This is a genomic window from Clostridium sp. chh4-2 (assembly GCF_002899675.1).
Classification (GTDB): domain Bacteria; phylum Bacillota; class Clostridia; order Lachnospirales; family Lachnospiraceae; genus CHH4-2.
In genome coordinates this window covers 115344-173014 of record NZ_PKUU01000002.1, presented here as the reverse complement: position 1 = coordinate 173014, position 57671 = coordinate 115344, and the positions used below count along the sequence as shown (strand labels likewise).

51 protein-coding genes (2 of these 51 cut by a window edge) are annotated in these 57671 nt (G+C 43.6%); 4 read left to right on the top strand and 47 right to left on the bottom strand.

Annotation, left to right across the window (positions count from 1 at the left end; all coding sequences use genetic code 11):
- From C0033_RS02660 to C0033_RS02630, 7 genes are all read right to left on the bottom strand, one after another.
- A protein-coding gene (locus C0033_RS02660; RefSeq protein WP_103226470.1) for a nucleoside deaminase crosses the window boundary here: on the bottom strand, positions 1-98 show its 5' end (the start). 358 nt of this gene lie to the left of the window's left edge; 98 of the gene's 456 nt are visible here — the first part of the coding sequence; it begins with the start codon at positions 96-98; the stop codon falls past the left edge of the window.
- 35 nt (positions 99-133) lie between these two features.
- Positions 134-568: a YjdF family protein gene (locus C0033_RS02655; protein ID WP_103226314.1), complete on the bottom strand. Its 435-nt coding sequence runs from the start codon at positions 566-568 to the stop codon at positions 134-136.
- Between the two features lie 184 nt (positions 569-752).
- Positions 753-1010, bottom strand: a complete 258-nt coding sequence (locus C0033_RS02650) for a TfoX/Sxy family protein (RefSeq protein ID WP_103226313.1) — start codon at positions 1008-1010, stop codon at positions 753-755.
- Positions 1011-1142: 132 nt separating this feature from the next.
- Entirely contained in the window at positions 1143-2084 is a 942-nt protein-coding gene (locus C0033_RS02645) for a zf-HC2 domain-containing protein (protein ID WP_180994531.1), read from the bottom strand.
- Positions 2081-2569: a sigma-70 family RNA polymerase sigma factor gene (locus C0033_RS02640; protein WP_347501015.1), complete on the bottom strand. Its 489-nt coding sequence runs from the start codon at positions 2567-2569 to the stop codon at positions 2081-2083. Before C0033_RS02640 ends, C0033_RS02645 begins: the two co-directional genes overlap by 4 nt.
- Positions 2570-2670: 101 nt before the next feature.
- Positions 2671-3612 carry a hypothetical protein gene (locus C0033_RS02635; RefSeq protein WP_103226311.1) on the bottom strand — a complete coding sequence of 314 codons (942 nt, stop codon included), beginning with the start codon at positions 3610-3612 and terminating at the stop codon, positions 2671-2673.
- 143 nt (positions 3613-3755) lie between these two features.
- Positions 3756-4577, bottom strand: coding sequence for an AraC family transcriptional regulator (locus tag C0033_RS02630; RefSeq protein WP_103226310.1), 822 nt, complete (start codon positions 4575-4577; stop codon positions 3756-3758).
- Between the two features lie 181 nt (positions 4578-4758).
- Between C0033_RS02630 and nudC the strand changes: the two genes are divergently transcribed.
- Positions 4759-5583, top strand: coding sequence for an NAD(+) diphosphatase (gene nudC, locus C0033_RS02625; RefSeq protein WP_103226468.1), 825 nt, complete (start codon positions 4759-4761; stop codon positions 5581-5583).
- Positions 5584-5633: 50 nt separating this feature from the next.
- Here the strand turns inward: nudC and C0033_RS02620 are convergent, their stop codons facing one another.
- The 5 genes from C0033_RS02620 to C0033_RS02600 all read right to left on the bottom strand — a co-directional run bounded on the left by C0033_RS02620 (position 5634) and on the right by C0033_RS02600 (position 11074).
- Positions 5634-6338 (bottom strand): MBL fold metallo-hydrolase, encoded by a 705-nt coding sequence (locus tag C0033_RS02620; RefSeq protein WP_103226309.1) that lies wholly within the window; start codon positions 6336-6338, stop codon positions 5634-5636.
- A gap of 56 nt (positions 6339-6394) precedes the next feature.
- On the bottom strand, positions 6395-8602 hold the full coding sequence (locus C0033_RS02615) for an AIPR family protein (RefSeq protein ID WP_103226467.1): 2208 nt from the start codon (positions 8600-8602) through the stop codon (positions 6395-6397).
- A gap of 37 nt (positions 8603-8639) precedes the next feature.
- A complete protein-coding gene (locus tag C0033_RS02610) occupies positions 8640-9812 on the bottom strand; it encodes an FRG domain-containing protein (RefSeq protein WP_242984394.1) in 1173 nt (390 codons plus the stop codon).
- Between the two features lie 120 nt (positions 9813-9932).
- Positions 9933-10493 carry a chromate transporter gene (locus tag C0033_RS02605; protein ID WP_103226308.1) on the bottom strand — a complete coding sequence of 187 codons (561 nt, stop codon included), beginning with the start codon at positions 10491-10493 and terminating at the stop codon, positions 9933-9935.
- The gene (locus tag C0033_RS02600) at positions 10490-11074 is read right to left on the bottom strand and encodes a chromate transporter (RefSeq protein ID WP_103226307.1); all 585 of its coding nucleotides are present in this window, start codon (positions 11072-11074) and stop codon (positions 10490-10492) included. The genes C0033_RS02605 and C0033_RS02600 overlap by 4 nt, the downstream gene beginning before the upstream one ends.
- Positions 11075-11232: 158 nt before the next feature.
- Here C0033_RS02600 and C0033_RS02595 point away from each other — a divergent pair, with 158 nt between their 5' ends.
- Positions 11233-12117, top strand: coding sequence for a LysR family transcriptional regulator (locus tag C0033_RS02595; RefSeq protein ID WP_103226306.1), 885 nt, complete (start codon positions 11233-11235; stop codon positions 12115-12117).
- 61 nt (positions 12118-12178) lie between these two features.
- Here C0033_RS02595 and C0033_RS02590 read toward each other — a convergent pair whose 3' ends face one another.
- From C0033_RS02590 to C0033_RS02545, 10 genes are all read right to left on the bottom strand, one after another.
- The gene (locus tag C0033_RS02590; protein WP_103226305.1) at positions 12179-13225 is read right to left on the bottom strand and encodes a helix-turn-helix transcriptional regulator; all 1047 of its coding nucleotides are present in this window, start codon (positions 13223-13225) and stop codon (positions 12179-12181) included.
- 194 nt (positions 13226-13419) lie between these two features.
- Entirely contained in the window at positions 13420-13842 is a 423-nt protein-coding gene (locus tag C0033_RS02585; protein ID WP_103226304.1) for a GNAT family N-acetyltransferase, read from the bottom strand.
- 66 nt (positions 13843-13908) lie between these two features.
- Complete coding sequence (locus C0033_RS02580; protein WP_242984393.1) at positions 13909-14856, bottom strand: GNAT family N-acetyltransferase; 948 nt, start codon at positions 14854-14856, stop codon at positions 13909-13911.
- Between the two features lie 44 nt (positions 14857-14900).
- Positions 14901-15446, bottom strand: coding sequence for an RNA 2'-phosphotransferase (locus tag C0033_RS02575; protein WP_347501027.1), 546 nt, complete (start codon positions 15444-15446; stop codon positions 14901-14903).
- 141 nt (positions 15447-15587) lie between these two features.
- Positions 15588-16973, bottom strand: coding sequence for an alpha/beta hydrolase-fold protein (locus C0033_RS02570; protein WP_103226302.1), 1386 nt, complete (start codon positions 16971-16973; stop codon positions 15588-15590).
- 57 nt (positions 16974-17030) lie between these two features.
- On the bottom strand, positions 17031-18251 hold the full coding sequence (locus C0033_RS02565) for a hypothetical protein (protein WP_103226301.1): 1221 nt from the start codon (positions 18249-18251) through the stop codon (positions 17031-17033).
- Positions 18252-18254: 3 nt separating this feature from the next.
- A complete protein-coding gene (locus tag C0033_RS02560; protein WP_180994530.1) occupies positions 18255-18662 on the bottom strand; it encodes a PTS fructose transporter subunit IIA in 408 nt (135 codons plus the stop codon).
- A 23-nt stretch (positions 18663-18685) separates the two neighbouring features.
- On the bottom strand, positions 18686-19489 hold the full coding sequence (locus C0033_RS02555; RefSeq protein ID WP_103226299.1) for a PTS system mannose/fructose/sorbose family transporter subunit IID: 804 nt from the start codon (positions 19487-19489) through the stop codon (positions 18686-18688).
- The gene (locus tag C0033_RS02550; protein ID WP_103226298.1) at positions 19482-20273 is read right to left on the bottom strand and encodes a PTS sugar transporter subunit IIC; all 792 of its coding nucleotides are present in this window, start codon (positions 20271-20273) and stop codon (positions 19482-19484) included. Before C0033_RS02550 ends, C0033_RS02555 begins: the two co-directional genes overlap by 8 nt.
- A gap of 13 nt (positions 20274-20286) precedes the next feature.
- Positions 20287-20787 (bottom strand): PTS sugar transporter subunit IIB, encoded by a 501-nt coding sequence (locus C0033_RS02545; protein WP_103226297.1) that lies wholly within the window; start codon positions 20785-20787, stop codon positions 20287-20289.
- Between the two features lie 152 nt (positions 20788-20939).
- On the opposite strand from C0033_RS02545, the gene C0033_RS02540 reads away from it, so the two are divergent.
- Positions 20940-21812, top strand: a complete 873-nt coding sequence (locus C0033_RS02540) for a LysR family transcriptional regulator (RefSeq protein WP_103226296.1) — start codon at positions 20940-20942, stop codon at positions 21810-21812.
- A gap of 166 nt (positions 21813-21978) precedes the next feature.
- Here C0033_RS02540 and C0033_RS02535 read toward each other — a convergent pair whose 3' ends face one another.
- From C0033_RS02535 to C0033_RS02465, 15 genes are all read right to left on the bottom strand, one after another.
- Positions 21979-22935: an ADP-ribosylglycohydrolase family protein gene (locus tag C0033_RS02535; protein WP_103226295.1), complete on the bottom strand. Its 957-nt coding sequence runs from the start codon at positions 22933-22935 to the stop codon at positions 21979-21981.
- 335 nt (positions 22936-23270) lie between these two features.
- Positions 23271-23957, bottom strand: a complete 687-nt coding sequence (locus C0033_RS02530) for a hypothetical protein (protein ID WP_103226294.1) — start codon at positions 23955-23957, stop codon at positions 23271-23273.
- A gap of 440 nt (positions 23958-24397) precedes the next feature.
- Positions 24398-25441, bottom strand: coding sequence for a LacI family DNA-binding transcriptional regulator (locus C0033_RS02525; protein ID WP_103226293.1), 1044 nt, complete (start codon positions 25439-25441; stop codon positions 24398-24400).
- Between the two features lie 138 nt (positions 25442-25579).
- The gene (locus C0033_RS02520; RefSeq protein ID WP_180994529.1) at positions 25580-27541 is read right to left on the bottom strand and encodes an alpha-amylase family protein; all 1962 of its coding nucleotides are present in this window, start codon (positions 27539-27541) and stop codon (positions 25580-25582) included.
- Between the two features lie 68 nt (positions 27542-27609).
- Positions 27610-28557 (bottom strand): ABC transporter ATP-binding protein, encoded by a 948-nt coding sequence (locus C0033_RS02515; protein WP_103226291.1) that lies wholly within the window; start codon positions 28555-28557, stop codon positions 27610-27612.
- On the bottom strand, positions 28554-29537 hold the full coding sequence (locus C0033_RS02510; protein ID WP_147737672.1) for an ABC transporter ATP-binding protein: 984 nt from the start codon (positions 29535-29537) through the stop codon (positions 28554-28556). The genes C0033_RS02515 and C0033_RS02510 overlap by 4 nt, the downstream gene beginning before the upstream one ends.
- A gap of 7 nt (positions 29538-29544) precedes the next feature.
- On the bottom strand, positions 29545-30444 hold the full coding sequence (locus tag C0033_RS02505) for an ABC transporter permease (protein WP_242984392.1): 900 nt from the start codon (positions 30442-30444) through the stop codon (positions 29545-29547).
- Positions 30445-30454: 10 nt separating this feature from the next.
- Positions 30455-31378, bottom strand: a complete 924-nt coding sequence (locus tag C0033_RS02500; RefSeq protein ID WP_103226290.1) for an ABC transporter permease — start codon at positions 31376-31378, stop codon at positions 30455-30457.
- Between the two features lie 62 nt (positions 31379-31440).
- The gene (locus C0033_RS02495; RefSeq protein WP_180994528.1) at positions 31441-33036 is read right to left on the bottom strand and encodes an ABC transporter substrate-binding protein; all 1596 of its coding nucleotides are present in this window, start codon (positions 33034-33036) and stop codon (positions 31441-31443) included.
- Positions 33037-33064: 28 nt separating this feature from the next.
- Positions 33065-34312 carry an amidohydrolase family protein gene (locus tag C0033_RS02490; protein ID WP_103226288.1) on the bottom strand — a complete coding sequence of 416 codons (1248 nt, stop codon included), beginning with the start codon at positions 34310-34312 and terminating at the stop codon, positions 33065-33067.
- A gap of 1074 nt (positions 34313-35386) precedes the next feature.
- The gene (locus C0033_RS02485; RefSeq protein ID WP_103226287.1) at positions 35387-36958 is read right to left on the bottom strand and encodes an N-6 DNA methylase; all 1572 of its coding nucleotides are present in this window, start codon (positions 36956-36958) and stop codon (positions 35387-35389) included.
- A gap of 75 nt (positions 36959-37033) precedes the next feature.
- Complete coding sequence (locus C0033_RS02480; protein WP_103226286.1) at positions 37034-37924, bottom strand: hypothetical protein; 891 nt, start codon at positions 37922-37924, stop codon at positions 37034-37036.
- A 614-nt stretch (positions 37925-38538) separates the two neighbouring features.
- Positions 38539-40080 (bottom strand): glutamine-hydrolyzing GMP synthase, encoded by a 1542-nt coding sequence (guaA, locus tag C0033_RS02475; RefSeq protein ID WP_103226462.1) that lies wholly within the window; start codon positions 40078-40080, stop codon positions 38539-38541.
- Positions 40081-40186: 106 nt separating this feature from the next.
- Positions 40187-43009, bottom strand: a complete 2823-nt coding sequence (gene uvrA, locus C0033_RS02470; RefSeq protein ID WP_103226285.1) for an excinuclease ABC subunit UvrA — start codon at positions 43007-43009, stop codon at positions 40187-40189.
- Positions 43010-43175: 166 nt separating this feature from the next.
- Positions 43176-44006 (bottom strand): MerR family transcriptional regulator, encoded by an 831-nt coding sequence (locus C0033_RS02465; RefSeq protein WP_180994527.1) that lies wholly within the window; start codon positions 44004-44006, stop codon positions 43176-43178.
- 339 nt (positions 44007-44345) lie between these two features.
- On the opposite strand from C0033_RS02465, the gene C0033_RS27355 reads away from it, so the two are divergent.
- Positions 44346-45224: a hypothetical protein gene (locus tag C0033_RS27355; RefSeq protein ID WP_242984391.1), complete on the top strand. Its 879-nt coding sequence runs from the start codon at positions 44346-44348 to the stop codon at positions 45222-45224.
- A 138-nt stretch (positions 45225-45362) separates the two neighbouring features.
- Here the strand turns inward: C0033_RS27355 and C0033_RS02455 are convergent, their stop codons facing one another.
- The 10 genes from C0033_RS02455 to C0033_RS02410 all read right to left on the bottom strand — a co-directional run.
- Positions 45363-46343 carry an ABC transporter permease gene (locus tag C0033_RS02455; RefSeq protein WP_103226283.1) on the bottom strand — a complete coding sequence of 327 codons (981 nt, stop codon included), beginning with the start codon at positions 46341-46343 and terminating at the stop codon, positions 45363-45365.
- 4 nt (positions 46344-46347) lie between these two features.
- On the bottom strand, positions 46348-47460 hold the full coding sequence (locus C0033_RS02450; RefSeq protein ID WP_103226282.1) for an ABC transporter permease: 1113 nt from the start codon (positions 47458-47460) through the stop codon (positions 46348-46350).
- Positions 47453-48991 (bottom strand): ABC transporter ATP-binding protein, encoded by a 1539-nt coding sequence (locus C0033_RS02445; RefSeq protein ID WP_103226281.1) that lies wholly within the window; start codon positions 48989-48991, stop codon positions 47453-47455. The genes C0033_RS02450 and C0033_RS02445 overlap by 8 nt, the downstream gene beginning before the upstream one ends.
- A 65-nt stretch (positions 48992-49056) precedes the next feature.
- A complete protein-coding gene (locus tag C0033_RS02440; protein WP_242984390.1) occupies positions 49057-50343 on the bottom strand; it encodes a BMP family ABC transporter substrate-binding protein in 1287 nt (428 codons plus the stop codon).
- A 152-nt stretch (positions 50344-50495) separates the two neighbouring features.
- Positions 50496-51470 (bottom strand): P1 family peptidase, encoded by a 975-nt coding sequence (locus tag C0033_RS02435; RefSeq protein WP_103226459.1) that lies wholly within the window; start codon positions 51468-51470, stop codon positions 50496-50498.
- Positions 51471-51494: 24 nt separating this feature from the next.
- Positions 51495-52706 carry a glycosyl hydrolase gene (locus C0033_RS02430; protein ID WP_146043720.1) on the bottom strand — a complete coding sequence of 404 codons (1212 nt, stop codon included), beginning with the start codon at positions 52704-52706 and terminating at the stop codon, positions 51495-51497.
- A 584-nt stretch (positions 52707-53290) separates the two neighbouring features.
- Positions 53291-53779, bottom strand: a complete 489-nt coding sequence (xdhC, locus tag C0033_RS02425; protein WP_103226279.1) for a xanthine dehydrogenase subunit XdhC — start codon at positions 53777-53779, stop codon at positions 53291-53293.
- Positions 53772-54659 carry a xanthine dehydrogenase subunit XdhB gene (gene xdhB, locus C0033_RS02420; RefSeq protein ID WP_103226278.1) on the bottom strand — a complete coding sequence of 296 codons (888 nt, stop codon included), beginning with the start codon at positions 54657-54659 and terminating at the stop codon, positions 53772-53774. The genes xdhC and xdhB overlap by 8 nt, the downstream gene beginning before the upstream one ends.
- 13 nt (positions 54660-54672) lie before the next feature.
- Entirely contained in the window at positions 54673-56967 is a 2295-nt protein-coding gene (gene xdhA / locus C0033_RS02415; protein ID WP_103226277.1) for a xanthine dehydrogenase subunit XdhA, read from the bottom strand.
- Positions 56968-57021: 54 nt separating this feature from the next.
- On the bottom strand, positions 57022-57671 hold the final stretch of the coding sequence (locus C0033_RS02410) for an NCS2 family permease (protein WP_103226276.1). 751 nt of this gene lie beyond the right edge of the window; the window shows 650 of its 1401 coding nt (coding positions 752-1401); its start codon lies off the right edge, out of view — the gene reads right to left on this strand; its stop codon occupies positions 57022-57024.

Here is a 57671-nt window from a genome sequence, read left to right as displayed (position 1 = left end):
CCTTTTACTAACAGAGCTCCAAATGGCTCATTCCCATGTTCCGCCGCCTGTTTTGCCAGTTCAATCGCCCTTAGCGTATATACTTCATCTTGTGTCATATCCAATTCCCTCTTTTCATAATAAAGCAGGGGCATTATCTGCCCCTATGCTTTTCTTTCTTTTTTTGCTGTTTTAACTGAAACTGCTGCTGCCGGAACGCGTCTCTCTGTTCACGGCTGAACACCGCCCGCTCCGTCTTAACCTGTTCCTGCTGTAATTTTAATGCCTGCTGGGACTTGGTTCCCGTCCCCGTATCCCGTACTTGACGGTGAACCTCCCGCTGAATCCTCTTGGGATTTCTGCTCATCTCTTTTACAGCCGTCTCCACAGCCGGACTGAACCGCAGCTGATCAAATCTCTTTTGAACCGCCTCATAGACCTGGTAATCTTTAGGCTCCGCGCCAAAAGTTACTTTACAGGCCGAAAGCATTCCGCCTGAAATGCGCTGGAACACCCCAACCCAAAACGGCTCTTCAAAATAAACGGTCAGCATCACTGATTCTTTCGTTAACTCCGTTAACTTGTCCATTCATAATTCCTCCTTAATTAGTAATGAACAAAGAACGGACGACCAGGAGGAGGGTTACTGACAGCGTTTTCACTAATATTGACCGCTGCGCCCGGACTACCTACCGGGACTGTGTTTTTATCTTTGCTTTTTTATTTTATCATATTATCAATTGTTTTTCCAGCGCGCAAATGCCTGCGCCGCCTTACTGCTTAGCGGCGTGGTAAAATTCTCTCAATTCCGCCTTCGTTTCTTCCGGCAGCTGGGTTTTCTTGATTCCCCGTATCGCCCCTTCCATCGCAAGGAGGCGGTGGATGCAGGCGGAACTGTCGATCGCCTTTATTTTCAGCCAGGCCTGCTTGCTCCCGGTCTCTTTTAACTGCTCATAAGTCGTGATTCCCACCTGAATTAACTGTTCTTCGATAACCGGCCCCAAATTAGGCAGCTTTGCCAGTTCACCCATGATATTCCCTCCTGTAATCTGCATGCGGTATCTTGTTCCCGCATTTGCCGTTTCTAAATTTCTTCATTTCTGTTTCATCATACCATACTTTCCTGTTTATTTCAAAAACTGCCCTTTTTTCATTCTTTTGGTTCAGTCTTTTGGAAACGTGATGAGCGTATCCCCCTCAATCCGGTATTTCATCGTCTCTTTTTTTCGCTTTCCCGCCAGAATCTCGTCCCCCGTTTTCCCACAGGGCAGATCCGGTTTCGATGTATTAAAAATGAGTTCGATCAGATAGTCTTCATCCACAATATAGGTTAACGTATATTCCAAAGATCCGTCCTGGTGTGTCCCCGCCGTGGTACCTAACAGTTCCTGGATATCGGCGCTTGTCATGTCACTGGTAATCAGCTTTACCTGTTCTGAAGTCACATGTGTTTCCGGATACAAAAATTCTTCCATCTCTTCCGGCGTCATATCTTCAAACCTGAATTCACTCCATATATTGCGTCTGGTATAACCCGGGCCCACAAAATCCACGCGCCAGTCGTTTCCGTCCCCCGGTATCGTTATCGTTTCCGTAAAATTGGTTTCATAATTTTTATCGTAGGAAAGCCGGTCCGCGCCAAGCACCGATACATCCAGCGTATTGCCGTAAATGCGGCTTTTTTTCACTTTCAGCCCGCTGTATTCCGTCATCCGGTAGCCGATCGTTCCATGAATGGTCAGTTCTTTCGTCTCCTCATTATAGCTGCATTCATAAGACAGGGAATTGGGGTCTACCGGACTTCCGATCACAAATAGCTTAACCGCGATGCCAAATACCACAGCAGCCATCAGAAGGCTGACGGCGGTAACTGCCGTGATAAGCCGTTTATGGCGTTTTCTTATTTTTTTCAAAAAATCTATTTCCTGTTTCTCTTCCTCCGTCTCCTCCCGGACCGGCGCTTTCATCTCCTCCAGGGTAATGCGGCAGTCGCCACAGCTCTCCAGATGTTCCTCTATCATGCGGCAGCTGGCTTCCGAAGCCAGATGTTCCACATAGAGCGGAAGCAGATCCTGAATGATATCGCAATCAATTCTCTGACTCATAATATCTCTCCTTTCGTCAACCCTTTTTTGCCCCGGTAAAATGTGACCCTGGCCCATGTCTCACTCTGCCCCAGCACTTCGCCGATTTCCTTAAAGCTCAATTCGCCGAAAATCCTCAGATACATCACTTCCCTCACAGGCTCTTTCATCCGGTGCAGCGCCTTCATCACCGCCATTTTCCGTTCCGAATACAGGAGCATCTCGTCGGAATCCGGTGCGTTATACACAAGGTTTTCTGTCAGTTCTTCTGTCCTGTGCCGGTTCCTCTTTTCCAGATCCTGAAACCAGACATGTTTGGCGATCTGGCACAGCCACGTGGATACTTTGCATTCTCCGTTATAGGTTTCGAGAGAATAGACTGCCCGGTAAAATGTCTCCTGGGTCAGCTCTTCCGCCCAGCCGCTGTCTCCCGTTTTCGTCAGCAGATATTTATAAACCATATGGGCATGTTCTCTGTAAATGCGGTCCATATCGTGCACTTCCATTCCCCCTTTCCCTCTATTAATCCTTTATTTTATCATTTCGTTACAAAAATAGGGCGGAAAGTTGTAAAAAATTAATACAACGTTCCGCCTTTATTAAAATTCTATGATATTCTTCCGAAATTTTTCAAAAATCTCATTTTTTCAATTGCTTTTGATGCCTTCCACCAGTTTTCACTGAGGGCAAATTCCTTGCTGTATTTCTCAGTTAAATCAAACCAGGTCCATGTAATATCCCACACGCCTCCCGGGTTTCTGGTTTCAATCAGATAGTCCAGCTCCTTGTCCACAATCTCTTCATTTCCCTTATAAGCCGGTGCGTAGGGGGATGGAATGAATTCCGACGGTCTCGGACAATATCCGCTCCACTTGCTCACGTCACGTTCAATCGACTTATTGACCAGTTCCGGAAGCTTTTGTTTGGCAATTGTGCAGTCAAATTCGGATGCCAGGCCGCTCTGTTCGATGTCTCCCACAAGAGAAAAAATTCCTCCGACTCCCATTTCGCCAAAATCTTCCGTGTTGTCCACCTGGTTTAGAATCTGTTTTGCATATCCAAATGCTGTTTGATACAGCTTGGAATTCCGATCCGCATAATGAAGAATGGTTCCTGAAAGCGCAGCCGTTATGCCCATTCCCTGCAGGGCGTTAGCTTCTTCACTGTAACTCCACCACGGTGCATGGGGATATAAATCATTGGATGGAATGCAGAAAAACCATCCCTGACCGGAGCTGTAAACGCCGCTTTCCAAATACCGGAAAATCCCCTGTACCATAGGAGACTTGGGATCAAATACTCCGTTTTCACGCAGGATTCCAACTGCAATTAAAACGCCGTAAGGAGTGGATTCCGGATTCCAGCTGTCCGCTTCCAGGCAGTTTCCGAACCCTCCGTCTTCATTTTGATAATAAGATAACTCCTCTGCGATCTTCTCTCTGCTTCCCTCTTCAAAATAATACTGCCACAGAGCTAATTCCAAAGGTCTGGCATTGCGGTGCATCCAGTTTTTCACTTCACGGTATGATGACTGATCTAATTTTTTCATGATGACCTCATTTCCGCCGCAGTCTGCGGCATAATGTTGTATGGCTCTCTTCGGCCTTATCACAGATCCGAGGCCGGGACGAGCATATCCCGGATATCAATATACCATGCGGTGTTATCAACTGTATTGTAAAAAAACGACATCTACCGGCTGGACAGAGCAATCTTCTTCGCCTGTTCCGGCGTGACTCCGTGAAAACGTTTAAATTCTTTTAAAAGATGGGCCTGATCCGCATATCCATACCGGTAGACCGCATCCTGAATCCCGAACTGTTCCGACCGGATAACATCTCTCCACACATTCTGATACCGGACCAGACTGGAAGTCCTTTTTATGGAAATCCCCACCTGCTGCAAAAACAGGCGTTCCAACTGCCGCTGGCTGACACAGCTGTATCTGCATATCTCTTTAACGGACTGAGTTCCGCATGACCCCAGAATCTGCTGAAAGGAATTAAAAAGGTTGGGATCGATGCGGCCGCTGTCCAATCTGGACATCAAAAAGTTTTCAATAATTCTGATCCGCTCCTCCGTCCCATGTACATAGAAAAATGGTTCAAATACATCCAGCCACTCTTTCCTGACTAATTCCACATCCAGAACCTGATTATAGAGTTCCCTGAAATCCAGATTTAAAAACAGATGAACCGCCCAAAAATGAAACCGTACCGCAAAGCTGGATATCCGCTCGCCCCTTTCCCTGATTTCCTCGGTCACATACGAAAAATCCTGAATGCCGCACAGCCTGCCTGTGATCTTCTGCCTGGTATGGTTAACGGTGATGATAAGATCGACACAGGTATCGGGTATTACCAGCACATTCCCGCCATTTTCCGGCTCCGCCACCTCCCAATAACAGACAATATAAGGTTTTAAGGCCTGGCCCGGCGGATATTCCGTATAGGTTTGGTTGGACAGATAGGGCCGCGATGTCAGAGGCCTGTACTGCGTATGAAATGACAGCATGTTCTGCTCCTTCTCTTAGGATTAAAGTACATTTATTCTGCTATCATACAGGAAAAGAGAGGTATTTTCAATGACTAAAAATCTCATTTGGATTTTCCCGGATTTTGTGATAGTATTGAACATAACGTTTTATGAGAACTGCGTTTATGCTTCTACAAAAGACTTTAAGGAGGATCAAGCTTTGATACAGGATATCGCACCGCATATATTTCATAATGAATATGCAGAAAAGGAACCACAGCCGGACAGCACAGCCATTGTCATCCAGGACAGCGCCGTGCTGGTCCGTGAAGATAAAGGGGAATTTTCTTTTCCCAAATACAGTCAGATCACGCCCGAGGACAAAAAGCCCATATTTTTGTTCACAATCGATGATATCGATTATTTCTGGATCGATGGAATGAACATAACTGCCCCGGAAGGATTTCATTACAGTTCCCGCAGCCTGTTCCGTTCCCTCAAACCCAAGTATCTGGCTTTTGCCGGGCTGACGGCATTGCATCTCATCAGCTGGTATCAGACCAACCGCTTCTGCGGCTGCTGCGGCCGGCCCTTAGAACATGACCACAAGGAACGGATGCTCCGCTGCAGCTATTGTTCCAACATGGTCTATCCCAGAATCAATCCTGCCGTAATCGTGGCGGTTACCAATGGAAGCAAACTGTTGATGACAAAGTACGCAGGCAGGGAATATACCAACTACGCATTAGTTGCAGGTTTTACGGAAATCGGGGAATCCATTGAGGAAACCGTGCGGCGGGAAGTTATGGAGGAAACCGGAATCCGGGTGAAGAATATCACCTATTATAAGAGCCAGCCCTGGGCTATGACCAGCACCCTTTTGATGGGATTTTTCTGTGAGTTGGACGGGGATGACACGCTTCATATGGATGAAGAGGAACTTTCCCTGGCAGTGTGGATGGAACGGGATGAAATTATTGCCAATGATGAGGATTTCAGCCTGACGAATGAGATGATCTGCGAATTCAAAAATAAATTAAAGTAAAGGGTGAAGGCATTTCGCGAAATGCCTTCACCCTTTACTTTAATTTATTACTAATTATACCCTTTCGCAATAATTCCCGCCAAATCTTCCTTCATATTCTCACTTACATACTCCCCGCCATGGAAACAGATCACCTTCTCAATATCCAGCTCTCTGATCTCCTTCAAAGCCTCTATCTCCTTTTCCTTATCCAGCACAAACTGCTCCGAAGCGATAGCCAGCTTTCCGTCTTCAACCACCAGCACATCCCCGCTGATAAAGGTTTTCTCCGGCTCCACATAGACGGAAAGATGGCCCGGCATGTGGCCTGACGTCACGATCGCCAAAACTCCTTCGGCTATGGAATCACGGTCGTTTAACGGCTGCACCTGATCCAAGTATTCCACGCTCTTTATCATCTGAATGAAATCTTCGTCCGCGCCTTTATTCTCCGCATCTGTTAAACGAAGAGATTTCTTTTGGCCCAATACATACGGCATCTGTACTTCGGAACATACAACCCTGACATGAGGATATTTGCCGGCAAGAGCTTTTACCGCGCCCATATGATCGTGGTCGTGGTGCGTTAACACCACGGTGCTCAGTTTCTGCATATCCAGACCATTTTCCCGAAAGGCATCTTCCAGAATGGGTAAAAACATGGGGTAACCGGTGTCCACAAGAATCAGTTCCTCCTGCGTTTTAATTACAGCAGGGTAGATATAAAACTTCATGCCATCACCTTCAAATAATACGGGCAGCGTAATGATTTCCATCTTCTTAATCCTCCTTATCTCGATTTATTGATATAAATTTATACCTGCAAATGCTCTTACCACTCAAATATTGGGGATTTCTGTATATTCGAGTACCACTTTATCGTCCCGTGTTCCACCCCGACTAACCGGCATAATTCCTCGATCTGATCATACTTTCTTCTGCTGTTGGAAGAAGTTCCGACCCAGTAAGTATTCCCGTTCACTTCTATCTTCTTATTTCTCCGGAAATATCCGGCATTCAAATTAACCGCAGCTTCGTCATCGCTAAGCCACCCGCCGCACCATACCGTCACTTCGCTGTCGTCATAAGAATGATTCATGAGGATAAACTCAACTGTTTTCACCATGGCATCAGCCGTACTTTCAACTACCTCTGAGGAGTTATTCCCCAGCTTCACACGGCGGACTTTCAGGTTCAGGAGTTTCTTCCCCTGACTGGCCGAAGGGCCTCTGAAAGAGATTTCTCCCGTTTTCAGATGATCATTTATCAGCTTCTCAAATCCAGACCAGTCTGCCTCATTTACTATATAGTTAAAAAATTCATTCTTTTTAAAGAGATTTGAATTAAACTCATGCTCGTCTTCCAGATAATCATTGGACAGTTCCGCAGCCTGCCCGGCAAATAATTCCATCAGTTCCGTCATACACCCGCTTACCGCATCAAAATGATCCACGAACTCTGAATAGTCTGTGCTAAAGAAATTAAGCAGCAATACGATATAAGCTGTAAAATACCATTTTCCATTTTGAATCACAATCTGCCGCTTCAAATCGGTAAAATTTAAATCCTTTTGAAGTTTCTCATATAAACGGCTTGTCTTTACCGCAAAGTCTACCGCTCCATAATATTTTCTAAATATTTCAGCCTCGTTTGAAGAATCCGCATCCATCCACTCCTCCGGGAAAATGTCTTTATTCTTAAACTGATACTCCCCATACATAACATTTTCAAAACTGAGCAGTGTATTGGTTCCCTGGCTTCTGGCCGCTCCCGGCTCTCTGCAGCAGGCTTTTCTGGCCCTGGCAAATTCCACTAAGTTAATGCTGTGTTCAAATTTACTGTCCTCACCCCGTTTCACCAAACGGAAACCTGCGTTTCCAGTCTTCCGCTCCTGATCCAAAAATTCGGTAAGTTTTTCCACAAATGGAGATGCAAAGGCAATATCCTCGGCTTTGATAGGTTTTTGACGGTTTAAAGCCACACTGATTTCACTGACTTCTCTTGAACCTTTGATTTTTGTTTCCTCTTTCCCATTATCCAGGGGAATATGTATGATCCGAAGCAATACCTTAGCCTCTTGCAAACGGTTTATCTTCTCTCTGATTTTCTTTTTATCTTCCTCAGTTTCAGCCTCTGACAGCTCATATTCCAGACCGTAAAAATATTCTGCGGCCGCAGTGATCGTTTGGGCGCCATTGATAACGGAGAACTGTAAATTTCCATATTCCTTTAAGCCCTCAATCAAAATCTCTCCCACCCGGTCCAATTTGAAATCCCGGCGCTCCACCATTATGGTGACACCATTATTTTTAAACCAGAATTGCTCGGGATTGTGCTCCAGCGTATCTTTAATCGCCTGATCCACCCCCAGCTGCTCACTGAGGCCATATCTGACATTTCTGCTGAAAAGCCGGTCTCCTACCTTGTCATAGATTTCCACCAGCTGACGCAGTTCTACTGAAAGCACATAGCCCTTACGCCCTTTTTTGCCTGCTGCGTCCACTTCCCAATTAATATGGCTTCTGATGGGCGGCATCTGAATCAGTTCATATCTGTTTACATTTACCAGCTTAATGTCCTGTTTTTTGAATTCCTGATCCAGTATATAGGTGCAGTTTATACGGTCTCGTTTATTGCCGGTAATCGACCGCACCTGCTTCTTCATCTTCTTTCCTTCTTCTGAAGCAAATATCTTTTCCAGGAAAATCCGGTTTTTCATATTGGTCACAAAGCACACCAAATGAACGCAGCCAAGCGGCTCCTCGCAACCCTGTGCCATCTCATCAACCTCTGCCACAATTTCCGACAGCAGCCTGTCCCTGTCTATACACTCCTTGTACGCCAGAAATACAAACTTTTCTTCCGACTCGATTTTCATCTTGACCGAATTGCTCAGCTTATATGTTTCCGCATTAACCAGTTCTTTGATCTCAGTTCTGGCCTCTCGTTCCTCCCACCATTGTTCATCGCAGTCAATATCCCGGTTGATTAAAATATTTCTGATATATTCGCCTCGCACCTCAATTTTCATATTCTCCATAATGGCCGCATTCATCTGTCTTTTGTCCTCTCAATCCTTAATCTATGGCAATCTGCAGCTGGACGCCGGAAAATGCTTCGATACCATATCGGCTGAGCTCCTTTGTGAACTCCCCTACCAGCTGGTTATATCTGTCAATGATCTCTTTCATCTCATCCCTGCTTATCGCTTTATCCTTTTCGTATTCACAAAAATCATCCGCAAAATCCAACAATCCGATCCTGTAACTATTGATTACTGCTTCCACACAGATCAGCATCTGATCCAATTCCACTTCATCCGGCTTTTCCTTTTGCTGCCTGTTTTTATCAAGAATATAATCAATATAGTAATCCAATTCTTTTTTCAGATTGTTTACCGCATAAGTCAGCTCGTGATAACAGCAAAATGGTTCCGTATTCAGTTTTTTGCTCTTTTCACTGATATCGTCCACCAGATTCATGATTTCCGGATAAATTGTTCCGGTATGAATTCCGAACATCCGCCTCAGTTCTTTCCGGATCAATGGTTTCGCCTCTTTAGGAATCCTGATTCCGTAAGTCATATATGCAGGCAGATCCGACGCATCGTTGCCCTGAAACAGAATAAAAGCCCCCTGCTGGGCCACAATTCTCTTGTTCAGCTTTGTATGGTCAATGAATTTATGGTTCTTTTCAAATATAATTTTATCCACAAACCATTTTTTATCCCGGTTTATAATCGCATCGTAGTTATCATTGGTGTTTTTTGCGCTCGGACTGAAAATCTCATCGATAAAAAAGATGAATACCATGCCGTCTTCGTGGTCCAAAGAATCTTCAGGCATATGGTAATACGGTGTCACTGCAAAATAAAGGGCAGAAAGACAATTATAAGTAACATCCAGCAGCCGGCTCGGAAATTCTCCGTGCTGGGCGTCAATCGCATTATCCAAATACCGCTTGTCATTGGTCAGATAATCCTGCCTCATAGCATCGAATAAACTTTTTTCGAAAAAACGGTTTCCATCCATAACGCCCCGCCGGAAGATATTCGCACGGCAGGAGGTATCATAACATTTGGATTCTCCTCTGTATACAAGAATGCAGTCTTCACTCTTACGGGCAGTGATAAACTGGTCGATTTTATTGATATAGGAAGCTACGTTCTTTATTGTATAATCATCCTTCTGGTACGCTTCTATATTTTTATCTTTCCGCATCGCCTGGTTATTCCCCTCTGACACACTCATTCCCTCGCTTTTCAATTATTATATGGATTTAACAAGTTTTTTCAATATACCATTTATTATACCCAATTAACGCATTAAAAACAAGTACTCGGACACTTCATCCCGGCTGCAAAGCAACCGTTACATTCCTCCAATTCCATATAAAACCGCCCCAACCACCCCGCTGGCAAATATAGCCGGTATAGGAGCAATCCTTTTTTTGCGGAGCATGACTAAGAGCACTGCGCACATTGCTGCGGCAATCCAATTCGTCTTATCAAAATTGATATCTCCGGCCCATACCGCATTCACGGCCAGACGGACGGCGGCGGATATGATCAAAGCGCAGACAGCCGGCTGAAGTCCCTTCAACACCTGCTGCACCATCTTTAACTGACGGTATTTCATATAAAACCAGGCCAGCACCATCACAATCACTGCGGAAGGCAGTACATAAGACATGGTTGAAACTGCCGTACCCGCAATACCAGCTACCCGTACACCCACAAAAGACGCAATATTGATGCCCATAGGGCCGGGCGTCATCTCGGATACGGTGATCACATCGGCAAATTCCTTCATCGTCAGCCAGCCGCGCTCTGTCACAATCAAATCCTGCATCAAAGCGGTTGCTCCATAACCGCCGCCAAATCCAAATAATCCAACAATAAAAAATGTCTGAAACAGCTGCAGATAAATCATGCTTCTCCCCTCACTTTCTCCCTATATCCATTTATAAAAGCCGCCCCAATGCTGATGACCGCGCAGACGAGAATCAGTTTGATAATCGGCACGCCGAAGAAAACCGATGCGATTACGGCCGCCGCCAGCAGGATATCATTCAGAATATTCTTATGTTTCACCACATTGGCCGACATGTTAATTGATACATTAATCATCACTGCCGCCACCCCTGCTTCCATTCCTTTAAGCAGCAGCGCCACCACATAATTGCTGCAGAACGCTTCATATATAAAAGAAATAACCGATAAGATAACCATGGGCGGCAGCACGCTGCCTGCTATGGAACAGACAGCGCCTCTGATCCCGGCAGTCCGGTAACCGATAATAATGGATGTGTTCACCGCCATGATCCCCGGAGACGATTGAGCGATGGCAATCATATCCATCATTTCATCTTCATCAATCCATTTTAAGTCCTCCACATATTTTTTCTGCAGTACGGGTATGATGACACCGCCGCCGCCGAAGGTACAAGCGCTTATCATGAAATTAGAACAGAATAATACCTTTAATTTGTTTGATACGGACCCTTCCTTCATTTCCATCCTCCTTTTTGTAATGGTTCGGCCTCCTATAACTGTTTTGCGGAGACTGAACTGATCTTTTCACTAAAAAGAGTATAGCACTTGCATATTCATGTGTAAAATAATATAATTACATTAGTATCATATCATTTTTGCTATGGAAAGGATGATCTATGACTTTAAAACATATGTCTGTTTTTTGCACCGTTTGCGAAGAGATGAGCATGACAAAAGCGGCCGAACGGCTGTATATGACCCAGCCGGCGGTGAGCAGAATGATTGGCGAACTGGAACGCCACTATGATGTCCGGCTTTTCGACCGGATTGACCGCCAGATCTATCTGACCGCCGCCGGGAAGCAGCTGTGGATAGACGGAAAGAATGTTCTGCTCAGCATGGAGCAGTTAGAAAGCCATCTTCAGTCCCAATCGGTCTCCCCGGTTCTGAAAGTGGGGTGCAGCCTTGGAATCGGAATAACTTTTATTCAAAATTATCTGGACCGGTACTATCAGGCATATCCTGACACATTAGTACAGATCACAGAAAACCACAGCAGTTATGTGGAAGATAAAGTCTCTGTCAACGAACTGGATTTGGGAGTAATCGAAGGAATCGTCCATTTGGACACCCTAGTCTCCACCCCATTTCACAAAGATGACCTTGTTGCCGTATGCGCCCCTTTTCACCCTTTAGCCCGTTATTCAATAAAAAATTCAACTGAAACCCTGTCATTGCAGCAGCTTAACGATTCCGGTTTAAGCCTCCCTGAAAACGGCACCGGAACCAGGGAACACTTAAACAGAGAGGCTGCAAAAAACGGTATAAAGCTCACTCCCGTCTGGTCCACCATCAATTATTCCAATATCTTTCAGCAGGTAAAAAACGGCAGTTCAGCTACCATTCTCTCCCGTCATCTGCTGACCGATATGCTGAAAGACGGAACTTTAGTGGAATTGAATACGGATTTTCACATCCAGCGCACATTTCATATTATCCGGCACAAACATAAATATTTATCCTCCAATGGACAATATTTTGCCGAATTGTGGGAATCATAGAAAAATCCATCTATTGTCAAAACCGGCCCTCACAGCCGCATTTTACAATAGATGGATTTTCTCAGTTCTCCAGCATATGCTTTAATTCCCTTACCAACATCCGGTATCTCTTATCATCCCTTAGAAATTCAATGCTCACATCCTCTTCCAACCCTTTCAGCAGCATGAAAATCACCTGCTCCTTCCCTGCATTAGAGAATTTCATGTGTTCATACAATTCTGAGTTCTTAAATTCATCCATATTTTTTATACTATGGACCAAATCCGTCATAATCTCTATGACCGTTTCCTTATCTTTTTTTAAAATCGCCAGCTCCAGGCCGGAAGAGGCTTCCATATACCGTCCCATTTCCAACAGCTCCGCCAGGGCTTTCTGTTTTTCCACAATCTTTTCCGCTTTACGGATATCATTTTCTTCCAATGCCAGCGCATAGATGCCATTCAGCGCCCAGTTTATATCCCCATAGCCGGAAAACAGCAGCCTCTCATAAGCCTCATAAGCTTCCGCACGTTTCCCCTCTTTTTGGTTCAAAATGGCCTGCAGCCGTTTTGGATTGACCGTATTTTCAGGGATCTTTTCCAAATAGTTCCGCGCCATCTCATATTCTTTCTTAGACAGAGAAAAATGAAACAGCGCAGCTGCTGCTGCCTGAGAGATATCCGGATCTTTGCTGTTAAATGCCCGCATATAAAATTCATGGATTTTACCGTCATATCGGGAGCTCTCCAAGACCCCGGTGATATCCCGGTAACTGTCTAAAATCTGCGCCATAGCCAGAATCATCTTTTCACAGTTAGGATATTCCAAAATCTTCTCTTCCGCCCAGGCAAATACCTGTTCATACTCTTCCTGCCTGACCTTTTCGCTCAAACAAGTAAGAATCCGGCCAATCTCCTGATCCGTCAAATCTTCCCGATAGGAAAGCAGCTGATCCGTGGTGATTCCCAACAATCTGGCAATGGGGGCCAGGAGGGAGATATCCGGAAACGTATTTCCATTCTCCCACTTGTTGACAGCCGGCGCAGATACTCCCAGATAATTGGCCATCTGCTCTTGTGTCAGATCCTTTTCTTTTCGATATTTTCGTATTACCTCGCCTATCTTCATCACCGTTTCCTCCAAACTGCCGCTGCTTTTCTATCAGTTTTTATATCAACACTCATATCCGCTTTTATATCCGTCTTTGATAGTCTAAGCATAACAAACAAAGGCCCAAAGCGCGATTGAGCATCCGTTAACTTTTCTTCCTGTTCTTTAACCAGCAGTTAGGAAACATTTTTCAGTTTATCGTGTCCTGCACTTTACACAAGAATTTTATAAAAGAAAAGTTCCGTAGGCTGTTTTAAAGGACCTTCATTTAAAATCAGGCTGCCACAGTCTTTATATCCTAATTTCCTGTAAAAATGCTGCGCCTCTTCGTCTGCCTGTGTGGAAAGAAGAACCATGGAAAAACCTGATTTCTTCATTTCTCTTTCCCAGCACTCTATGGCAAGTCTCCCGTACCCTTTTCTCCTATATTCCTCTTCAATGACGATCAGATTCAAAAATGGTATCTTATCCCAGAATAAATTGTAATGCATGATTCCTATCGGCTTTTTATCCTCAAACAGAACATATCCCTGTTTATCCCCGACTTTCCTGTCAAAAACTTGTTTATCGCTGTTTGGATCCATTGTAAACCAATACGTTTCTTCCTGTTTTGTTACATATTCTATGCTGAACATGCTGATCCTCCGTTCTGAACCAACAGGATTTTTCCAACTTTCTGTGACATCCTGTTTTATCCTGCATCAATCGTGCATCGCACACTCATCAATTCTTCGGACAACGCTGTGCGTATATTCAGTAAAATATTTTGGCCAGAAGGCATTGGCAGTTGGGTTAAAGCTTTCATAATCAACGCCCAACCGGTTATATCCTTCGTTCTTCATCTGATTTATCATATAATTCAATAGGTTTTGATAAATATCTCTGCCTCTGTATTCCGGCAGACAGAATGCGCTGCAAATATTGCACATATCTTCCGTTTCCGTGGCCGCAAATGTTTCCGCTTCATCGGAAACCTCAACAAATGCAATGACTTTTCCAGCATCCTCGGCAACAAATATCTTATTATCTCCCATCTCTTTCTCCGCCAAACTCTGCTCAAAATTATTCATCACCGAACACATAAAGCATGGACTTTTCCCCATATGCTCTGCCAGCATTAAGCGAAGCTGCCTCACTTTATCAGACATGCCTGATGACATTTCTGCATAAACGATTCCCTGGCTTGGGCGGCATGGAATGCTCTCCATAGCGCGGACAGCATCCACACAGCGGCGGCCAAATCCATAGGTAAACATGGCATTTTGCGCCTGGCAGTCATGAGCATATAATGCGATTGAGTGATATGCAATATTATGCTCCACCCATTTTTGTGCAGCCGCCTGGTACATTCTTTGGTAAATAATTCCTCTGTTTTCCTTCACCGCCCCATGGGCCTGAATCGGTGAAAAAACTCCCTTCGCTTGGGAACCAAATGCATGATTTCTGGGAGAATAACAGCATAGGTAACCGATCATCCTCTCCCCTTCAAATGCTGCGACTCCAAGTCCGTTGGATGCAAACGGCTCCAAATCCGGAAATTGTTCCAGCTCCGGCAGAGCGGCGGCATTGGCCTTTTCTTCGTTATAATTTGCCAATCCGAGCATTTGCGCTTCTTTTATATGTATCTTTTCAAAATCTGTTATTGTCATAAATCCCTCCATACAAAACTGCGGCCCATTTGTCCGCCGTTCTTTCAAACTTGTTCTAAATAATTTTCAGGTACATGGCTTACCAGCCATACCCCATTTTCAGACAGGTAAAATTTAAATCCTGCTCTGTGCATTTCACCGCTGTGAACTTTCAAAACAACCGGTTTTCCATGACGCTTACCGACCTTAACCGCAGTCTCCGTATCTTTAGATAAATGCACATACAACCGGCTCATGGGCTTTAACCCTTGGGCAAGAATGCTTTCCAAAAACCGTTCCGCCGTTCCATGATACAGAAATTCCGGCGGCATTTTCTCCTGCAGTTCTACATCCACCGGAATACTATGCCCCTGATTCGCCCGGATCAGTGTTTTATCTTCATTAAAACTGTATCTTCCTTTTTCATCCGTTCTAACGATTTCCTCTAATATCTCCATATCTATTGTTCTTCCGGCAGCATTAATGCCCGCAATCAGCTCAGAAACGTCCGCCCAGCCGTGCTCGTCCAGCCGGATGCCGGCAGCACCTGGCTGATGACGCAGAATAAGGCTGATAAATACGCTTAATTTATCCGTTTTGCTCACGCCAATTCCTCCTCTCTTCCCAATATAACACAGCTAGGAATAATTTGGACTAAATTATAACATATAAATAGGCAGACAATCAAGAATTGTCTGCCTATTTATGCATTTAACCTGTTATTGATAAAACATAGATATTAGATACCAAACTTATTTCCAAAGAATATCCCTGACAAATATTTCATACATTTGAGCCCAGAACAGCCAGTCATGTGCAGCGTTCTCCGTATAAAATGCTGCATCTACTCCCTTTTCCACCAATCGATTATAAAAATCCTCTGCTTTGTCATACCTGGCTGTATCAAACCGCCCAATTCCTACCATAACTTTTGCTGTATCCAAACCGTTAATGTTCTCTATTTCCATATCTCCAGACTGTGCCGAACTCCAAATACCATAGTATCCATATTCACCCGGATTATCCAAATAGATTTTTGCTGTAGTAGAACCTCCGTTAGACAATCCGCAGTAGGCAATATTCTCCTTATCAGAATGAACATTATAATTTGCTTCTATATAAGGCTTAATATTTTCCCTCTGATTAACAACCGGATCTTCTACACCGGTTTGATCCATACATACTACAACCGCCGGCTCCGCCTTACCGTCTGCAATCAGATTATCCATAATATTGTTCAGACCGCATTTAGCAATCCAATCCACCTCTGTCCCATTTGCTCCATGCGACGCATAAATCACCTTATATGCCTCTTTCCGGTTCGCATCATAACCATACGGCAGATAAACCGCAAGATTCCGTTTTGTCTCGCCATCCATGTAAGCGTCAAATACAATTTCACCCGCCTTCTCATTTTTTTCGGTTATAACAGAATGATCCGCTTTTTGTCTGGTTCCATCAAACGGAACGTAGACTACACTTTTTGTAGGTTTAACCGCACCGTCAGGATTGGTAAAGGCTTGATTTGCCGGATCAGGAATATTCTTGTCATCCACACAATACTGATAGAAAAAAATACCATTTGGAAGGGGTAAACGTATGACCCACATATCCTCTCCCACCTTTTCCATGTTTTCTACATATGTGGCTGAATATGTCCTTTCACCGCATCGGTAAAACATATCAGGCTCCCATACATAGGGCGTATATCTGACATACATACCAGTATTTTCCTTATAAAAATAAAAGTTATCACTGGAAATCCCCACACTTTTTGCATTGGCATCTTTATATGCGAAAGTAACTACATAACCCGTTGGAGAATTTTCATCAACTTCTATGGTTACTCCTTCCTTGTACACTACATCTTTGTCCAATGGAATGACATAAGGAACTACAGCGCTGCTGTCATTCACATGAATCGCCTCGCTCTCTTCTTCTCCCCTTTTATCTTCCGTTATGTCTGATCCATTTTCCACTGCGGCCGCCGTCGTTTTTACTTCCACCTCTGCCGCAGATGTTTCCGGCAGGCCGTTTTTATTTCCACATCCGCTCAATACCGCCAACATCCCTAAAGAAAGTATGGTATATTTCCATATGTCTCGTTTCTGTACAATATTATCCCTTCTTTTTATCATTTTTATCTCCCCTCAGTAATCACAAACTGCATAAATCAGGTCCTGTCCGCAATTCAGTCACTCCACCATATTCTGAATTATTTTTGCAACATATTCTTCCGCAACACCTTTCGGAAATAAGGTAGACAGGCCTTCCATACCACTGTTAAATTCGTTGGCAGCTACAACATACCCTGCTAAGCCGTTCGCATATCCCCATACATAACAACAGGGAGCTGCGGATGCCTCTTTTATCTGTCTCCCTAAGGCTGCACAAATCTCGCCAGGTATGATAATAATCTCCAGATTATTCATACGGATAATCGTAGTTTTAAAGTTCATATCCACGTGAGGTGACTGAACCTTGCGTTCACATGCCTTGATCTGTGACTCTAAAACTTTACGTTCTTCATATGGTAAATCATCTGTGATTTTCTCTTGTAATCTTTTTGCTTTTTTAATGTAGGGTTCAGCATTAATATCGCATTTAACCCGGAATTCAAATTGCCGAACCACTTCATCTGATAATAGAATATCCTGTTTTTCATTAAAATTAAGAATCTGTGATGCGATCCCCATGCTGATCCGTTCAACTTCCTTATAATCATTGGAGTGACGATACATCCGATTACTCATATCACCCGCACAACCATTGGCAATCAACGGAACTACATTTAAAGGATAAGCCATTTTTCTTCGAAGAGCCGCAAACAAGTCTCCGCTTATCTCATACATTTCTGGTCCTAAAACAGAGGCATGGCATGAAAGATTTATGATAGCCGCAATGTTTTCATCTTTTTCATTCCTGAATTCGAACATGTAAATATGATTGTCACCATACCTGTTCCGGTCATTTCTATTTCCGTAATATCCTGTAGAAATTCCGTGTGTGTATACCACTCGTTTGACCTTTTTTTCCTGCCCATAAAGCCCTACCGCAGCCTCAACTACTGTCTGCTTCACAAATACACGGTACTCCGGATCAACCAGCTGATTTTTATTTCTCGTTACAATCACAGGTCCTGCATGGTTATGCGTTGCTGCCACCACTATTTTATCCTCATCAACAGGACATTTTTTTACGATACTGCTCCGAATTGAATCCACAAATTCACAGTCCAGATTAGATAAATCTAAGACAATAAAAAGATTCTTAACTTCATCTACCTCCAGCCACATAATGACCGCTTCTATAGGATCATGTATTCCTTTAAATTTATCATTTCTGGTGAAATATCCTGCCATATATGTTGGTCTGTTTGGAGTAATATCCACTGTGTTACTAATCACTTTAACCATCTGTTATTCATCGCCTTCATTTTTTTCTATAACTATGTCATTCATATACTGCATAAGGTTCCTGGAATCTTCCACCAGACCGCGCAGAAAATCTTTTGTGATGCTCTTCTCATCCGCAAGCGCCAGACCACACAGCAGCGGAAAGTTAACGCCGGAAATTACATGGACATTATCAGAAACATACTTATACAATTTTTGATTAACGCTTCCTCCCGGTATATCCGTAAGCGCTACAGCTATATCATCTTTACTTATGTTCTTCATGTATGTTTCCAGCTCGGTGTCCCCATCTACTCCTTCCGTATAAAAAGGAATGGCCGTCACCATATCTATATCAGCTGAAAATATATGTAACGTATCGAGCATTCCTTCGCACATTTTTCCATGTGTTGCTATCAGTATTTTATACATATATCTCTCCTTAACCGAAAATCCTATCCAATGATACCAAAGTAAGACAAAATCAAGCCTATCACAATCACCAGCCATACCATGCGGGTTGTATTCATCTTTTTAATATCTAGACCTTTGTATATTCCAAATACAGCCAGCACGGGAAGCAGGCATGGTATAATTTGGTTGAACACATCCTGAAGTGCCTGTGATGATTCACCTACGCTAAATACAATCGGCGTCGATACTTTAACCACACTGGCTATCAAAGCACCGACCACTATGACGCCTAAAACAGAAATCGCCTCTCTTATATTGTTTAATTGCTCCTGATGTTCCGTGACTATTTTCGCTCCTTCAAAATATGCAAGGTTGATAATAGCCTGTCTCGAAAAGATAATAAATGGCGTTACAAGCAGAAACAATAGCAGCCCGGTTAAAATATTGCCTTCAATTGCCGCATAAGCCGCCATGGATGCAAACACAACTTTGGGTATCGTATTAAATATAGCATCACCAACTCCTGCAAAAGGTCCCATCAAACTTGTTTTCAACGCTACTGCGGTTGCAGTCGCAGTCTCATCTTTTGTTTCCTCAATCGCTAATGCCGCTGCCCAAATTGCTGCAGCAAAATAAGACTGACAGTTAAAGTATTGGGAATGCTGAATTAACTTTTCAGACAACACTTCCGGTTCATCTCCATAAAGCTTCTCCATATATGGTTCAATCGCATATACGCCACCAAGGCTTTGGGATGTTTCATAGTTCATACATGCCTGAGAACAGATAGCATAGCGGATGCCATATTTCCATAAATCTTTTTTACTTAACATTCTTTCACTCATCGCCAATACCTCCTCCTGTAATCACATTTCCTGATGTCTCCTTCTGTAAACCGCCATAAATAACATATGCAATGATGCCTCCGACAATCGCCACCGGCAGAATGCTCAATCCAAAGTAAACAACCAGAACAAAACCTAATATTAAATAAACAAAATATTTCTTAGCGGGCAAATATTTTAACAATATAGCCATACCTACTGCTGGTAAGATATTGCCTACAGTCTTTAACCCATCGATCAACCAGGCTGGTATAAAACCTAAAATGGAATTAATACAGGCCGATCCCAGAACCAGCATAATTAAGACCGGGTAAGTGGAGGTAAAGGTAATTCTCCCAAGAAAAAGATTTCCCCAGAAAATAATCCGGTTCATTTTTTTGAATTTTTGTTCTTCCGCTGCCTTCTGTGCTGCGTGAAGAACATAAGAACCGATCATTTTACTAAAAACATCGATCTGCACTCCTAATGTCGCCGCAGGAATTCCGATAACCAGCGCGGTATCCAGCCCTCCACCTGTAGCGACGGCAAACGCGGTTCCAACAGCTGTTCCGATACGATAATTCGGAATCGATGCTCCGCCATATCCGGCAAGCCCCAAATTCATAAGCTGCATTGTTCCTCCTACCAGCAGCCCCATCTGATAGTCTCCCATAATCAATCCTACGATAAAACCTAAAAGGACCATTTCGCCTATTCCTTTATAAAAAATCTGAATATGCATTGAATCCCAGTTTAGTAATGTACATACCAATACAATCAGCAATATCTGCAATGGTGTAATCATAACTCTTCCCCTCCTATTTATTAATTGCCTTTATCATCTCGTTATAAAAATCGACCGGTGTATTTTCAGGAATCAACTGTCCTATCAGTTTTATTCCCTTTCTATGCAAGTATTCTGTCTGTGCAATGGTCTCTGTATTGACCGCTAAATAACGAGTCACAGGGATGGCATCAGAAGCATCTCCCTGGCGTCCCATATTTCCTAAAATAACCTCCTTCATCGGAAAACCAGCATCTGCAAGATCAATTATAGTCTGCAGATTCTTTACAATTATCATGACTTTTTCATTGCCATATTTGTTTTCCCTATCATTCTTCAGAAATTTTTCAAGGTCAATGACGGACAAAAAAACTGATTTCGGAGTTGCCATTCGAAGCGCACTTTTCATCATGGGATCTTCCATACTTGCCCTGTCAATCACTACTGCCCTGTCAATCCCCATCCGTGGAATCCAGTTGGTAGCAACTACACCATGAACCAAACGGTCATCAAGCCTGATATTTAAAACATTCATCGCCTTACCTCACTCCCAATTTCTATTTTTACTACTCTCTCAACGCGTATGAGATATTTACATGATAATTATAGCATCAAAATTTCTATTTGAATAATTCTAGTAAATTATGTAAAATATAATAAACCGTTATATTTTATGGAGGACATATCATGAACGAAATAGAAATCCAAACCTTTTTAGCCGTTATAGACAGCGGCAGTATTTCCGCCGCCGCAAAGACACTCTATCTCACCCAGCCAGCCATTAGCCGCCGAATACGTATCCTGGAAGAAAGTCTTGGATATCCTCTGATCGTGCGCGGTCAGGGAGAACGCAATATCACATTGACGGAACAGGGAAAGGTATTTGCAGGATATGCCGAAAAAATATCCACGCTGTTTAAAAATGTCCATGAGATGTCCCGCAATACCAGACAGCATCAGATTAATCTGGCTTCTCCAGCCGTTATTGATACAAACAGAATTGTAAATGCAATATGTAATTATAAGAGACTTTATCCTGAATCCACATTCATTTTACATACGCGCCATTCATATGACGCTGCATCTGGCGTAAACAATGGCAATTTGGATTTTGCAATCGTTACACGGCTGACGCATGTTTCAAAAATCAATTATGTTCCTATATCCAGTGAACCTTATAAACTTATAACCCACAGACACTATAAACCGGAAATCCAGAACCTGATGCCAAAGGATCTGGACTCAGACAGGGAAATAAAAATGCCATGGGATCTGGCATATGAAAGCTGGCATTCCTACTGGTTAGGAGACGATACCATGCCTTTTATTAAAGTAGACCGCCTTTCTGCGGTTTCACTATTCCTAAAAGAAGCAGAGGGCTGGAGTTTGCTGCCCGAAAGTATAGCAAATAATGTCTGTAAAGACCCTGATTTTATCCCCCGTTCCCTCAGCGACCTGCCTACAGATATTACACTCTACTTAATCCAAAAAAAGTATAGTGCAGACTCACAGTTATTAATCGACTTCTCATCCTGCTTTTCAATGTCCGAAGTAAAATAGCAAATGAATCATTCGCACTGCTTCCTTACTGAAATTCTCAAAACCGATAACGGAGCGTAAAAGCAAAACAGAGCTATCAAGATAAAATCCTGATGCTCTGTTTTTCCTTTGATTAATTTCAAATGGCAGCCCTTCATTAATTATAGAGTAAAAACTACGTGAATTTTTACTTACATTTTACACCATTCTCTAAAAACTCATTGCAAAGTTGATTTATGTACTGTTTTTTTGCAACCGCCTCCAGCCACTCTGATGGTATCGCATTTATTCCGTAATACATCCCTGCAATCCCACCGGCAACTGCGCCCACAGTATCCGTATCGTCGCCAAGATTTACGGCCTTCAATACACATGCTTTGTAGGAATCCGTATTTAATAAACACCATACCGCCGCTTCCAATGTATCCACCACGTAGCCGCTGCTCCTGATCTCATCTTCCGGAAGGTTCGAAAAATTATCCAGGTCTTTTAACCGGCTGTATCTGCTAACCTGATCCATCTGCACATCCTCATAGTATTCAAATGCTTCCCGGATTCCTTCTGATATGCATTCGGTTAGCGTCAGGCTTGTGGATATTATCTTCATTGCAATTCTCACATAGATTCCGCAGCCAATGAGGCTGATTGGATGTCTATGTGTTAAAGCGGATACTTTATGAATGACTTCCATCTGAAAACTGATATCCTTACACTCATGGCTGCTAAGATAATAGGCAATTGGCAGAATACGCATTAAAGATCCATTGCCGTTTTCATATTCAGACGCTCCGCCGCAATCCAGGGGATTCATTCCCCTTCCGTAATTCATGATTGCTTTTCTTGTAGAATTTCCAATATCAAAAACTTCCCCTGTAGCCGTATAATCACCATACATACACCAATTGGAAAATCGTTTCATTATATCATCGTAATCCACCTTTTTGCATACAGAGAGACTGTCCAATAACGCTAATGTTAAACTCGTATCATCGGACCATACGCCTCTTGGCTGATAATGTGTGCCATATTCCCTCATAGATGTCACAGGATTTCCTGCTATCTCTCTCCGGGATTTAAATTCTACCGGAACGCCTAATGCGTCACCTACGGCAAGTCCTATTATTCCATCGCATACACCCTTCATATTCTTTACCTCCAGACTTAAAACTCTTTATCTTTTAGTGAAACCTATTATCTGCATTCTGTATAGATAAAATATGCTGCCGTAAATACCCCGGCTGCCACTGCGAAATATAAATTTTCCTTTTTTGTGAATCCAAGATGTAATACTTTATTTCTAATCCACATACACAGATAACCTGCACAAAAACCTAATATAAGCATTCCTATTATCTTAATAATAAAACTAAGGATAAATATGCGTTTCACTCCCCTTTTTACATGACCCAATCATTCCATATCAATCCTCCATATTTGATAGGAACTTTTTACAAAATACTTTAACCGCTATGCATTCAATCAGCTTAACGATCTGGACAAAAAATCTCTCAGCATCTCCTTTAAATATTCATGAGGAGGATCGCTTAATCCTAAAACGGCCTCAAAAATCACAGTTCCATCGGTAAATCTTGGAACCCTGCTGCCATCATTCACATACATTAAAATATCCGTTTCTCCCTTATCCGCATGACCGCTTGCCCCTCCATAATAAGTGGTTTTGCTCTGATTACTGGAACCGACTAATACGGCATTTACCGTAATCGAATTAAGAAACCGATCCTTTGTTAAAAGACTTAACGTTTCACTCTTAAAATCAAATGATGCATCCTCATTAATCCCGAAGAAGAACATCATTTTTCGATGATCCGGCTTATCAGCAATCGTAATCGATAGTTTTTTAAATTTCCTCGTGCTTAACAGTTCCAAATAAAACTCATCTATTATATCTGTGGAACCAGAAGGATTCATCTTCCCAGTTAAGCCTTTAAAATATCCAATATATACCCGATCGCCCGGAGGTACAATTTCCTTAAACTTTGTCACAAATGTATTTACAGATGTCATCCGCCCCATATAACCAGGTGACGATAAAATATTATTTTTTCCCTTATAGTACTCCATACAGTTTTTCAGACTTCTAATAATTTTGAATTCCGATGGTTCACCTGCTACCTTCGGTATATAAATCAGCTGCAGTTTGCTCATACGATCCCCTTTGTAGTATAATAATTTTTATCCGGCACTGCTGTGTATCCCTATTCCATAACCCCCCCGCTTCCAAAGCAAAGTTTATAAACGAAAACAATTTAATACTCACTTGAAGTTATTATAGCATACATAAAACCTATTTACATCCTCATAAATATGCACTAAGGCGTAATCGAAATACACAATCAGTTACTGGTTTTATCCTGTCCACCGCTGTTTAATTGTAGCCATCATCGATCTTTTGCTCATTCAGTAAACCATTCAAATCAATTTTTGCACAATATCTGTATCAGATATAAAAACAGCTCTAAGTCAAGTAATGAAATCTGCTTCATTACTTGGCTTAGAGCCTTATTCTCATGAGTTAACATCACTTGCCTTTGAATATCATAAAAATCTGCAATTGCAACCAATTCTCCACTCACCTATTTTATAGATTATTTTCCTTTCGGCAACTTTTTTCTCGCCATTCCAAGTGATTCATCAAAGTGAAACTCATGTATAATTTCAATATCCTCCAACGCTTTTTGAGGATTATCAATGCGTTTAATCAGCATATCTAAAGCCTTCAGCATCATATCCGTCTCATCAACCGAAATTATCGCCAATCTTGGTTTACAATACTGCCAAATCTCTGATCCGCTGTAAGCAACTATGGAAACATCCTCCGGCACCTGGTAACCTCTCTCCTGTAAACGGTTCATCATACCTATGGCTACTTTGTCATAAAAGCACAGAAAAACTGTAGGCAAATGAGTTTTCAAAGACAGCCAGGTATCTACGGCATTTTCACCAGCATAAAGGGATTCGCTATCGACTTCTAATATATTATCATCAGACAAACAGATGCCCACATCAGAAAGTTTCTCCCGGAACGTTTGAATCCGCTCTTCCCTTATGCTGGGCGTTCCGTCCTTTTGGTATAAACATCTTACTACAATCCCCACTTCTGTATGCCTGTACTTATGCAGCTGTTCCGCAAGATTCTGAAATGCTTTATCCGCAGTGACAATAATATTTTCATAAGCCCGGTCATACCGTTTAAACACAACACAAGGAGTTCCAGTTTTTGCCAGTTTAACAAAGTGACTGCTTCTATCCGGCGCATAGTCGGCATATACAACCACTCCATCTACTTTATACTTGATGAAATATTCTACAGCCTGTCTTTCCTTTTCAATATCCATATCCGCTACTGCCAAAAGCACAATATATCCTCTTTCAGCCGCTTCCTTGGTAAATTCATTAACCGCGTCACCGCGTCCTCCGCTGTCGCTATAAGATACAATCAGTCCGATGATATGGGTTCTTGATGTTATCATGGCGCTTGCCAAAGGGTTGGGAGAAAAACCAAGTTCATCTGCAACCTGCATAATACGGTCTCTTGTTTTGGCTGCAACGCGCTCCGGATGTCTAAAAGCATTGGATACTGTTCCAATAGACACATTTGCCTGGCTTGCAACTTTTTTTATATCAACCATTTTGCCCCCTTACTCATTAAAGAACAACATATTTTTATAATCATATCATTCCGACTCTTTCATTGCAATAAATATGTAAAATTCTTCCATTTCCATCTTACAGCACTATAACCAAAGTACAAAAATGTCAACTCACTTTCAGCGTTTTAAAGAAACATCTACCGCCTCGATCTCCCTCAATTCCTGAACTTCAAAGTACACGCATCCATCCTTCCACTGAAACGGAAATTTAGCACCAGTTAAAAGAGATACCAGATTTTCCGGCTCATTATCTAACGGAACACGCAGCCTAATTCCCCCAACTGTTACAGGTTCAAAAAAGGAGCGTCCGAAATGACCGGTTCCATTTACAAGATGTATCATTGCATGAGTATGGGATAAGTCATATCCTCGGGTTACCTCGACCATTGGAGTGAATTCTTCAGCTTCCACATTTTGAATTCCCACTACATTAATCAGAAGGTCCTTCATAAAAAAGAACGTATTATCATATCCCTCCTGGTAATAAAGTTTCCCCGGCAGCCATGGAATGTAAACAGCCTGTCCTAAACCATAGGAATGAACTGCAAAACCAGGTAAATCCGTACTATGAGTAAAATAGCATCTTTCCGGAGGACCATACGGATGTGGAGGGATGAGTTTTAAATACCTTTGTACCTCATCCTTATACTGCATATAGATATACTCATCACCAAAACATAATACCTCGGTTTCTGCTAAAGAAGGAAACAGATCCTTTTCATCAGTGCAAATTTGAAACATAGCTGACCGCATATCATTCCTCGAATAATCTCTCGATAATATCCCCATACTCTCAAACGGCATACCATCTCGCTCTCTGCTATCTTCATCATAAATACCGGTGTGTCCTGTAACGATAAGATGCCCTCCAATTTTTACATACTCATCTATGATTGCCGCCAATGATCCGCAAATTGTTGAAACCTCAGCAAAAACTACTGCCTTAAACCTGGAAATATCCTCTATTGAAGTTATATATTCCGGAGCAGCTTCTTCCAAAAGAATATGGCTTTCTGTAAGGGCACGAATCCACCCGCATGCTTCAGATGTTCCCCCATATCCTCCGGATCTTACAAGAAGGACATCCCCTCTTATCTTCATATTCTTATATTCTTTTTCATGTTCCTTCATATAGTGGAAGACTTTTTTTACACTTTTAAATCCGCTTCTGTCTTTATGGTTGTCCAGACGGCCAATTAAGTAATAATCAAGTCCACCGTAATTTGCCACATCCTGCCACATTCTCAAACTCTGCATATATGAGCTAACTGCCACATGCCTGTAGTAAAACCCGATAAAATCTACTGCCGCATTGCTGCAAACATTCCAAGGTCTAAGAGATGTTTCACATCTGGCCACTGAAGAGGAATTATACATCCATTGCGGCCCTTCCCGCCGATACTCCGTGTTCGATTCAACCCGTGAAAAATCTTCACCTTCCACAGCAATCTCATCATTTATCTTTTTGAGCATATCCTTCATTCGTACATGGGTTGATGAGATAATCCCTTTTTGAAACAATATGTATTTTCTATATACCGGATCACTCATCTCTTCTTTGTCAGGAAGTTCCAGCCCATACTGTTCTCTAAATATCCGTTTGCAGTTATCGCAATGGCAGATGTCATAATGGTTATAACTGTAATCTTTTTGCTGGAAACCTCCCATATTAATAAATACACCATCAATAGGAAGTTTTTCCGCCGCTTCTTTCATAATCTCAAATGCCTTCTTCTGTTGGAATCCTCCACAGGGGCACATATGAACATCTCCGTTATAATCGATAATATTACCTTTTTTAGTACGGTATGCCCAATCGGGATGTTTTTCATACACTGACCTTCTGGCCTTGGAGAAATCCATTCTGGCAATAACTTTTATATCCGCTTCATGGCACCTATCCATTATTTTCTTGAGAGAATCCCCTGTAAGACATCTGCTGATTGTATGATCCTCTACCTCTGATGGAAAACTGGCCAGTATCCCGCCAGTATTTATCATCACTACTGTGGCTCCAAACTCTTTCAGTTGATCAACATATGTGTCTGCATCGATATCAATCATATCGATCTCTCTCATATTTGTTTGTATCAGCCTCCACGGCCTCTCATTCCACCAATAACTCATGTATTTGCCTTGAACCTTTCCTATATAATACAACTCACCCAATGTCCCGGGGATATCTCCCTGGGTTCGATATCTGCGCTGGTACATTTTTCTGTAGCATACTGACATCTTGGGGCGAATCTGCACCCGGGTTTTAAATTAACCGGGCTGGTCACCTCTCCTTTTAGGAGAATTCTCTCCCTTCCCCGCGCACTGAGATCCGGCATTGGAATTGCCGACAACAGGCCTTTCGTATATGGATGTACCGGATTAGCAAACAGTTCTTCTGTTTGAGCATATTCAACCATTGTCCCCATATACATAACCATAATATCATTACTGATATGTTTAACCACACTGAGATTATGGGTAATAAAGAGATAAGCAATTCCCTTTTCTTTCTGCAAATCCATCATCAGGTTTAGAATCTGCGCCTGGATTGATACATCCAAAGCCGATACCGGTTCATCACAAACAATAAACTGAGGGGTCGGCGCCAGCGCCCGGGCAATTCCAACTCTCTGTCTGCGCCCCCCATCAAGTTCATGTGGATAGGCGTTGATATAGCGCATAGGAAGCCCCACCGAATCCATCAATTCTTCCGTCTTATGGTCTAATTCAGCCTTCCCTTTCGCCATACCAAATGTAGTCAGCTGTTCTCTTATAATATTTCCTATTGTCATTCTCGGATCTAACGATGCATAAGGGTCCTGAAATACAATCTGCATATTAGCACACATGATTAACCGCTGGCGTGCGTTTAATTTCAATATGCTTTTGCCATTGTAAAGTATATCGCCGCCGGTCGCCTCATGAAGCCGTATAAGGGTTCTTCCAAGCGTAGATTTTCCGCATCCTGATTCTCCTACGACTCCCAATGTCTTTCCCGCTTCCAGATTAAAGCTGATATCATCTACCGCATGCAGAGAACCTGCTGGTGTCTTAAAATATTTCTTGAGGTGTTTTACTTCAATAAGCGGTACACTCATATCTCGATCTCTCCCTTCTGGAATCTATAGCATTTGATTCCATGGCCATTACTCAGTGTGTAGATATCAGGCGATTCCAATCTGCATTTGTCCGTACAATAATCACAGCGGTCTGCGAATTTGCATCCCCGTGGAAGATCCGTCGGGTCTGCCATGTAGCCTTTTATCGGCGTAAGCCGTTCCGTTTTCTCAAGAACATTAACAATACACTTGAACAACCCTTCCGTATAGGGATGATTAAATTTTTTTGAAAAAATATCCTCAACCGAACCGTATTCTATAATCTCCCCACAGTATTCTACAGCAACTCTGTCACAGAACTCAGCTACAATCCCTAAATCGTGGGTAATCAGCAGCATAGCGGTATTCAGTTCGGTTCTCAAATTACTCATCAATGCCAGTATTTGCGCCTGAATTGTTACATCAAGAGCCGTTGTCGGCTCATCGGCAATTAAAAGCTCCGGCTCACATACTAGAGAAATAGCAATTACCACCCGTTGTTTCATACCGCCTGAAAATTGATGCGGATAATCATTCTTTCTGGATGGTGGAATTCCTACCATTTGGAGAACTTGTTCTACCCGCCTCCATTTCTCCTTCTCATCCATTTGCGGATGATGAAGTTTCAAGACCTCATAAATCTGTTTGCCTATAGTCATAGTGGGATTCAAGCTGGTCATAGGATCTTGAAATATCATGGATATACGGCGCCCCCGTAGTTTCTGCATCCGAAGATTATCAGAATCTGTTACGTTAATATCATCAAAACAGATGCTCCCCTTTATAATTTCACCAAAATCGGCCGGAAGAAGCTTCATAATACTTAGGGCTAGTGTAGATTTTCCCGCTCCTGTCTCACCCACAAGTCCTACCACTTCTCCACGGTTAATATCCAGGTTGATGCCATTAAGGGCATATACATCAGCCCCGTCCGTATGATACCGCACGTGCAGATCTCTTACTGTCAATAAATTTCCCATAATTGCCTCACTTTCTAGTTCTGGGGTCAAATGCATCCCGAAGGCCGTCTCCGATGAAATTTAAGCTCATCACAGCAAGTCCGATGGCAGCGCCCGGTATAATACCCAAATAGACATAATTACGGATAAACTGCCGGTTTTCCGACAAGATTGTTCCCCATTCCGGTGTGGGAGGAGTAATTCCGATACCCAGGAATCCAAGACTTGCAATGCTCATAATAACTGTACCAAGAGACAAGGTAGCATTGATAATAATAGGTCCGATACAATTGGGCAGAATATGCTTTATAATAATCTTAACGGAATTTTGTCCGCCGCTGCGGGCAGCCTCAATAAACTCCTGATTTTTCACCGATAACGTGGCTGAACGAACCATTCTAGCCCCTCCTGGAATAGATGTTATCGTGATGGCTATTAAAAGCTTGGAAATACCTGTTCCCAAAGCTGCCACAATAGCCATGGACAAGAGCAAGGAAGGAACTGCCATAAAGATATCCAATACGCGCATAATCACATTGTCAATTCTTCCGCCCTTATATCCGGCCAATCCTCCCAAGGCACAGCTGATTAAAAGCGATAAAGCCACTGAGGCCAAGCCGGCAAATAGAGAAATGCGGCCGCCATAAACAATACGGGCAAACAGGTCTCTGCCATATTGGTCCGTACCAAATATATGTTCCCGTCCAGGCCCCATAAAACGTTTCGCTATATTCATAGTCGTAACGCCGGCATAATCAATGTAAAGGGGTGCTGTTAAAATTAAAAGCATATAGATAATCATGATAGCCAGACCTATCATAGCCAGTTTATTTTTTTTGTATCTCCTCCATATGAGCTCGCTCTGAGAAACCCCGATGGTACTTTTTAATGCCCCGATTTGTTCCTTCTTTTTCTTATTTTTCTTCACTTTTATCACCTCACCCCAGCTTTACCCGTGGATCTGCCCATGCATACATCAAGTCTGTAAACAGATTGACCACGCAGATCATGATCGACATAAATACCAAAACTCCCATTACCACAGGCACATCCCGGGATCGTACAGCAGTTGTTAAGTAAGCTCCTACTCCAGGCATGGAAAAGACTGTTTCAGTAACTACACTGCCTCCCAGAACTCTTGCAAAAGATATTCCCACCTGTGTGATTACCGGCATCATACCATTACGGATCACATGATTCATCACTGTGTAAGTTTCGCTTGCGCCTTTCGCACGGCTGGTTCGTACATAGTCCTGGCTAAGGACATCAAGCATACTAGATCGCGTCATGCGCAGTTTTGCGCCAAGCGACGCAGTACACAATGTCAAAGCAGGAAGGATATAGCTTCGAAATCCTGCATCCACACCTGTCGCAGGCAGCCAGCCAAGCTTAATTGAAAATAACACCTGGGCCAGCAGGGCAACCCAAAATATAGGCAGGGAACAGAACAGCAGCGCTAAAACAAGTGAAATATAGTCGATAGGTTTATGCTGCCGGACGGCAGCCACTACCCCCAAAAGTATTCCTATAAATGTAGAAAGGCAAATAGACAGTCCGCCCAAAGTCAAGGTAACAGGAGCCCGATGCAAAAACTCTTGCAGAACTTCCCCTCCTGTAATCCAGGATTTACCAAAATCTCCTTTAACCAGGTTTTTTAAATAATTTCCATACTGCACTATTACCGGTTTATCTAATCCCAATTCAACTCTCTTCTCCTGTAACTCCTGCTCTGTAGCTTCATTGCCAAGGATAAGCACTGCAGCATCACCAGGAGCAAATGACATGATGATGTAGACAAACAGGGTAATTCCTATAATAATAGGTATCAACATAAGCAGCCTTTTCATTATATATTTCAGCAAATTCGCTGCACCTCCTTTTTATTAATGCCCGGCCGAATGGCCGGACATTATCCACCTCCCAGTTAAAGTTTCCAACACCAATCCTTGAAATTAAACATCTTCAGCATATGTATCTTCACCCCATCTAAATTTTTGTTGTAGGCAACTGTAACTACATCGTAGAATAAGGTTACTTCCATCGCTTCATCCGTAATAAGATTCACCAGCTTCGTATATGCATCAACACGTTCTTCAAGTGTTTTTCCAGCTCGTCCTGCTTCACAGTACTCATTAAGTTCATCTTGATATTGGTATCTGCTGAGCGTAGTTGCAGGGCCAAAGGTACCATACATAAGATCGCTGTCAACCAATGAACTGAGACCATTCTGCATTGCAATATCAAATTCGCCTGAATTAACCATTTCATTTAAGGTAGAAGTATCGAGCGGGTTTACCTCCACATTAATGCCCAGTTCATAGCATTGGGCCTGGAAAATATTAGCCGCCTTCTCGTTGCTTGTACCAGAGGCTACGACCAGACTTAATTTCTCGCCATTATAAGAAGATGCTTCGAGATACTCTTTTGCTTTTTCAATATTTTCTTCCACAACATGATAATCGGTTGGACGGGCTGTATACCCGGTTGGTATACAAATATCCGCTATTTCTCCATACCCTTCATTTACCGCATCCAAAATATCCTGACGATTAACTAAACTTTGAATCGCTTTACGCAGATTGAGATCGGATGTCACCCTATTATCCGCCACATTGAGTGTTGCATAAACCCTGGATGCGCTGTTTCCCCATATCCATTCGATGTTATCATCATTCAGCATGACAAGTGAAGTGAGCTGTGGAGTGATCATCGCATCAATCTCTCCTGATTCAAGGGCAATCATTTGTGTATTTGCATCCGTTATATATTTAATACATATATTTTTTATCTTGGCTTTACCGTCCCAATAATCTTCAAATGCTTCTAAAGTTGTTGATGCACCAACCTCTCTGCCCGCCAGTTTATAAGGTCCACTGCCAATAGGATCTGCCTCATAAGCATCAATCGTTCCGCCAATGGCTTCAAAATGAGATTTATCCGCAATATAGGCTGCCCTCGCACACAAGCAGTTGAGGAATGGGGCAAATGGAGCAGACAGCGTCATTTTAACTGTATAATTATCTACTGCCTCTGCATGTTCAAAATTCCCCAGCATAAAAGAACCTGCATCACCATTTTCGCGCGAATAATTAAGAGACCACGCCACATCCTCCGCGGTTAGTTCTTCTCCATTGTGAAATAGAACTCCCTCTTTAATTTTGATTGTATATTCCAAACCATCCTGCGATATATCATAGGACTCTGCCAGTTTAGGCACTACTTTCATATTTTCATCATAAGCAAATAATGTATCATAAAGGTTAGCTAAAGAGATCGCCGATCCTGAAGACGAACGCCATGGTGTAGTAAACTGGTCATAATTGTATCCTACATTCAGCGTATCTTTTGCTGAACTTCCCTGTTCACCGTTCCCCGTCTCTCCGCTTGCAGAGCTCTTAGTGGTTTCCACGTTCTGATTTGAGCCCGGCTCATTTCCGTTTGAGCCTGAACATGCAGTAAGCCCTGTAACCATAGCTATAGTGAGAACAATTGACATTAAACTTTTAAATTTTATTTTCATAGATATCTCCTCCTGAAATATTTTGGTTTTATTCTTTTTTATAAACCTTTCCATCTTTCATAATAAGCTTTATATTTTTAGACTCATTAAACAGATATAAATCATGAACCGGGTCTCCATCAACAAGTAAAATGTCAGCATAGGAACCTTTTTCAATTGTGCCAATATATCCTTCCGGATATGGATTCTGATAAGTACAAAGCTCAAAAAGCCTTTTAGCATTGCCAGTCGCCATTCTCAGACCATTCAAAGCTCCGAAACGTTCCTGATAAGTATATAGCTGTTTGGGAGGATCTGCGGTACCGTCTGTACCAAATATAATGTGATCCAGATTATATTTATTAATTAACTCCGATTGTTTTTTTAGCGCATCTTCAAAATTCTCTACAAAATACCTTTTGTTTGGCGGCATTCGGGACATATTTTCCCTAAGCCCCTCCGGGAAACTATTCGGGCAGGGGCAAATCCATCCTCCAATATCCGCAATCATCTTTGAAGAATCCTCATCCATAAAAGAGGCATGCTCAAAACTGAGAATTCCAGCCTTGGCTGAACGTTTAATCTGCTCCGGAGTATACAAATGTGCCATAACATATGTGCCGTAATCTCTAGCCAAACCTACAATTAATTTCTGTTCCTCCAGTGTAAATTGCAGCGTTTCGATTGGGTCCATAACAGTAGACATACCGCCTCCGGTCATCAATTTTATCTGTGATGCTCCCAAAAAGAACTGTTCACGAACCACCTTAGATATTTCACCCGCTCCATCACAAGTTGTCATGATTCCAGCTCTCATAAAAGGAGACGTTGGCCCAAGTATTGTATTAATTTCTGCATGATTTGTCCTACAATCAGCATGGCCACAGGTCTGTGATAACGCTGCATTGGATGGAAAAATACGTGGCCCGTCAATAATTCCGTCATCTATTCCTTTTTTCAAACCATAAATCAGACTTCCCGCATCTCGAACTGTCGTAATTCCGTTTAAAAGAAGATCATGTGCCCTTCTTACGGAATGCACCACAATCTCGTCCTCCCTCATTTGATCGCGTTCCAATTTACTGGAAAAAGCAGTAAGATGTCCATGGCCCTCGACAAGCCCCGGAATTGCAGTCAATCCTTTTGCATCGATTACTTCAGCAAATCCCTCTTCCTGAACCTCACTTGTAGTTACTGTTTCTATCAAATTACCATCAATTACAATAGACGCATGTTTCTTAATCTCAGCTGAAAAGCCATCAAAAACATCTGCGTTTTTAATTAAGATTCTTTTCATAACTGACCCCCCTTCTTCAATTTTAAGATGCTGGTACACAATCTCTAAAAAAATAAAACGTTTTAATTTTATTTTATTTTAACAGAATGATTTTAATGATTCAATATAATATATTAATAAAAAAGTGGTATTTTTTTAGTATATATGTATATATTTCATTTATTTTTATTATTTAATCGTTTTAATTACTGATATGAATTCATCACTAATAACACAAAACAAAAACGACAAACCATCAAAACTACTAGTTATTTACCCTGTAATTGTATCAATTTGTCTTGCATTACTTTGCTCTGTTTTCAATCAAACTTTTCGTTCAATGTTACCAATAATAATAGGCTGAATTTCAAACTAAATAAAAATACAAAAAAAGACCTGGATACACTGATTTATCAGCAGCCAAGTCTTCGTCTTTGTAAGGGGTAACAACATTCTCTATTTTACAGTCAACTATATTCTAAAACGTATTTATCATATTTTATTACATTTCACACCTTTATGCTTGTAATGAGATAAAATTCTGGTGTTTGACAAATGCTTTCAATATTATCTTAGTCGGAATAATCATTTGGAATTTGGTCAAGAGCACAAGCAAAATGGATTTATTAAATGGAAATTTATTTGCAGAAAAACTGAAAAAACTCACCTTAAAAAACCAGTCGGAGCCGACTTGCATTTTTCGGCAGTGAGTGTATAATAATTTTAAAGAGCAACCGCCCACAAGGTGGAAGCCCCAGGAGAGATTTATGTCCTATAAGATGGGAGGCGGGCAACTGTCATGGACTCCAAAAACACCTCTACTTTTTATAATGTGTACCGGCTGGGTAAAAAATCCCGGAAACCCTTATTTTTACTAGGGTTCCAGGATTTAGGCAATTATTCAAACCTGCTCTTATTGGGTTTTTCTTATATAATTCTATTAGGACGATTTAGCACAAATTATTTTAGTTTTTTCCATTGTCCATAAGTGATAGGCTATCCAATTTTCTGTTGTCATAGGGTTAGGGCTATTTTTGCTTTACAATGCCGTATCTACTTGCATCATTTTCGTTTTATCATAGGCAATGTTCATATTCATTTCTCATAAATCTCACCAATAATAAAGTTTATTTCTTTGTGCAAGCAATCAGCAGCATCATACTCCATAGATTCTTCTAATGATATCAATTCACGAACCTTAGAAATAATCTCACTCAGAACTTCTTGAGTTGGCTCAATATATGGTAATTGCCTTATATAATTTGCTGAATTGTTAGCAGTTGGATTTATTGTGTGAATCAAATTATTAATAGCGTCAGAATTCATAAGTGCTAATAAATAATATAATTTTGAATTGTCTTTGGGGAAAATACCTACTATTGATTGATCAAAGACGCGATCCTGCATTAAAAAAGCTCGTATTGAACTGGACTTTACCATAGGGATACCAATACCCGTTTTGAAGTAAAACGACGAATTTTGAAATCTTGATTTCTTGTTGTTATTATAGAAATCAATTGTGTCTTGATCCCATCTAACAAACCATTCATCCTTTTGTCTAACATAACGTCGCTTAGATGCACTTTTAATATAGCGCACATATCCCTCCTTTACATCTGTGATGCCATATAGCGATGTGCAACTGAATACCTGGTCTTGTTCTACCACCTCATAGTTCTTAGCGCCTTTAACACCTTTATCAACAGCCTTAATGAATCTCAAGTTATCGCCCGTATAGAAACCAGTTACGACATCTGCTACGTCGCCAAGTTTTTTTGGACTATTAGTCAACAATGTTGAGGTTCTTGAGTCTGCTAATATTACCCGGCATTGTTCATTAGAAAGAATATCTTTTTGCATAAAAGTAAACACTTGTAAACGCTCTGGATATACAGGGGCCTTTCCTAATAATAATGCAAATTCACTTGTTGTTCTGAATCCTTGTATCACCTTAAACGTATTATTTAATGCTTCACTTTTGTTGCATCTTTCAAGTGTAATAATCGACAAATTGGAATAACCAAAACTAACTCCAGGAAAAAACTTGGATGGAAAAATAAGAATTTCATCAATTTTGGTATTTGTTAAAATCAACGTTCTCAAGCGCGAATGCATATTTAGAAACAAATATGTGTCTGGAATAATGAAAGAGAGTTTACCCTGTATTCTCAAAACAGAGATACATCTTAACAAAAATAATGAATAGGTCTCCTTAACATAATGCCCTGCAAACTTTTTTTTGAGGGCCTCTCTTTTTTTATAATCCTGCCATGCTCCATATGGAGGATTCCCAATTACCTTTGAGTAATGTCCCCCTAAAGCGCTAAACGCATCTAATTGTTTGTCAAATAATGTGTCCGTTTGCTTTAACCATAGTTGAGAAACACTATACAAATCTAATTGTTCATCCAGCAGTGTGTCCGTTTCTCTAACAACAACTGAATCAATATTTTTATACTTCTTTTTTAAAATAGAGATTGCTTCTCTATTCATCTCCAAAGCATCAATATGTACAGGATTATTGGTTTTTAAAATTTCATCAACAAATATACCTTCACCCGCAGATGGCTCGAGTATTACATCATTATTAACAATCCCAAGTTTTGCAATCATATATGATGTAATATCTTTTGAATCTGTATAGTAAGAACAAAACGTATCTCTCATTGATATATCTCCCTCAAATTTCAGCTTAAGTATTAGCTTAAGAAATATCTTAAGGAAAATTGTATCATGTGGATATTACCATGTCAAGTACTTCAAAAGATCATTTTTTTGCAAGTGTTGCTTAAATTCTTCACTTATGTCATTTGGCCAATCTACATTGTCATCAAGCCATTTTCTCATGTCAAATCCAGTAAAAGTTTTCATCGCTGCATATCCATCATCTGCACAGTACACATCCCAATATGGAGAATTTTTTAATGTTTGCAAATAGTGATTGTTCTCATCCTCGGATTGTCTAACAAACAATATTGTTTTTTCAATTTCTCCCAAAAAATTATAGATACTTGCAACGAGGAGCAGACGATTAGTATTGCCTTTCTCGTTAGAACTAAATCCACTTTTAAAATCACAATTATAGTGGATACCTCCTTGTTCAAAATGCAAATCCAACCCAAGCTTGATACCTCCGCTATCAACCATACTCCAAGGAATGTCATATTGGCGTTTTAATTCCTCTTTAATCTCATCATCCAAATCTAAACTGTCAATATAATCCGTTGCGCCACTTTTTATTCGAGTTTGTACTTTATCAAAATTTGGAGATGCAATTAATGAAAGCTCTTTTACAGGAAAATCAAATGCAAGTTTGCAAAAAGGCTCCCACAATTCTCCTATTCTACGAGCAAATGACATGTACTCATATTCCCAAACCTTATTTCGATATTCAAGCATAACAATATATGATGCATATGTCAGCAGTAAAATCTCATTTAACAAAGTCTGGTTATCCCACATATTTTTTTTCGCTATATCTTTAATGCACTTAATTTCTTGATCTCTGTATTCCTTGATGCGTTTATTGATTTCAGAAGCCTTATTGTTGCGAGTTTGCTTTGTTTTTCCAAGGTCGATTAAAATGGAATCACCGATTTTTCTAAAAATCGAAATCCACTGACTTTTTATCATAACAGTTTCCTCCTGGCAGCATAATAATTAATTGTACACTATTACAACAGTTTCCTCAATATTTCACAAGAAAATAAAATGCAACGCTTTTAGTCTCATTTTTATATAAACCGCCTGTAGAATTATTCCCACGGGCGGCATAGAGATCAACTATCTAGCGTCTTATATTCTGTTACCGTTTTAAGATAGGTTACTGGTTCAAAGTTAATACAAGCCGCTCCACATCCCTTGTGAGGTAGAGCCGCTGATCTCTTAGTCCCGTCCCGAAATGTCCAGCGTGTGTGATGTACCAGCAGGAGGCAAATGCCGCTTTCATCGGCAAAGCGTTTCAGACAGGTTGAGTTTTGTTTGGATTGGTTCTGGTTTTGAATTTCCCTTGTAAATACATTGTTTTCGGGTGCTTTCCTTTTCTCTTTTTCTTTTCTCTTTGCTCTTTCTCTATTTTGAAAACAGAGAGTGAACACAGGGCAAACGGCAGAAATTGATTGGAAAGGAAAGACGGAAAACAAAAAGCAGAAGTACCGGGATTGTTAGTCCTGATACTTCTGCTTTGTTTTTACTTTATTCTATTTTCGACCGGAACATTGAGTTGAAGCCGGTGGGATGGGAACAAATTATTCGAATTCAATCGTAGCCGGCGGCTTCCCAGTGCAGTCATACAACACCCTGTTCACGCCCTTCACCTCATTCACAATCCTCCGCGTAACCGTCCCCAGCACTTCCCAAGGAAGTTCTGCCGACTCTGCGGTCATGAAGTCTGAAGTCTGAACAGCTCTGAGCGCAATGGCATAATCATAGGTTCTTTCATCGCCCATGCAGCCAACGGAACGCATATTGGTGATCGCCGCAAAATACTGGCCTAGTCCCTTATCCACTCCGGCCTTTGCGATCTCTTCCCGGTAGATAGCATCCGCTTCCTGTACGATTCTCACCTTTTCAGGCGTTACCGCACCGATAATGCGGACGCCAAGTCCCGGACCCGGGAATGGCTGTCTGAATACCAGATACTCAGGAATTCCAAGCTCTAAACCGGCTTTCCGAACTTCATCCTTGAATAACAGGCGCAGAGGCTCGATAATTTCTTTAAAATCAACATGCTCCGGAAGACCGCCTACGTTGTGATGGGATTTAATCACAGCGGATTTGCCCAGACCTGATTCAATCACATCCGGATAAATGGTTCCCTGAACAAAATAATCAACTTTACCAATCTTTTTCGCTTCATCTTCGAATACGCGGATGAATTCTTCACCGATAATCTTACGTTTCGCTTCCGGCTCTTCCACTCCGGCCAGTTTCTTATAGAAACGATCCTGAGCATTTACACGGATGAAATTCAGGTCATACGGGCCGTTTGGACCGAATACCGCTTCCACTTCATCCCCTTCATCCTTACGTAGAAGACCGTGATCCACGAATACGCAGGTCAGCTGTTTACCCACCGCTTTTGCCAGCATAACAGCCGCTACGGAGGAATCCACGCCGCCGGACAGGGCGCACAGCACCTTGCCTGTTCCGACCTTTTCGCGGATGGCTTTGATAGAAGTTTCTACGAAAGAATCCATCTTCCAGTCACCGGAGCATCCGCATACGTCATACACGAAGTTAGAAAGCATCTTGGTGCCTTCCTGAGTATGCATAACTTCCGGATGGAACTGCACTGCGTAAAGGCCGCGCTCTCTGCATTCCATTCCTGCAACCGGACAAACCGGAGTATGGGCGGTTATTGCAAAACCTTCCGGTGCTTTCTCAATATAGTCGGTATGGCTCATCCAGCAGATTGTCTTCGGGGAAATGCCGTTGAATATCACAGCAGTTCCGTCCGTATCCACTTCCGTCTTACCGTACTCGCTGACTGGTGCAGTGGTAACTTTTCCGCCCAGCATATAAGCCATAAGCTGAGAACCATAGCAGATTCCCAGGATCGGGATGCCCAAATCAAAGATCTCTTTTTCACAGCGCGGGGAGTCTTCTCCGTATACGCTGTTTGGCCCACCTGTAAAGATGATTCCCTTTGGATTCATCTCTTTAATCTTGTCCAAACCCAATGTATATGGATGCACTTCACAATATACATTGCACTCTCTGACTCTTCTGGCAATTAACTGATTGTACTGTCCGCCAAAGTCCAGCACAATAATCATTTCTCTATCCACAAATATTCCTCCTATGTCCTCTATATGCAGCTGCGGCATCATTTCCCCGCATTGTTTCATAATGTTCTATATTATATGACAAGAGTTTTTTGTTGGCAAGAATTTTTTATAAATATTTTTTAACATACTGACCGGTATAGGATGCCGGGCATTCCGCCACTTCTTCAGGAGTTCCCTGTGCGATTATCGTTCCGCCTTTATCTCCGCCCTCCGGTCCTACATCGATGATGTAGTCCGCAGTTTTAATTACATCCAGATTGTGCTCGATCACGATGACCGTATTGCCGCCGTCTGACAGCTTCCTTAAAATCTCCACCAGCTTATGGACATCTGCAAAATGAAGACCGGTGGTTGGCTCATCCAGAATATAAATCGTTTTTCCTGTACCCCGCTTGCTCAGCTCCGTAGCCAGCTTGATTCTCTGGGCCTCGCCGCCTGACAGTTCTGTGGACGGCTGTCCCAATCTGATATAGGAAAGTCCCACATCATTCAGGGTGGAGATCTTGCGGGCAATGGACGGCACATTTTCGAAGAATTTAAGCGCCTCTTCCACTGTCATGTTGAGCACATCGTAAATGCTCTTTCCCTTATACTTCACGTCCAAAGTCTCACGGTTATAACGCTTTCCGCCGCAGACTTCACATGGAACATAGACATCCGGCAGGAAATGCATCTCGATCTTGATAATGCCGTCGCCGCTGCAGGCTTCACACCGGCCGCCCTTCACGTTAAAGCTGAAACGTCCCTTGGAATAGCCCTTTGCCTTGGCGTCGGAAGTGGATGCAAACAAATCGCGGATCAGATCGAATACTCCCGTATATGTCGCCGGATTGGACCGGGGCGTTCTTCCAATTGGAGACTGATCGATGGCTATAACTTTATCAAGCAGTTCTATTCCATCAATTCCCTTGTGTTTTCCCGGAATTGTCCTGGCGCGGTTCAGTTTCTTGGCCAGAGTTTTATACAAAATCTCATTCACTAAAGAGCTCTTGCCCGAACCGGACACACCGGTCACACAGGTCATCACGCCCAATGGGAAGGTAACGTCGATATTCTTTAAATTGTTCTCCGCCGCTCCCTTTACCGTCAGATAACCGGTAGGCTGACGGCGTTCTTTGGGAACCGGAATCTTGATCTTACCGCTCAGATAAGCGCCTGTGATGGAATCCTTGCATTTCATAATCTGGTTTGCGGTTCCCACGGCTACCACCTGGCCGCCATGCTCTCCTGCGCCCGGACCGATATCCACGATATAATCAGCCGCCCTCATGGTATCCTCATCATGCTCCACAACTAAGACACTATTGCCCAAGTCACGGAGATGGAGCAGGGTTTTCAGCAGTTTGTCATTATCCCTCTGATGAAGGCCGATGCTGGGCTCATCCAGAATATAGGCAACGCCCACCAGACCGGAACCGATCTGGGTTGCAAGACGGATTCGCTGCGCCTCTCCGCCGGATAAAGTTCCCGTCGCTCTGGATAAGGACAGGTATTCCAGTCCTACATTAATTAAGAAGGTAACCCTGGCCTTAATCTCCTTTAATATCTGCTCTCCAATAGCCATCTGCATCTTGGTTAACTGCAGTTCTTCCAGAAAATTTCTGAACTTGACAATGGACATATTGGTAGCTTCATAGATATTCTTATCTCCAACCGTAACTGCCAGGGATTCTTTCTTCAATCTCTGTCCATGGCAGGCCGGACATGGAGTAATTCTCATAAATGTTTCATATTCCGCTTTCGAGGATTCCGAATAGGTCTCGCGGTAACGGCGGGCCACATTCAGCAGAAGGCCTTCGAACGCAACATCGTAAACGCCCTCTCCTCTCTGCCCTTTATAATGAACCTTTACCTCTTTACCTTTGGTTCCATGAACGATAACATCGTGGATTTCCTTGGGATAATCTTCAAATGGAGTATCCAGGCTGAACTTATACTCCGCCGCCAGCGCATCCAGAATTGCCCGCGTAAAGCTTCCCTTATCAGCGCAGGACTGCCAGCCCAGCACGACAATCGCCCCCTGGGTGATGCTCAGGCTCTTATCCGGGATCATCAGATCCTCATCAAATTCCATCTTATATCCAAGTCCGAAACAGTCCGGGCAGGCGCCGAAGGGGTTGTTGAAAGAAAAGCTTCTCGGTTCCACTTCATCCACGCTGATGCCGCAGTCCGGGCAGGAAAAACTCTGGCTGAAATTAACCGGCTCTCCGTCCGTCACATCCACGGTCATCAAACCGTCGGACAGTGACATAACGGTTTCGATGGAATCCGTCAAACGCTTTTCAATACCCTCTTTCACCACCAGACGGTCCACTACAATCTCAATATTATGCTTAATATTCTTGTCCAGTTTGATCTCTTCGGACAGTTCATACATATTGCCGTCAATCCGTATTCTCACATAGCCGCTCTTTCTGGCCTGTTCCAAAACCTTGACATGTTCGCCCTTTCTTCCGCGGACAACGGGAGCCAAAAGCTGTATCCGTGTTCGTTCCGGCATGGACATGATCTGATCAACCATCTGGTCGACAGACTGCTTCTTAATCTCCTTCCCGCATTTGGGACAGTGGGGGATTCCCACCCGGGCGTATAAAAGCCTCATGTAATCATAAATTTCCGTCACGGTACCGACCGTAGACCTGGGGTTTCTGTTAGTAGACTTCTGGTCGATGGAAATGGCAGGTGAAAGGCCCTCGATGTTCTCCACATCCGGCTTCTCCATCTGTCCTAAGAACTGGCGGGCATAAGAAGAAAGCGATTCCATATAACGGCGCTGTCCTTCCGCATAAATCGTATCAAACGCCAGCGAAGATTTCCCTGAACCGCTGAGTCCGGTCAGAACTACCAGCTCATTTCTCGGTATGTCAAGGGATATATTTTTCAAATTGTGCTCATTGGCACCCCGTATCTTAATGTATTGCTTAGCCATTCTTTAACTCCTCATTAAAAATATACAATATCGCTATGGAACCCATCATATCACACTATATTTTATTTTGCAAACACTTGTTCGGGATTTTTGCCGTTGATCTGAAAAGTTTCTTCCTTTATCTTTCCATCATCCCGTATTTTCTATTCTTCCTGGCCGCGGCGGATTATAAAGCCGCTTTTTCAACTTTAATGGATATCTTTAACACATATTTTTCCGGATCTTTTACTGCCAGATGATTCATCATCTCATGTTCATAACTGTTTCCCACAATCTCATAATCATGCTCACGTATAAATCGGATCAGTCTCCGGTAGGACTCCGGAAGCGCCTGGTAAGAACCTACATGGTAGATAAATGCATAAGTTCCGGCCGGTTTTTTCGCATACTGCGGATGATCCGTTGGCCCTGATATCTTACAGAAATAATAATCTTCCGTAAATTCTCCTTCCAGCAGATGCTCTTTGAGTACAATGGAGCAAATTGGAAATTCTTCCTGCAGTTTCGTCTCTTCAATTGCCTTAAACAGCTGGTCAATCACATTCATCTGATCCGCCATACTTTTTTCTTTGATAAAAAGCTTTTCCGTAACCAGCATATGCTCTTCTTCGCATTCCTCGACCCAGCACGCCCCCGCTTCCACGGACAGCGCTTTTTTCGTCATGGAAACCGTATTTTTCAGTACCCGGCGCATCCGTTCTATTTTATCCTGCTCTTCCTTTAAAGCCTGTTCCTTATCCTCCAGAATTTTCAAAAAATATTCCGTATCCTGATGATCGATATAGGATTTGATCTCTTTCAGCGGAGTTCCGCATTCCTTCAAACATGCGATGATATCATAGGTGAAAAACTGGCGGTGGGAATAATAACGGTATCCGTTTTCAGCCGTCATCTCCGGTTTTAATATCCCGATCTTATCATAATGAAACATCGTATCTTTCTTTACCCCGCACAGACGGGCAAATTCACCAATCGAAAATAAATTATCATTTTTCATAAAGCACCTCTTTACTGTTGGGTTACCCCATACCATATGTTCCTCATTGTATCACAACTTACGCGGAGATACAACGGCCTCTAGCTGGCCGTTCCGTTTGTAGAATTTGTATCCTCTGTTTTGCGGTTTACTGCATCGTAAAAAGTTTTATTTTTGTTTATTTTCGAAAAGCGAAAGAAAATGTAAGCCTTTCGTAATTCATTTTCCACTCATTTCCTGATATAGTATCTATACCGCAATTGTTCAGCACCTCAGCAGTAAATGAGCAGACCTGCTGAACAATTACACCCTATCAAATAAAAAGCGGGAACATCAAATCCCGCAGAAATGAGGAAGACCATGAAAAAATTATCAAAAACACTGCTGGCCTGTTTTTGCATGGCCACAATTTTATTCATAGGAACCGCCGCCTCAGCCAATGCCGCCGTCTCCAACGACGGTGCCGAACAGCTGAAAATCTATGGCCCGGTCACCAAAAGAGGGGACAACCAGCTCAGCATGATGCGTAATGATTCATACGGCTACGGTCAGGAGCTCATCCTGAACATTTCCGACCAGCACACCCGCATACTGGACGCAGTGACCGGATTCCCCACAGCTTTGGACCAGATAAAGGACGGAGAAACCGTCTACGCCTACATCGGGCCGGCCGTCACCATGAGCCTTCCCCCAATCGGCAACCCAACCATGATCTTATGCAACATCCCGGCAGATTATAAGGTTCCCGAATACATCACCATTGACAGCATCACGTTAAATGCCGATAAAACGGCAGGTACCCTGACTTCCGGCGATACCGTTTACGATCTGCCCGAAGGCTGCACCTACCTGCCCTATTTAACCAGAAACTACATCAATATCCAAAGCCTGGCCCCCGGAAACAACTGCCTGGTCTGGACCGAACCGGCCTCCAACCGTGTGACAAAACTGGTTCTCTTTGCAGATTCCTCCTCCACACCTTCCGAAGACCGGCTTCCGCCTTTCGGCTGGTCCAAACAGGATAAAAACTGGGTCTACTACACCAAAGACGGCTCCCTTTTCACCGGCTGGCTCAACGATAACGGCGACTGGTATTATTTAAACTCCGACGGAATCATGCAGACCGGTTTCCTGACCCTGGACGGTAAAACCTACTACCTGCAGGAAAACGGCAAAATGCTCACCACCCCCAAAACCTTCCGCCCTGACTCCTCCGGAGCCTTGACAATTTCTAATTAACTTAGAAACTGCAAGTCAGTTACTTATATATTCTCAAGAAATCCATTTTTATCATTTTTCTGCTCTACAAAAAAGAAGAAGTTTCCACTTTAAGGAAACTCCTTCTTTTTTTATACTCCAACCATACAAAAAAATCCCTTATCTCTCCTCCCGGAAATAAGCCAACCCCAAACTGGCCGGCGGCTGATGCTCCCTTTTCTTTCGGAAACTGGTAAAGATCAGCACAATAATGGTCACCAGATACGGGAACATCTTAAAGATTTCCTGGGTGCTTCTCCCCAGTCCCGGGATATAGAGATATAAAATATAAAGTCCGCCGAACAATATCGATCCCCAGATCGCATTGACCGGTTTCCAAAGCGCAAAGATAACCAGCGCGATAGCCAGCCAGCCCCTGTCGCCGAATCCATTGTTGGTCCAGGTTCCCCCGGAATACTCCATCACGAAATACAGACCACCCAGGCCGCTGATGCCGCTTCCGATACAGGTTGCCAGGTATTTATACTTGATTACGTTGATGCCGGCCGCATCCGCCGTACCCGGATTTTCCCCAACAGCCCTGAGGTTTAACCCTTTTCTCGTCCTGGATAAAAACAGGGACAAAATAATGGCTAAAACAATGCACAGATAGGTGAGAAACCCAAAAGAGAAAAAGATCTCCCCGATCACCGGAATCTTGGATAATCCCGGTATGGTCGCATTATAGACAGAACCGGTAGCCGCTACGGAGATCTGTCCCACGCCGCCTGCCAGCTGGGATAAAGAACCGCCGAAAAAGTTGCCGAATCCGACGCCAAATGTTGTCAGCGCAAGACCGGTCACGTTCTGGTTTGCCCTCAGCGTAATCGTCAGCACGCTGTAGATCAGGCCTCCCAATACAGAGCAGAGAAAGGCGCAGACAAATGAGATCAGCAGCCCCACCACTCCATTCGGCGACTCCACCGAATTTTCGTATAAAAATGCACTCATAAGCCCTGCAATACCGCCCATGTACATGATTCCCGGCACGCCCAGATTTAAATTACCCGACTTTTCCGTTACAATCTCGCCAAGGGCGCCGTAAAGAATTCCGATGCCCTGAGCAATTGCCTTTTGAAGAAATATTGCGATAACTCCCATATCATCAGCCCTCCTTACGCCTGCTTCTGAATTCTACTTTATAGTTGATAAAAAACTCACTGCCCAGAATGAAAAAGAGAATAATTCCCGTAATTACGTCGGATGCATTTTCATTCAGCTTAAACTGGGACGCGATCTGCATCGCTCCCTTTTGCATAAACACCAAAAAGAAGGACACTAAAATCATGGCAAATGCATTGAATTTCGACAGCCAGGCCACGATAATCGCAGTGAATCCCCGCCCTCCGGCCGTACTGGTGGAAATCGTATGTCCCGATCCGCTTACCAGCAGAAATCCCGCCAGACCGCAGATACCGCCGGAGATCGCCATGGTTCTCATGATAACCCGCTTCACGCTGATTCCCACATATCTGGCCGTATTCTCGCTCTCTCCTACTACGGAAATCTCATATCCCTGTTTGCTGTACTTCAAATAGATGTACATTCCTACCGTCATAACTAAAACAAGAACCACATTCCAGCCATAAGTGAGTCCGAAAAGGGACGGCAGCCACCCGGCCTTTGTGGACGAATTGATGGTTCCCACCGTATTGGAACCGGACGGATTTTCCCAGAAAACAATGCAGAACGTAACGATCTGCATGGCTACATAATTAAGCATTAAAGTGAATAAAGTTTCATTCGTGTTCCAAAACGCTTTGAACACAGCCGGAATCAGTCCCCAGATCACGCCTGCCGCAATACTGGCTGCAATCATGACAAAAAACAGCATTCCCGTAGGCATGGACCCGCCTGCATAGATCATAACGGCAGCCGTCGCAACGCCTCCGATTAAAACCTGGCCTTCCGCCCCAATATTCCAAAACCGCATTTTAAATGCGGGCGTAATTCCGATGGCGATGCAGAGCAGAACTAAGGAATCCCTGACCGTAACCCAGGACCTTCTGGCAGTCCCCACCGCGCCGCTGAAAATAGCTTTATAAACTTCCATTGGATTCAATTTCGTCAGCGCAAAAATCACCACTGCGCACACAACAAGAGAGATGAGTACTGCGACAAGACGGATCACCCATGCCTTCCAGAATGAGATATCATCCCTTTTGGAAATATGGGCAAATGGCTCCTTATTCAGATTAGCAACCGCTTCTTTACTCATGGGTTTCCTCCTTTCCGGTCTTTGTCATCAAAAGGCCGACCTCTTCTTTTGTAGCCGTTCTGGCATCCACGATGCCGCTGATTCTTCCGCCGCAGAGCACGAGGATCTTATCGCACAGCTCCAGCAGCACATCCAAATCTTCTCCCACACAGAGTACGGCCACTCCCTGCTGCTTCTGTTCATTTAAAAGATGGTAAATGGTATAGGACGAGTTGATATCCAGCCCCCGGACCGGATAGGCCACCATCAATACCGTAGGACTTGAAGAAATCTCCCTTCCCACCAAAACTTTCTGAACATTGCCTCCGGACAGCCTTCTGACCGGTGTGGACACGCCTGGGGTAACCACTTCCAGCTTTTCAATAATGCTTTCCGCCAGGCTTTTCGGCGTCTTCCTGTCGACAAACAGACCTTTTCCCTTGTTATACCCCCGAAGCATCATGTTATCCGTCATATCCATGGAACCCACAAGCCCCATTCCAAGACGGTCTTCCGGCACGAAGGAAAGGCGGATTCCCATCTTGCGGATCTCCGCAGCCGATTTTTCCGTAATCACTTCCGCTTCACCTTCCGGAGGATAGTAAGTGACCGCTCCCCCGCATGTGGGCTGAAGTCCTGCGATCGCTTCCAGCAGCTCCTTTTGACCGCTTCCGGCGATTCCGGCAATTCCCAGAATCTCTCCGCTAAAAGCGGTAAATGTGGCGTCACTCAAGGTGGGGACGCCCTCTTTATTCACACAGCTCAAACCATTTACTTCCAGCCTTTTCACCGGATTCACTGGTTCTGGTCTGTCAATATCCAAACTCACTTTTTTGCCCACCATCATTTCGGTCAGCGATTCTGCCGTGGCTTCACAAGTGTTCACCGTTCCAATATATTGGCCTTTGCGCAGCACCGAAACCCGGTCTGACAGAGCCAGCACCTCGTGCAGCTTGTGGGTGATGATAATGATGGAACGCCCGTCCGCCCTCATATTTCTCAACACGGCAAACAGTTTATCCGTTTCCTGCGGCGTCAGCACCGCAGTCGGTTCATCCAGGATCAGAATTCCGGCGCCTCTGTACAGCACTTTAATGATCTCCACGGTCTGTTTTTGGGAAACAGACATCTCATAAATCTTCTGATTCGGATTCAATTCAAATCCATACCGTTCCACTAATTCAGTAATCTTTTGTACAACCTCCTGCATATCCAGGATTTCTTTTCCCGGCAGCCCCAATATGATATTCTCTGCCGCCGTCAACACATCTACCAGCTTAAAATGCTGATGAATCATACCGATACCCAAAGCAAATGAATCCTTAGGCGATTTGATCGTTACTTCCCGGCCCTCCACAAATATCTGGCCCTCGTCCGGAAAATAAATTCCGGAAAGCATATTCATCAGTGTCGTCTTTCCGCTTCCGTTCTCTCCCAGTATGGACAATATTTCCCCGTTGCGGACAGAAAGACAGACCTTGTCATTGGCGACCACTTTTCCAAATCTCTTCGTAATATTCTTTAATTCAATCGCATTTATCTGTTGTCCCACAGACAGACCTCCATTTTAAAAAAGGCGGAACTACCAGCAGGCAGCTCCGCCTCTCCATATATTTTCTATTTCTTCGTTAAATCTGTAATGCCGTCAATCAAGATATCGAAAGAAGGAGCGGATGCAAATTCTGATTCATGGAAATATCCGTCAGAAATGTATTCGTTGCCGTCTTTTTCATATGTATCCTTAGTCTTGCCTTCCACGGTCCAGGTTGAAGTATCAAATACATGTAAAGAACCGTCGATGATTGCGCTTTCCACTTCTTTTACCTTTTCAGCGGTTCCGGGAGCGATTGCTTTTTCATTGAGTTCTGTAATCTTATCAGCACCTTCTGCATATCCATGGCACCAGTCGGCGTCAATTGGAGTACCGTCGATTACGCTCTGTACTGCGTATGTAACGTATGGAGCCCAGTCGATCGATGCGGAAGTGAGGGCCTGAGTTGGAGCAGTAGCGATCATGGAAATATTATATCCTACAATCGGAACTCCGGCTGCTTCACAAGCGGTAGCCGCGCCTGTTGTATCGGCATGCTGGCTGATTAATACGCAGTTGTCTGCGATCAAAGCTTCAGCAGCTTCTTTTTCCAGGTCAAAGCTGGCCCAGCTGTTTGTATAAGTTACGTCCATCGTAGCGGAAGGGCATACGGAACGAACGCCTAAGAAGAAAGAGGTATATCCGCTGATAACTTCTGCATATGGGAATGCGCCCACATAGCCGACTTTTGCGGTATCTTCCGTAATTGTTCCTTCTTCAATCATCTGGTTTAATTTTAAACCTGCAACCACGCCTGATACATAACGTGATTCATAAACAGAGGTGAAATAGTTGTGCATATTAGGAAGTCCGCTTCCCTTTGCCTGATATCCGGTTGCATGACAGAACTCCACTTCCGGGAATTCTTCAGCTGCCTGAAGCATATACGGTTCATGTCCGAAACTGTTTGCGAAAATGATGTTGCAGCCCTGATCTGCCAAATCCACTGCTGCGTCATAACAGGTCTCATCCTCCGGAACCGTCCATTTGATAATGAGCTGGTCATCCGTTAAGCCCAGTTTTTCCTGCATCGCTTTTGCGCCTGCATAATGAGCTGCGGTATAGCCTTCGTTTTCATCGCCGATGTAGATGAATCCAACTTTTAAATCCTCTTTTGCCACACCCTCTCCGGATGCTGCCGGTGCTTCTGTGGATTCTCCCTCAGCTGCTGTTGTTGCTGCTTCTGCAGCGGTTGTCGCCTCTGCGCCGGTTGTTTCAGCCGGTTTGGACTCTGCTGTTTTAGCCTGTCCGCCGCATGCTGACAAAGATGCAACCATGGCCGCGGTTAACACAACACTTAAAAATTTTCTCATTTTTCTTCCTCCTTTAATATGTTGTAATCACATACGCGTAAATTATCTCACTTTTGTCAGAGGTTTGCAACAATTTTTTTCAATTTAAACACATTGAAACGCGAATTGTTACCATCAACAATTCGCGTTTCTCTCTACCCAGGATCAGTATCTCATGAATTACCCCGCTGAATTTCTCCTGCCGCTTTCAGCCCATAAGCGCCTTTTGCTTCCAAAACCGCTGATTTTACCGCCTCAGCCATGACTTTTGCGGCCAGCGTTCCCACCACATTAATATCCGCTTTCACATTTCCAACAGACATGGCATAGATGCTGTCTCCATCCGCTGTGGTGTGAACCGGCCTGATGCTTCTAGCATATCCGTTCTGAGCCATGGATGCAATTTTCGTCATCTCGGTTTTATTAAAACCTGCATTGGTTATAACGGCTCCAATGGTGGTGTTTCCGGTAAACAAATCCTTCATATTGGCATATTCTTTATAAAATGCCTCCTCGCTGTCTTCAAATTCTCCGGTCTCCGGGTTAATCAGTCCGGCCAGTTTCTCGTTTGTTTCATAATCATAAACATCCCCCAGCGCATTGACCGCCACGACAGCCGCTACTTTTAAGTCCCCCAAAGAAACCGCATAGATACCCAATCCCGATTTCATCATTCCGGCTTCCCCGTAAAATTTTCCCACCGTAGCTCCTGTTCCAGCTCCCACATTTCCCTGTTCCGGGCAGTTTTTCTCAGCATTCACGCAGGCCTCATATCCCATCCTTTTATCCGGCCTGGCCTTATAATCAGCTACCCTCAGATCAAACAGGCAGGATTCGCATACGATGGGAACTTTCGTCACCCCTACCGGAAATCCCACATTCCTGGATTCCAAATATTCCATCACGCCTCCCGCCGCATCCAGTCCGAAGGCGCTGCCTCCGCTGAGCAATACCGCATGGACTCCGTCATTGGCCGCTACCGGATTTAACAGGGCGGATTCCCGCGAAGCCGGACCTCCGCCGCGGATGTCCACTCCTGTAACAGCGCCATTTTCACAGATAATCACCGTACAGCCAGTTCCGCCTGCCTCGTCCTGGGCATGGCCGATTTTAATAGTTTCTATTTCATTGATTGAGATTTTTTTCAGCATATTTCGTTCTCCTTTTATAATCTATTGTACTCCAACCTCTTCCACAAACTCCCATGTAATGCCCTGGTCCTCTGACCGGTACAATGCCTTACTGCCCCCGTGATAGTCACCGTCAGCCCCCTGTCCAATGAGCATTTTTAGAATCCCATCTTCTTCATACGGCATTGCCGGGAAATCAAACGGTTCGTCCGGATTGGGATTTTCCTCCATAACTGAATAGGGAAGTTCAACTCGTTTTATCGTCTTTCCTCCATCTTCTGTTCGGTATAGCTCCGCTTCATCGCCTCCGTTATGTGAAAGTGCCATAAAACCTAAATTCGAATTGAGAAACACGATACCGGCGGCTCCGCCGCCCTGCCCCTGGAACGGATCAGGATTGATAACGTTCCACGTCTTTCCATTGTCTGAACTGCCTTCCAGTGCATAATACCGTTTTCCCAAAGCCGCATCCACAACATTCAGCCGAAATCCTTCCTTATCACTCAGATGGAATTCTTCTGCTGAATTGCGCGTCTGAGAAATCTGTTTTTCTTCCTCAGCCACAATAAAATCAGGAGACTCAAGATTATCTACCTGCAAATACCTTGCCGGCATAATCTCCTCTTCCTTTCCGGGTACAAACAGCGACACTGTGTATCCTCGTATATTCGACTGTCCGCTGTCTGCCACTCTGGTATTCCCCTGAGCATCCATATAGATGATCCCGTCTGAACTGCCTCCCCATTGGCGCATTCCATAATATAGAATTCCATATTCTGACTCCTGCCAGCTGTTTATCACTTCCTGCAACGGTATATGATTTAGTATTGTAACCATCGGTGCTAAAAGTTTTTCTTCATCCCGGGCTCCTGTCACTACATTGTCCTGGTAGACTGTCATTTTTTCTGACTTTTTCCGATCATAGTTTATAAGATAAGACCGCTTATTGCCATATTCATCCCAGCCATACAAAAAGGTATCCATCGTTTGAATTGTTCCGTCCGGTGTGAAATGGAGGTTGAAACTGGTAGAAAGATACAACTCATCCGGCAGCTCCAACTTAGCATTCAGCTCGTCGAACAGACTTTGTATTCCATCTGAATATAGATTATCATGTTCCAGCCTGATAGTTTTTTTATGTTTCATGTCATCGATAAACCAGGATAGTTTACCCTCAAAAGCCTGGGCGCTTTGGTAAATCAATGCGCCGTAATATGTAGTTATCGCCATAAAACAGATTAGTGAAAATCCCATAAGTGTTCTTTTGAACCGATTTTCGTTCCCAATCCCGCATTTGTCTGCCTGTGAGTTCTCTTCTGCTTTTCCCGCTTTAAAAACAGCTATACCAAACACAATTATAAACGAAAAAATACAAATTGCCAGTATCGGGAGGTTTTTCTGTTTCCTGCCGTATTGGCACAGAGAATACAGATGAAAACAAAAGATCCAATATAATACTGCGGTCAGAGGATTTATAATAATATTCCAGAATATATTCCGCTTAAACTTTCTCATACAACTCCTTGCTTTTACCTTCCTTTCTCCGGAAGCGCTGCTTGTTTTTATGGAAATTATATCATGCTGCAATTTAAATAGAAAGAACTCTAAGCAAAAAGATAGAGATAAAACTTTTACATCAAGGGTGAAGGCATTTCTGAAAATGCCTTCACCCTTGATGTAAAATCAGGCGAAGCAGAACGTTTTTCCCGAACGCCAAAAGGAATGGGCATCAGGATCAACGCCCCTGATGCCCATTCCTTCTGTCGTTCGGCTTTCAATCACAGGTCACTGGTTCCTATTCCATACCTGTGCTTCGTCCTCATCCAACTCATATTTATCTAATTCTTTCCTACAACCTTATAAGTTTCCTCCACGATTCTCTCCATCGCATTCAAAATATTTTCATATCCTGTGCATCTGCAGAGATGGCCGGAGATCATCTTTCTCAGTTCTTCCCGGTTATAACGCTTTCCGGTTCCTACGATCTCTACGGCTGACATGATCAGGCCCGGAGTGCAGAATCCGCACTGGACTGCCGCCTCTTCCACAAATGCTTTTTGTATAGGGCTGAGCTCTCCGTTCGGTCCTTTTAATCCCTCAACGGTCATGATTCTGCGGCCCTCGGCCCACATTGTCAGATAGATGCAGCTGTCTATCGCTTCTCCATCCACCAATACGGTACAGGCTCCGCATTCTCCGACTTCACACCCCTTTTTCACGCTGGTAAGTCCCAGGCGGTTTCTCAGGGTTTCAAGAAGAGACTCTCTGTCATCCACAGCCACTTCCACCGGCTTATCGTTGACAATCATATGGATAATATTAAGCATTGCATTCACCTCCCGCATTGATTACCGCCTGTTTTAAAGCTCTCTTTCCAAGCTCTTCCACAAGCTGAAGGCGGAACTCCTTGGATGCCCTCCAGCTGGTACGCGGATTTACTTCTTCCAGCACGCCTTTGCCGGTAGTCTCATACAGTTCCTCTCCAAGCTCCATTCCTTTTACCTTATCTTCTGTTGCAAAACAGCGGATTGGAGTAGGGGCAGCCACTCCGTAGGCGATGTGCATATCCTCCACATGCTTTTTGTCGCCAGTTAATTTTACTAAAACAGCGCATCCCAATGTGGCGATCTCCATGGCGTTCCGTTTGCCGTATTTGATATAATGGCCGCCGTAACCCTCGTAGCTTTCCTTCTTAATCCTGATCTCGACCAAAAGCTCTTCATGCTTTCTGACGGTTTTTCCAGGGCCGGTATACCATTCGGTAATGGGAACTTCCCTGCGCCCTTCCGGTCCCTGAAGCACCAGTATGGCGTTTAAGACACAGAAACTGGACGCGCTGTCCGCGCTTGTTACTCCGTTACAGACATTGCCGCCCACGGTTCCTATATTTCTCAGCTGCGGGCCGCCGGCCTGATCCACGGCATCTCCCAGAATCGGGATATATTTTTGAATGATTTCATTATTGGTAACATGGGAAAATGTGGTGGCAGGGCCGATAACAATGGTTCCGTCCTCTTCCATCCTGACGCCTTCCAATTCCTTAATTCCGTGTATGCTGACTAAAGAACAGCCTGCCAGCTTCCCCTCTCTGATCTTAATCAGGACATCGCTTCCTCCTGAGATCACCACCGCCTCCGGATCTGCTTCCAGAGCGCGGACTGCATCATCTATATCCGATGCCTGATAAAATTTTTCAATATCGTACATATGCATCCTCCCTCTAAATCAATCCGGCATTTTTAAAATGCGCTACCAGTTTCTGCGGGTCAAGAGGCAGTGAATTCACCGCAACGCCTGTGGCGTCCAGAACCGCATTTCTCAGGGCCGGAGCTACCGGAATTGCCGGCGGCTCTCCCAAAGCCTTGTTTCCAAATGGTCCCGTAGGATCTTCCAGCTCCACGAACTCCACTTTCAAATCCGGGGTATCCATGGCGGTAGGAAGTTTGTAATCCAACAAGTTATCATTTAACGCACGGCCTGTTTTCGGATCGAACAGAAGCTGCTCGCTGAGTCCGTATCCAAGTCCCATACTCATGCCTCCATGCACCTGCGCCTCAGCGAGTTTTGGATTAATGAGAACACCACTGTCATGAACATTGACTATATTGAGCACTTTTACCTTGCCAAGAGGCATATCAACTTCCACTTCAGCAAAGCACGCGCCTGTTGCAAATGTATTCTCCTTACAGTGGCTGGTGGCTTCCGCCGTAATATGGACGGAACGGTCCAGGCTATAGAAGGCTGTGGTTGCCAGTTCTTCCATAGAAAGAAGAGCATCACCATTTTCCCTGCTGACGATCATGTTGTCGGCAATGTCCATGGTTTCTACCTCCTGCTTCAGCATATAAGAAGCGTATTCCAATATCTTCTCTTTCAGAAGTTCTCCCGTCTTCTTCACCGCTTTACCGCTGACATAAGTCTGGCGCGACGCATAAGCGCCTGTGTCAAACGGGGTGATATCCGTATCCTGGGTGGATAAAACATGAACCCGGTCTTCGGTGATTCCGGTAACCTCGGCGGCCATCTGGGTGAATACCGTATCGGCGCCCTGGCCGATCTCGGTAGCTCCCATCTGAAGCTGGATGGAACCGTCCTGGTTTAATACCATGCGGCAGGATGCCGTTTCCAAAGAAATGGGATAAACTCCGGTTTTGTAACAGAAGATAGCCATTCCGACGCCCCTTCTTATAGGTCCGGTCTGGTTTTCATAGGCCTTTCTCTTCTCATCCCACTGAATCGCTTTTCTGCCCTTTTCCATGCAGTCGCGAAGACCGTATGTATTGCATCTCACATTGGTGTGAGGGTCTGTATACCCTGGTTTCATACAGTTTTTAAGCCTGAATTCCAACGGGTCCATGTGAAGCGCTGCCGCCATATCTTCAGCCAGACACTCCGCGGCAAATGCCGCCTGTGGAATTCCGTATCCTCTCATGGCTCCGCCTGTGGCTATATTGGTATAAACCGTATAGCTGTCTGATTCCAGAGCTTTTTCATCATGATAAATCTGTTTAAATTCATTGGCCGCATTGGCGACGATGGCATGGCCGTGAGACGCATATCCGCCCTGGTTGGAATAGGCTTTAAATGTCCTTGCAACCAGCGTGCCGTCTTTACGTACCAGCGCTTTTGTGTTGAACTGTATCGCATGGCGCACTCTGGTACAGGCCAGAGTCTCTTCTCTGGAAATCTCCAGTTTTACCCCTCTGCCGCCCACCTGGGTGCACAAGAATGCATTCAGAGGCTCATATAAAACATCCTGCTTATTGCCGAATCCGCCGCCGATATAAGGCTTGATCACCCGGATGTCGCCCCACGGAATTCCTAACGCCTGCCCGATAACACGGCGGACAATATGGGGAATCTGGGTGGAGGTTGTCACTACAAGCCTTCCTTTTTCCATGTAAGCATAGGAAATCGGCGTTTCAATATGGCAGTGCTGTACGCTCTGTGTTTCATAATTCCCTTCAACTTCGATCAGATCTTCTTCCGACGCCTTCGCCTCTTCATAGGTTACATCGCCCAGCTGAAAACTGGTATGGGCGATTATATTGCCCGGCTTCTCCTCGTGGAGAACCGGAGCGCCTTCTGCCATGGACTGCTCCACGGTCAAAAGAGGGTCATAGACTTCGTATTCTACCTTAATTAACCGGACTGCCCGGCTGGCGGCAATTTCATCTTCCGCCACAACGGCAGCGATATCGTCTCCGTAGATACGGACTCTAGTATTCAAAAGCTTTCTGTCGGCAATATCCTGATGGGCTGTTTCCACAGACCATGGATGCCCGGGAGTGGGGAACTGATAATCCGGCACATCGAAACATGTTACGATCTTTACCACGCCCGGCACCTTCAGCGCCTCTTCCAGATCAAAACTTTTTACTACACCATTGGCGATGGTACTGTGAACTACCTTTGCCACTAAAAGGCCCTGGGGTTCCAGATCAGCAACATATTTCGCGCCTCCGGTCACTTTCTCATACGCGTCCACACGCGTCATGTTCTTACCAATTCCCATGGCATTACCTCCCATTTCCATTTCACTCATCTAAAACACTACATGTCATTATAGTTAAAGCATTATATATTTCAGCACGAACAGAACCGCCAGCACATACATCAGAGTACTGATCTTCTTATCCTTTGCCTTTCCGGTTGCTAAATTGATTACAACGTAAGAGATAACGCCCATTGCGATACCTTCAGAAATGCTGTACATAAACGGCATTGCGATGATGCAGATGTAAGCCGGAATTGCTTCTGTGTAATCTGCAAAATCAATCTTAGTAATGGATGTCAGCATCAAAAATCCTACTACGATCAGCGCCGGTGCAGTTGCAAAGGACGGAATCGCCAGGAAAATCGGTGACAGGAACAAGGATAAACCAAAGAGGATTGCCGCTACCACTGCGGTCAGACCGGAACGTCCGCCTTCTGCTACGCCTGCTGCACTCTCTACGAATGTAGTGGTTGTGGATGTACCGAACAATGCGCCTGCGGAAGTACCGACTGCGTCTGCCAGCAAAGCGCCTTTGATCTTAGGAAGTTTACCGTCTTTGTCAAGCATATCCGCTTTGGATGCCACGCCGATCAAAGTGCCAAGAGTATCGAATAAGTCTACGAATAAGAATGCAAACATGATAACGACAAAATCAATTGTGAATATGCCCTTAAAATCCAGATGCATGAAGGTAGGAGCCATGCTCGGAATACCGAATCCTC

What these genes read in the sequence shown, in the direction of transcription:
- C0033_RS02495 (WP_180994528.1), bottom strand. Translation starts at nt 33,036, where the DNA reads ATGAAAATAAAATTTAAAAGTTTAATGTCAATTGTTCTCACTATAGCT.
- C0033_RS02550 (WP_103226298.1), bottom strand. Translation starts at nt 20,273, where the DNA reads ATGATTACACCATTGCAGATATTGCTGATTGTATTGGTATGTACATTA.
- C0033_RS02465 (WP_180994527.1), bottom strand. Translation starts at nt 44,006, where the DNA reads ATGAAAAATGATAATTTATTTTCGATTGGTGAATTTGCCCGTCTGTGC.
- C0033_RS02600 (WP_103226307.1), bottom strand. Translation starts at nt 11,074, where the DNA reads ATGAAGGAAGGGTCCGTATCAAACAAATTAAAGGTATTATTCTGTTCT.
- C0033_RS02615 (WP_103226467.1), bottom strand. Translation starts at nt 8,602, where the DNA reads ATGGAGAATATGAAAATTGAGGTGCGAGGCGAATATATCAGAAATATT.
- C0033_RS02565 (WP_103226301.1), bottom strand. Translation starts at nt 18,251, where the DNA reads ATGGTTAAAGTGATTAGTAACACAGTGGATATTACTCCAAACAGACCA.
- C0033_RS02540 (WP_103226296.1), top strand. Translation starts at nt 20,940, where the DNA reads ATGAACGAAATAGAAATCCAAACCTTTTTAGCCGTTATAGACAGCGGC.
- C0033_RS02515 (WP_103226291.1), bottom strand. Translation starts at nt 28,557, where the DNA reads ATGAGTGTACCGCTTATTGAAGTAAAACACCTCAAGAAATATTTTAAG.
- C0033_RS02605 (WP_103226308.1), bottom strand. Translation starts at nt 10,493, where the DNA reads ATGATTTATCTGCAGCTGTTTCAGACATTTTTTATTGTTGGATTATTT.
- C0033_RS02580 (WP_242984393.1), bottom strand. Translation starts at nt 14,856, where the DNA reads ATGACAATAACAGATTTTGAAAAGATACATATAAAAGAAGCGCAAATG.
- C0033_RS02590 (WP_103226305.1), bottom strand. Translation starts at nt 13,225, where the DNA reads ATGAAGATAGGCGAGGTAATACGAAAATATCGAAAAGAAAAGGATCTG.
- C0033_RS02640 (WP_347501015.1), bottom strand. Translation starts at nt 2,569, where the DNA reads ATGGAAGTGCACGATATGGACCGCATTTACAGAGAACATGCCCATATG.
- C0033_RS02510 (WP_147737672.1), bottom strand. Translation starts at nt 29,537, where the DNA reads ATGGGAAATTTATTGACAGTAAGAGATCTGCACGTGCGGTATCATACG.
- C0033_RS02630 (WP_103226310.1), bottom strand. Translation starts at nt 4,577, where the DNA reads ATGCTGTCATTTCATACGCAGTACAGGCCTCTGACATCGCGGCCCTAT.
- xdhB (WP_103226278.1), bottom strand. Translation starts at nt 54,659, where the DNA reads ATGTACGATATTGAAAAATTTTATCAGGCATCGGATATAGATGATGCA.
- C0033_RS02585 (WP_103226304.1), bottom strand. Translation starts at nt 13,842, where the DNA reads ATGTTCAGCATAGAATATGTAACAAAACAGGAAGAAACGTATTGGTTT.
- C0033_RS02455 (WP_103226283.1), bottom strand. Translation starts at nt 46,343, where the DNA reads ATGGGAGTTATCGCAATATTTCTTCAAAAGGCAATTGCTCAGGGCATC.
- uvrA (WP_103226285.1), bottom strand. Translation starts at nt 43,009, where the DNA reads ATGGCTAAGCAATACATTAAGATACGGGGTGCCAATGAGCACAATTTG.
- C0033_RS02610 (WP_242984394.1), bottom strand. Translation starts at nt 9,812, where the DNA reads ATGAGTGTGTCAGAGGGGAATAACCAGGCGATGCGGAAAGATAAAAAT.
- C0033_RS02485 (WP_103226287.1), bottom strand. Translation starts at nt 36,958, where the DNA reads ATGAGAGATACGTTTTGTTCTTACTATACAGATTCAAAAGATATTACA.
- C0033_RS02440 (WP_242984390.1), bottom strand. Translation starts at nt 50,343, where the DNA reads ATGAGAAAATTTTTAAGTGTTGTGTTAACCGCGGCCATGGTTGCATCT.
- xdhA (WP_103226277.1), bottom strand. Translation starts at nt 56,967, where the DNA reads ATGGGAATTGGTAAGAACATGACGCGTGTGGACGCGTATGAGAAAGTG.
- C0033_RS02635 (WP_103226311.1), bottom strand. Translation starts at nt 3,612, where the DNA reads ATGAAAAAATTAGATCAGTCATCATACCGTGAAGTGAAAAACTGGATG.
- C0033_RS02480 (WP_103226286.1), bottom strand. Translation starts at nt 37,924, where the DNA reads ATGATAAAAAGTCAGTGGATTTCGATTTTTAGAAAAATCGGTGATTCC.
- C0033_RS02450 (WP_103226282.1), bottom strand. Translation starts at nt 47,460, where the DNA reads ATGAGTAAAGAAGCGGTTGCTAATCTGAATAAGGAGCCATTTGCCCAT.
- C0033_RS02620 (WP_103226309.1), bottom strand. Translation starts at nt 6,338, where the DNA reads ATGGAAATCATTACGCTGCCCGTATTATTTGAAGGTGATGGCATGAAG.
- xdhC (WP_103226279.1), bottom strand. Translation starts at nt 53,779, where the DNA reads ATGCTTAATATTATCCATATGATTGTCAACGATAAGCCGGTGGAAGTG.
- C0033_RS02430 (WP_146043720.1), bottom strand. Translation starts at nt 52,706, where the DNA reads ATGGGATTTTCACTAATCTGTTTTATGGCGATAACTACATATTACGGC.
- C0033_RS02570 (WP_103226302.1), bottom strand. Translation starts at nt 16,973, where the DNA reads ATGATAAAAAGAAGGGATAATATTGTACAGAAACGAGACATATGGAAA.
- C0033_RS02530 (WP_103226294.1), bottom strand. Translation starts at nt 23,957, where the DNA reads ATGAGCAAACTGCAGCTGATTTATATACCGAAGGTAGCAGGTGAACCA.
- C0033_RS02525 (WP_103226293.1), bottom strand. Translation starts at nt 25,441, where the DNA reads ATGGTTGATATAAAAAAAGTTGCAAGCCAGGCAAATGTGTCTATTGGA.
- C0033_RS02545 (WP_103226297.1), bottom strand. Translation starts at nt 20,787, where the DNA reads ATGAATGTTTTAAATATCAGGCTTGATGACCGTTTGGTTCATGGTGTA.
- C0033_RS02555 (WP_103226299.1), bottom strand. Translation starts at nt 19,489, where the DNA reads ATGAGTGAAAGAATGTTAAGTAAAAAAGATTTATGGAAATATGGCATC.
- C0033_RS02650 (WP_103226313.1), bottom strand. Translation starts at nt 1,010, where the DNA reads ATGGGTGAACTGGCAAAGCTGCCTAATTTGGGGCCGGTTATCGAAGAA.
- C0033_RS02655 (WP_103226314.1), bottom strand. Translation starts at nt 568, where the DNA reads ATGGACAAGTTAACGGAGTTAACGAAAGAATCAGTGATGCTGACCGTT.
- C0033_RS02560 (WP_180994530.1), bottom strand. Translation starts at nt 18,662, where the DNA reads ATGTATAAAATACTGATAGCAACACATGGAAAAATGTGCGAAGGAATG.
- C0033_RS02595 (WP_103226306.1), top strand. Translation starts at nt 11,233, where the DNA reads ATGACTTTAAAACATATGTCTGTTTTTTGCACCGTTTGCGAAGAGATG.
- C0033_RS02490 (WP_103226288.1), bottom strand. Translation starts at nt 34,312, where the DNA reads ATGAAAAGAATCTTAATTAAAAACGCAGATGTTTTTGATGGCTTTTCA.
- C0033_RS02535 (WP_103226295.1), bottom strand. Translation starts at nt 22,935, where the DNA reads ATGAAGGGTGTATGCGATGGAATAATAGGACTTGCCGTAGGTGACGCA.
- C0033_RS02520 (WP_180994529.1), bottom strand. Translation starts at nt 27,541, where the DNA reads ATGAGAGAGATCGATATGATTGATATCGATGCAGACACATATGTTGAT.
- C0033_RS27355 (WP_242984391.1), top strand. Translation starts at nt 44,346, where the DNA reads ATGAAAAAATTATCAAAAACACTGCTGGCCTGTTTTTGCATGGCCACA.
- C0033_RS02645 (WP_180994531.1), bottom strand. Translation starts at nt 2,084, where the DNA reads ATGAGTCAGAGAATTGATTGCGATATCATTCAGGATCTGCTTCCGCTC.